Source organism: Corynebacterium lipophiloflavum DSM 44291 (genome assembly GCF_000159635.1).
Lineage (GTDB): Bacteria > Actinomycetota > Actinomycetes > Mycobacteriales > Mycobacteriaceae > Corynebacterium > Corynebacterium lipophiloflavum.
The window spans coordinates 622,891-674,728 of the sequence record NZ_GG667192.1 but is presented as its reverse complement, the minus strand read 5'-3'; the positions used below and the strand labels follow the sequence as shown (position 1 = coordinate 674,728).

Sequence of the window (51,838 nt, the reverse complement as noted above, 5' to 3'; positions counted from 1 at the left end):
CGCAGGCGCTCGGGCCAGCCGGCGCGCTCGTGATCAAGGGCGAAGATGGCCTCTCCCACGTGCTCGTGCCCCACTACGACGTTGAGAATGCCGGCGTTGCCTGGCGCTGGTTCGAGGAGACGGAGCGGCTCCCGGAGCCGTCGTGGCTCAGCCCCGGCGAGGCGGACGCGCTGCTGGCGCGGGCGACGGACGACGCGGCGGTGCTCATCGAGGCGGCCGGTGGTGCGCGCACCGACCTGCCGAACCCCCGGCTCACAGTGGGCTCGATCGCGGACTTCTACGACACCCCCGGATTGCCGAGGGGTGTGACGCCGCGGGCGGCGAAGATCTTTGCGCGGGCGGATCGCGTCGCTGCGATCGTCGAAACGGTGACTGAGCGCGCGAACGACCACAGCTTCGACCCGCAGCTTTTCGCCCTCTGGCGTCACATCCGCACCGCCCGGATGGCCGGCGTTGCCTACGCGGTGCGTGACTACCAGAGGGCGTGGGATCGGGCGTACCGCTAGACCACCGGGTTCTGCGGGTGACTCGGCGCCGGCATGCCCGGGCGCTGCATTATGCAGCAATCCGGCGCGCACGGCGAGCCGTTGACCGTGCAGCCCTGGACCGTGACCTCTGACAAGGTGGCGGGCTTTTCCTTCTGGGTGACGTTTTCGGCGATGTCCACCACCATTGAGGCGAACCCCGGCTCGAGTCCGACGGTGGGAACGCGATCCACCGTCATGCCCGCTTCGGCGCAATCGTCCTTGAGCTCGGTGTCGAGGTCCCACACCACTTCCATGTGGTCGGTGATGAACCCGATCGGGACGCACACGATGTGCTTGACACCCTCCTTGCCCAGCTCGAGGGAGCGGTCGACAACGTCGGGCTCAAGCCACGGGGTGGCGGGGTTGCCGGAGCGCGACTGCCAGACGACCTCGTAGTCGGAAATGCCCGCGGCCTCGGCGACGAGGCGGGAGGCCTCTGCGACCTGGCGGGAGTACAGGTTGGGGTCCTTCGGCCCGCCCGAGGAGTCGTCAGCGGCGTTGGGCACCGAGTGCGCGGTGAACAGCACGCGGGAAACCGACTGGTCAGCGGCCTCCCACGTGGCGCGCGTCGGCCGCGCCATCAGCTCGACGAAGGCGGGGTGGCCGTAGAACTGCCACAGCTTGGTGTACTCGATCTCCGGTGTGATCTCGCGCAGGCGCAGGATGTCCTCGTCGTACTGGCGGCAGGCGGAGTAGCCGCCCCACGCGGAGGTGGCGAACACCAGCACGCGCTTGTGCCCGGCGGCCTGGATCTCCTTGGCCGTATCCTCGGCCATCGGGTGCCAGTTGCGGTTGCCGAAGTAGACCGGCAGGTCGTGGCCGCGGGCGGCCAGTTCCTTCTCGATGTTGGCGATGATCTCGCGGTTCTGATGGTTGATTGGGCTGACCCCACCGAAGTGGAAGTAATGCTCGCCCACCTCAGCGAGGCGCTCGCGGGGGATGCCGCGCCCGCGGGTTACGTTCTCAAGAAAAGGAATAACCTCGTCCTCCCCTTCGGGTCCACCGAAGGAAAGAACGAGGAGTGCGTCGTAGTCGTTCAATGCCATGTACGTGATGTTAGAGCAGTCGCACGGCTTTCGGGGACATACCCGACCAGCGCACTGGGGAGACGCGCACGGTCTGGCCCGCCGACGGGGCCTCGATCATCGTGCCATCGCCGAGGTAGATGGCGACGTGGCTGTCACCGTTGTTGCCCCAGAACAGCAGATCGCCGCGTTGTGCCTGGCTGGGGTCGACCTGGGTGCCGCGTTGGTACTGGTAGCCGGTGTAGTGCGGCAGCGAGATACCCACGCCCGCGAAGGCGTAGAGGACGAGCCCAGAACAATCGAAGCCCTTGATGCTGCCCCCGTTGACACCGTTGGTGGGGCCGTTGGCGTCACCGCCTCCCCACACATAGGGGGTTCCGACCGTCGCCATCGCACGCGCGATTACGGTCTCCACCTTCGAGGAGTTCGGGGCGGCCGGGAGATTATCGGCGATGTTGCTGGACACTTCCTCCGCCGTCGGCACGTCCGGCAGCACGGAGGACACATCCGGGCTGGGAGCCGACGACGCATCCGGGGACAGCACGGAGGACAGGCCGCTGGAAAACGCGGCGATGAGCTCGCTGCTGCTGCTTCCGTACGGGTTCTCAAACCCGCCGTGCGCCGCCTGCGAGGAGCCGACAAGAGCGGCCGCCGCGGCGATCGACGCCGCCTGGGAGGACAGGTCCTCGCTTGCCGACGCGTCACCGCCGTAGAGGGTCAGCGCGGTTTCCACCGCCTGGATTACCTGCTCCACGCTCGGGGCCGGCGCGTCGGGGGCAATCTCCGCCACGGTGGTTTCTACGGTGTCTTCGACCGCGGTTTCCAGCTCGCTGAGAGTCTGGGCGTCGACACGCTCGGTGGCGGGCGCGGTGGCTGGTTCAGTGGCGGGTTCGGTGGCGGGCTCTGGCGCGGCCTCGGGCCTAACCTGCGCCAACTGCTCCTGGGAGGCCTTGTGCTGCTCGACGGCGCTGTCGCGCTCGGCGAGGCGAACGTCGAGCTCGGCCTGGTTTGTCTCCAGAGTGGAGCGCGCCTGGCTCTCGGCGTCGGCCGCGGCCTGGGCGGTGCGCTCGGCGTGCTCGGAGGCGAGGCGCAGGCGGGACTCCTCGTTGGCAGCTTCTGTGCGGGCCCGCTCGACGCTGTCGAGCTTCGCCTGCTTCTCCTCAATCTGTTGGCGCAGGAACATGGAGCGGTCGAGCAGATCGCGCTGCGCATCGCTGCTTCCCAAGCCGGCGAGCGGAGACGGGCTGCCGCCGTTGCGGTACTGGGTGCGGGTCAGTGATTCGAGCTCCGCGCGTGCCGCGTCGACGTCGGCCTGCGACTGCGTCAGGCGACGCTGCGCCTCCTCGGCACCGCGTCGGGCCTGCTCTGCGGCCGCCTGGGCGTCGTAAAGATCGACGAGCGCTTGGTTGACGCTCTCGGTGAGGTCTCCAATGGTGACATCGAGAGAATCGATGCGGGCTTGGGCAGACGAGATGGCGGCGACGAGCGACGAGGCGCTCTGCTCTTGCGCCTGTGCCGCGGGTTGCACAACGGCACCCGCCGCACAAAACAAGGACATGGTGGTCGAGCATGCAACGATGCGGGGCGTGAGATGCGACCAGCGTCGTCGGATGCCAGTGGCATGGGTATCCACAAGGGCTCCTCACGGCGCGCGTCGCGACGAGGCACGGTTGCGAGGCGCTGAGAAACCGAACAGGGCCCACACCGGCCTCACCCCATCGGCCTTGTTGACTAGACAAGGCTAGGGGCTGGACACGCGTTGACTATTGACTGACTACTTAAGCCGATCCGCAAGACTGATCGCCCTTCTACTCCCGGCCATCGCTAGTGCTTGGCGTGCTTCCCCACATGCCCGGACTAAAAACACCGCGTGTAGCTGATGTGGTCGATGGTGAGATTGAAGTTGAATTCGACTCGCGAGCCGACAATGAAACCATACGCCACTTAATCAATCTGTTTCACAATCTTTACCAACTTTCACAGGCGTCAAGGTTTATAACGTGACCCAAGGGCGCACTACCCAGCGTGAACGCGACACGCCTAAGAGCGGGGTGACATTAGTCACACCCACCCTGTAATAGTTTGGTGAAGCCTTAAGCCTTGACCCGCGCCTGAAGGGCGGAAATGCCGGCCACAACAGCGAGGCCGATGATCACCGCGAGCGCGATGAGGGCCCAGTTCCAGGAGGTCGACTGCGCGGTGTCGATGAAGAGGCGCAGGCCCGCCGGGTAGTCCGGCTCCGCGACCATGGCGCGCTGCGCCGTCTCAATCTGGTGGCGCGTGAGGTGCTCACTGACCGCGGACGCAGCATGCGGGGTGCGGATGATCACCGTCTCGAAAGGGGTGTTCAGCACGAGGTCCTGCGCGACGTCGCGCAGGTCCGCCGGCTGCAGCGGAGTCGTTTCCAGCACGACCACCCCGACGGGGTCGATGGCTGTGGTGTCGGCGTTGCTGAGGGCGTCGTGAAGCGCTGCCTCGAGCCCGGGGTTGACGGGATTGTCGGTGCCGAAGGCGATGCCGTCGTCGAGGAGCTGCGAGCGCAACGACTCCATATCCGTGTCCGCGGGAATCATTCGGCGGCCTCCTAACGGCAGTAACGACGCGCCGCCACGGGCGCAGGTGCGCTCGCCATTATCCCAGCGCTGTGTCCTGCGCCGAGGATAAGGGCGCCCCGGCGTGTCGACGCCTACTCCCCTACCCCCGGTTGTGTGTCGCTGCCAGTGCCGAAGCACGCGCTCAGTGCGTAAACCTTGCAGCCGTTGGGTTAATATAAGCGCCGAGAGGTGGACTGTGCCCCTAAGATAGGCATTGACCACCCCAATGGGTCGTATTTGACTCACATTGGTTTAACGACGAGAAATGGAGCTCACTGTGGCTGAAAGCAAGAACTCCTTCAACGCCAAGCGCACGCTCGAGGTAGGCGGGAAGTCTTACGACTACTACGCACTCGACGCCGTCGACGGCATGGAGAAGCTTCCCTACTCCCTGAAGGTTCTCGGCGAGAACCTCCTGCGTACCGAGGATGGCAAGAACGTCACCGCGGACCACATCAACGCGATCGCGAACTGGGAGCCGGCCGCAGAGCCCTCCATCGAAATCCAGTTCACCCCGGCCCGCGTCCTTATGCAGGACTTCACCGGTGTGCCCTGTGTTGTCGACCTCGCCACCATGCGCGAGGCCGTTTCCACCCTCGGTGGCAACCCGGACCAGGTCAACCCGCTGAACCCGGCCGAGATGGTGATCGACCACTCCGTGATCATCGAGGCCTTCGGTACCTCCGAAGCTCTGGATAAGAACGTCGAGATCGAGTACCAGCGCAACGAGGAGCGCTACCAGTTCCTCCGCTGGGGTGCGGAGAACTTCTCCAACTTCCGCGTCGTCCCGCCGGGAACCGGTATTGTCCACCAGGTCAACATCGAGTACCTATCCCGCGTCGTCTTCGACAACGACGGCGTTGCGTACCCGGACACCTGCATCGGCACTGACTCCCACACCACCATGGAAAACGGCCTCGGCATCCTCGGCTGGGGCGTCGGTGGCATCGAGGCAGAGGCGGCCATGCTCGGCCAGCCCGTCTCCATGCTCATCCCGCGCGTCGTCGGCTTCAAGCTCACCGGTGAGATCCCGGTCGGCGTGACCGCAACCGACGTGGTGCTCACCATCACCGAGATGCTGCGCGAGCACGGTGTGGTTCAGAAGTTCGTCGAGTTCTACGGCAACGGCGTTCGCCAGATCCCGCTGGCCAACCGCGCCACCATCGGCAACATGTCGCCCGAGTTCGGTTCGACCTGTGCGATCTTCCCGATCGACGAGGAGACCATCAGTTACCTCGAGCTGACCGGCCGCGACAAGGAGACCATCGAGCGCGTCGAGGCGTACGCCAAGGCGCAGGGCATGTGGCTCGAGCAGGACGCTCCGGAGGCTGAGTACTCCGAGTACCTCGAGCTCGACCTCTCCACCGTCGTGCCGTCCATCGCCGGCCCGAAGCGCCCCCAGGACCGCATCCTGCTGTCCGAGTCGAAGCAGACCTTCCGCAACCAGCTTCCGGACTACAACGACGCCGGCAACGAGACGTTCGAGCCGGTCCGCGCCGAGAAGGTTGAGACCGTCTCCTACAACGAGTCTTGGCCGGGCAACGGCGAGTCCGCTGCCGAGGGTGCTGAGGGCCGCGCTTCCAAGCCGGTCATCGTCGAGTCCCCGCAGGGCGGCGAGTACACCGTCGACCACGGCATGGTCGCCATCGCGGCAATTACCTCCTGCACCAACACCTCCAACCCGTCCGTCATGGTCGGCGCGGCGCTGCTGGCCCGCAAGGCTGCTGAGAAGGGCCTGAAGGCTAAGCCGTGGGTGAAGACCATCATGGCTCCGGGCTCCCAGGTCGTCGACGGTTACTACAACCGCGCGGACCTGTGGAAGGACCTCGAGGCCGTTGGCTTCTACCTCACCGGCTTCGGCTGCGCATCCTGCATCGGCAACTCCGGCCCGCTGCCGAACGAGGTCTCTGACGCCATCAACGAGTACGACCTCACCGCGACGGCTGTTCTCTCCGGCAACCGTAACTTCGAGGGCCGCATCTCCCCGGACGTGAAGATGAACTACCTCGCGTCCCCGCTGCTTGTTATCGCCTACTCGATTGCCGGCACCATGGACTTCGACTTCGAATCCCAGCCGCTCGGCCAGGACTCCGAGGGCAACGAGGTGTTCCTCAAGGACGTGTGGCCGTCGCCGGAGGAGATCGAGGGCGTCATCGCCGAGACCATCTCCCGCGAGATGTACGAGGCCGACTACGCCGACGTGTTCAAGGGTGACGCTCAGTGGCAGGGCCTGGACATCCCCCAGGGCAAGACCTTCGCGTGGAACGAGGACTCCACCTACATCCGCAAGGCACCTTACTTCGACGGCATGCCGACGGAGCCGGAGTCCGTGACCGACATCTCCGGTGCACGCGTTCTAGCGAAGCTGGGCGATTCGGTCACCACCGACCACATCTCCCCCGCTTCGTCGATCAAGCCGGGCACCCCTGCGGCCAACTACCTTGACGAGCACGGCGTGCAGCGCCAGGACTACAACTCCTTCGGCTCCCGCCGCGGCAACCACGAGGTCATGGTCCGCGGTACCTTCGCCAACATCCGCCTGCGCAACCAGCTGGTGGAAGAGGCCGGCGGATACACCCGCGACTTCACCCAGGAGGGTGGACCGCAGGCGTTCATCTACGACGCCGCCCAGAACTACGCTCAGGCCGGTGTGCCGCTCGTCGTGCTGGCAGGCAAGGAGTACGGCACCGGTTCGTCCCGCGACTGGGCGGCGAAGGGCACCAACCTCCTCGGTGTGAAGGCTGTCATCACCGAGTCCTTCGAGCGCATCCACCGCTCCAACCTGATCGGCATGGGCGTTCTCCCGCTCCAGTTCCCGGAGGGCGAGTCCCACGAGTCCCTCGGCCTGGACGGCACGGAAACCTTCGACATCACCGGCATCACCGCCTTCAACGAGGGCGACTCGATCCCGGAGACCGTGAAGGTCACCGCGACCAAGGACGGCGGTGAGACCGTCGAGTTCGACGCTAAGGTCCGCGTCGACACGCCTGGTGAGGCCGAGTACTACCGCCACGGCGGCATCCTGCAGTACGTCCTGCGCCAGATGGTGAAGAGCTAACCATCGCTAGCTTTAGGGGGCTGGGCTGATAGTCCGGCCCCCTTCCGCATGCCCGCGGAACTTTATTCCGCTTTCAGGGAACCGGCGGGTGTGTTCGAGGGGTGCAAGCCGGCTTTGGCGTGGTGGCACGCGTGATCGCTGTGCGAAGCGGCGTTCGGAAACCGCTTTCACCCTGAAAGAGCAGGTTGTGGACTACTTTGCTTTATCCACAGGCTGAAAGTCCCCGCGCTTTACGGGATGCGCGCGGTTGTTTAGCGTCTGAAGCCATGAGCACGTTCACCGAGTTCCTCGGCTTCGTCCGGGGGCATGTCGACCACCTCGCGGACTTCGACCGCCAGGCGGCTCTCGACGCTGGCCTCGACTCGGCCACGGTGAACAGCTGGGCGCTTATCCACAGCACCTACTTCGGCCTCACCAAGCACACCCGGATGCAGCGCCAAGGCCTCGAGCTTGCCCGCGCGCCGCTCGTGTCCCTGCCGAAGCTCGCTCTCATCGAACGCCTCATCCGCCACATCGACAACGCGACCGAGCGTTGGCGCCTGCGCCACCAACTGCTGGTGATCCGCGGCCGTGTCGAGACACTGCGCGAGAAAGCGCGCGACATCATTCCGCCGAAGGAGCCGGCGCCGCCCAACCCGGGTGTGCGGGTGTCGCGCACGTCGCGCGGCGGCTACCGCCGCATGCTTATCGACGCCCCCGAGCGCTTCGTCTCCGACACCGAGCACACCCTGCGCGAGAACCTCGACCCGGACAAACCCGCGCAGGAGCAGATGCTCGCCAAGTTCATGGAAATCGTCCGCGGCGACGGCGCTGTTCCTGAAGGGGTCTACCGCCCGATCGTCTCGGTGCCCGTCGACGACTACCTCGCGGTCAAGCGCGGCGAGAACGCGGGCGAGACCCTCTTGACAGCGACCGACGGCACCACCGTCACGCTCGCCGAGCTGCTCCAGCAGAACTACGGTGAACCCCTCGAAGTGGCTGCCTTCCACCCCGTCGAGGGCGCGCTGGGGTTGTTCCGCACGAGCAGGCACGCCAACGATCACCAGCGCGATCTGCTCAAGATGGAGCAGCCCGAATGCGCCTGGGTCGGCTGGCACACGCCGGCGGACCTGTGCCAGATGCACCACGCCGACCCGTGGAAAACGGGCGGATACACCAACATCGAGAACCTCGTGCCGCTGTGTCCGTACCATAACGGCGTCAACGACGACGATCCGCTGAAACCCCGCCACGGCCGGGTGGTCAAGGAGCGCGGCCAGCCGGTGTGGATCTCCCCGCGAGGGTTCGCGGTGCCCAAGAAGACCGCGCACTCCGCAATGCGCCAGCTCTTCGGCGACCCGCCGGGCTAACCGCCGCGGCAGCCTGCCCGCTGGCCCGCCTGTTCCCGTGTCCTCCTATCTCCTGCGCGACCCGGCATCCCCCCGGATGCCCGGGCGCGTTCGCACGCCGTTTAGACTTACCCGCTATGCTGCTCTTCCTGTCACTGCGCAACGGCCCCGTCGGCCCGGCCGTCTCCCACGCCGAGTACCACGACACTCTCCGCGCCACGGGACTGTCCGCCGACGAGGTGGAGCTGCGCACGATCGGCGACGAGCACGCCGCGCTCGGCAGCCTCGACGGCGTCGACGGCATCTTCGTCGGCGGCAGCTCGCTCAACATCACCAACGAGACCTACAACGCCTGGCAGGAGCACGTCCACGCCGTGCTTGCCGAGATCGTCGAAGGCGACATTCCCGTCTTCTTCGTCTGCTACGGCCTGAGCTGGCTCACGCACTATTTGGGCGGCAGCGTCACGCATTCGCACCCGGAGGCGTCGGGCCCGACCATCGTCAACCTGCTGCCCGCCGCGGAGGAGGACCCGCTGCTGCGGGGACTGCCCAAGCTGTTCACTGCGCTGACCGGCCACACGGAGAATGCGGAGCCGCACAGCGCGCACCCTGCGCTCACACTGCTTGCCGACGGCCCCTCCTGCCCCGTCCAGATCGTCCGCTACCGCGACCGGGTGTGGGCCACCTAGTTCCACGCCGAGATGGACGCCGCGGCGATGAAGACCCGCATGGACTTCTACTACGACTACGGCTACTTCCCGCAGGAGGATTACGACGACATCATCGCCGGCCTGCCCAGTGTGGACACGCAGACAGCGAACGCGATTGTGAAGCGCTTCGCCGACTACTGCCTTAAGTAGCGTCCTCGAAGTCGTACGGGTTCGGCTCCAGGTCCTCGCCGACGGCCTTCACGATGACCTGCGCCACCAGCTCGCGGGAGGTCGTCTACTCCGCGCTGCGCTGCGCGAGCTGCTGCAGACCCCGCGCAGGCTCATCTGTCAGCCGCGTCGGGCCCAGGATCACGTAGTCGAGCTCCGACGCAAGCAAACGCTTATCGACGGCCTTCTTCGCCTCCACGTAAGCAAACCAGCTCCCCCCGTCATCCTCTGCTTCGGCGGTGGCCGCCCCGGCGTAGGAGACCATGATCAACCGCGGCGCGAATTCCCCAAGAGCCTCTAAAGCGTCGATGCATTTCATGGCTGCGTCCCGGTCGACGGCGTAGGTGCGCTCCGGGTCTCCCCCGCCGGCGCCGGCGGACCAGACGACCGCGTCGAAAGGCGTGAGCAGGCGCGCCCAGCCCTCTTCGTCGAGCTGGGTGAGGTCGTGGATGAGGACGGTGGCGCCGGCGTCGATAAGCGAGCGGGCGTGGTCCGGATTGCGCACGAGGGCGGTGACCTTGTGGCCCTCCTCGACGAGCAGCGGAACCGTGTGGCGCGAGACCTTGCCGCCGGCGCCGAGCACGAGCACGAACTGAGTGAATTCTTCTGGTGCAGTCATGGCCCCACCGTAACGCGGGACTACCATGTTGCGCATGCACGCCATCATCACAACGACCGGGCCCGACCGTACCGGCATCATCGCCGGCGTCGCCCAGGCCGCCGCCGACCACGGCTTGAACATTGTCGACGTCTCGCAGACGCTCATGGACCGATTCTTCACCATGATCATGCGCGTCGAGCTGCCAGCGGACAGCTTTGACATCGCGGCCCTGCAAGCGGCGCTCACGGAGGTGGGCGCGCGGCTCGGCGTGGACATCCGGGTCCAAACCGAAGCACTGTTCACTGCGATGAACGAGATCTAGCATGGCCAGCGAACTGAACTTCCGCGCCTCCAACATCATCGACGTGATCACGATGATCGAGGACTACCGCCTAGACATCCGCACGGTCACCATGGGCATCTCGCTCATCGGCTGCACCCGCGCCACCATGGCTGCGACCGCCGACGCCGTCTACGACCGCGTCACCTCCCGCGCCGAACGCCTCGTCGAGGTGTGCGAGGGCATCGAGCGCGAGCTGGGCATCCCCATCGTGAACAAGCGCGTCTCGGTCTCCCCTATCGCGCTTGTCGCCCCAGGTGTCGACGGCGACCCCGCCGACATCGCCCGCGCCCTCGACCGCGCAGCAACCGAACTGGGGGTCAACTTTATAGGGGGGTATTCAGCACTGGTGGAAATGGGGGCCACGGCGGCTGACGAGCGGTTGATCGCCTCGATTCCGGAAGCCTTGGCACAGACACGCTTTGTGTGCGGGTCGGTCAACATCGCCTCGTCGCGGGCGGGCATCAACATGGACGCCGAGCGCCGGATGGGCGAGGTGGTGAAGGAAGCGGCGGAGCTGACGGCGGACCGGTCGTCGATAGCCTGCGCCAAACTCGTCGTCTTCGCCAACGCCGTGGGCGACAACCCGTTCATAGCCGGAGCTTTCCACGGCATCGAGGAACCGGACACCGTCGTGTCGGTCGGCGTGTCCGGCCCGGGCGTGGTGGACCGCGCGATCACGCCTCTTGCGGGCAAAAGTCTCAACGACGTCGCTGAAGAGATCAAGAAAGCCGCTTTCAAGATCACGCGGGCGGGCCAGTTGGTGGGGACGTTGGCGTCGGAACGCTTGGGGGTGCCCTTCGGCATCGTCGACCTCTCGCTCGCACCGACTGCGGAAGTCGGCGATTCCGTCGCCCGCATCCTCGAGCACATGGGGCTGGATCAGGTGGGCACGCACGGCACGACCGCCGCGCTCGCGCTGCTTAACGACGACGTCAAGAAAGGCGGCATGATGGCCTGCTCCCGCATCGGCGGTTTGTCCGGCTCCTTCATCCCGGTATCCGAGGATCAGGGAATGATTGACGCGGTCCGCTCCGGTTCCATTTCCCTGGACAAGTTGGAAGCGATGACGTCGATCTGCTCGGTCGGTTTCGACATGGTCGCGATTCCGGGCGACACCTCAGCCGCCAGCATTGCCGGCATGATCGCCGACGAAGCGGCCATTGGCGTGATGAACCACAAGACGACCGCAGCACGCCTCATCCCCGTCCCCGGCACTCAGCCTGGCGATGAAGTCAACTTCGGCGGACTGTTGGGCTACGCTCCTGTCATCCCCGTCAACCAGGTGAGTTGCGCGCCGTTTGTGGAACGGGGCGGTTTCATTCCTGCGCCGGTCCACGGTTTCCGCAACTAGCGCTTGACCCTCACGCGGCGTCATAGTTCAGACTGGTGCCATGAGGATCTCTGATGTCGCGCGCGCCGCCGGCTGCTCTGTGCGGGCCGTGCGCCACCTGCACGAAACTGGCGCGGTGCCCGAGCCACCGCGCACCACGGGCAACTACCGCGACTACTCACTGCGCGATCTCGCGGCGGTTATCCGTGCCCGCGCGCTTATCGACGCCGGCGTCCCCACCTCCCACGTCAACCACCCCGACGCCGTCGACCGGTCAATTGAGCTCATCGACGCACGTATAGAACGGCTGACCGTGCAGCGGCAGCGCCTGGCCGCGCTGCAGGAGGCCCCGCTCGGGCTGCCGGACGACCTGCGACGCGGGATCGCCTCCTTGCTCGGTGACACCGACTATGCCCGGGGAGAGATCGAGACTTTCGACCTCATGGCGATGACAGGTGTGGCGACCCCTGAGACGTGGGAGCAGCTGCGCGCGAATCTCGCCGACGAACAGTGCAGAAGCGCGACGCTGGAGTTTGCGGCGGCGTGGGGCGACGGCGACGTCGATAAGCTCAAAGCTCTTCTGCCGCGCACCGTCATGCGCGGGATCGCCGAAACCCTCATCCCCGGGGACTTGCCTATCGATCTGCGCGACACCGGCCTCGACGCACGGCAACGCGCTACCTTGAAGGAGCTGGCCGATGACTACGGCGCATAAGCTCCGGACACTCGCCGCAAAACACCCCGCGGTGCGGGCGGGCCGCTACGAGCTAGGGCTTTACTGCGACCTGATCCGGTGGGCGCGCGGTCGCACTGACGTGTCCGAGGGGGCGAGGGCCCTGCCGCATCCGCCCGGCCGACTGCAGATGCTGGGTTTCCTCACTGCCGTACTACTTATCGAGCTCGTTGCCGTGCACCTACTTCTTCCCAGCGGCACTGTGCGGCTTATAGCTTTGCTGCTGTCGTTGTGGGGCATTGTGTTCGTGTGGGGTCTCGTCGCAAGCGAACGCGTGCGCCCCTCTTACATCGACGACCAACAGCTTGTACTGCGGCGAGGCCGGAAGGTGTTCGCTACGGTCCCCCTAGCGCTTGTAAGCAAGTGGAACGCGAGCCGAAGCTACGAAACAGACGTCACCGTCCACGATGGGCAGCTCACCATCGGCGGGTCAGCCGGCACGGACAAGCAGATCATTTTGCTTGAACCGGTGTACGCCGCCGAAGACACCTACCCATGGCAAAAGAAGCGGACCGCGCCAGTAACGCGCGTCCGTTTCTATGCAGGTGGTGTGCTCTAGTACTTCTTGCCCACGATGAAGTAGCTCAGCCAACCAATGGTGTTGACGGCGCCAATGACAGACGTCCACAGCCACTTCGGGCCGCGGAGCTTCTTCGAGTCAGTGCGGGCGAGGTCCCACAGAGCGATGCCCTTCGCGGCGGTGTCGATCGCGCCGAAGATGCCGGCGGCGGTCTTCTCCTTCTTGCTGAGCGCGTTCCACGCTTCCATGACTGAATCAATCGGGTTCATGCCAGCGATCGTACACGTGCCAGACGGGGTCGTTTGCCAGCGAAACGATCACCCGGGCGGAGCGATTGTCGTGCCGGGTGCGAGGCAGGCTAGATTGTCACGGGTGACCACGCACCGCCCCTTCCTCCTGTTGAGCACGCGCCCTGAGAACGAGGCCGCAGCTGAAGAGCTCGAAAGCTTCGCTAACGCGATGCTGATCGATGCCTCCTCCATCGAGCAGCGCCGTCTCGAACAGGACGCGCTCGGTCGCGTGGACCTAGAAGAGTACTCGGGCGTCTTACTAGGCGGCAGTCCGTTCAACAACCTCGAGCTCATGAAGTCGCCGCTGCAGCTGCGCGTCGAGCGAGAGATCGGCACGCTCGTCGCCGAGTGCATCGACCGCGATTTCCCCGTCATGGGCGCCTGCTACGACATCGGCGCCGTGGGCACGGCCGTCGGCGCGCGCCTTTCCGACCGCTACGCGGAGGAAGCCGGCCCCGTCACCGTTTCTAGGACCGACGCGGAGGAGCGCGACGAAGTTCTCGGGGACACGCCGGAGAGCTTCGACACTCTCGTCGGGCACAAGGAAGCGCTCGAAGAGCTTCCCGACGATCCCCGCATCGCCATCCTCGTTCGCGGGGACCAGTGCCCCGTGCAGATGTTCCGCGTCGGTAGCAATGTGTACGCCACGCAATTCCACCCGGAACTGACTGCGGAGGCGCTCGAGTTCCGCCTCCGCCTCTACGCCCACTTGGGTTACACATCGACCGAGACATTCGAGTCCCAAATCGCCAAAGCCTACGAGTACGACTACTCCGCCAACAACCAGATCCTGGCCAATTTCGCTCGGCGTTACCTTCGTTAGCGAGTTAGGCTTCTGGGTTTCGCTTCACGGAATCGAAAAGGTCGTTCCGTTTCGGCGCGGCGGCGCCCTCCGCGGCTCCGATCACGGAGATCGTGCCGTCGGTCTCCAAGATGACCGCCGCCACATCGTCCATGCTCGACGAACCGCTGCCGCGCACTGCTTGCAGCACTTCGCGCCTGGTCACCCGCTCGTTCTTCATCGTCTCCTCGTTGAATTCACCGGAGTAAAAGAGCAACGCTGGATCGGACTTCACCAACTTCTCGAAGGACTCAGAGCGCAAGGCCAGTTTAGAAATCAAGTATTGCCCGCCCAGAAGCACGACAATCGCGGTGACGGCCTGAGCCAACTTCACGTCGTTACTGGTCAGGGTCGACGCGAAAATAGATCCGATGGCGATGGTGATCACGAAATCGAAGATGTTGAACTTCGACAGCGAGCGCTTCCCGCTGATGCGCAGCATCGCGATCAATGCGATGTAGATCAGCACACCCTTGGCTGCGGTGACACCGATGGTGGACCAGTCGTTGTAAAAAATATTCTCCATTAGGCCAGCTCCACAATCTCCATGTAATCGTCGCTCCAGATGTCCTCATCGCCCTCGGGCATGATGATGACGCGCTCCGGCTCGAGGGCGCGCACCGCACCCGGGTCGTGGGTGACCAGGACGACCGCGCCGGTGTAGGTCTTCAGCGCGTCGAGAACCTGTTCGCGGGATTGGGGGTCGAGGTTGTTGGTGGGTTCGTCGAGAAGCAGCACGTTGGCCCGCGAGGAGACGAGGGTGGCCAACGACAAGCGTGTCTTCTCGCCGCCGGAAAGCGTTCCCGCGGGTTGTTCGAGCTTGTCGCCGGAGAACATGAACGCGCCGAGCAGTCCGCGCAGGTCCTGTTGGCCGGCGTCGGGGCAGGCGGCGATGGTGTTTTCCCAGACGGACTTGGTCCCGTCGATGGTGTCGTGCTCTTGGGCGAAGTAACCGATTTTCAGCCCGTGCCCGGTGACGAGACCGCCCTCGCCATCGGTGCGTTCGACCCCGGCGAGCAGCTTGAGGAGGGTCGTCTTGCCTGCGCCGTTCGTGCCCAGCACGACGACGCGCGACCCTTTGTCGATGGCCAGGTCCACCCCGGCGAAAACCTCGAGCGAGCCGTACATTTTGGTCAGGCCCTTGCCGTGCAGCGGCGTCTTGCCGCAGGGGGCAGGCTCGGGGAAGGAAATGGCGGCGACCTTGTCGGCCACGCGGACGTCGTCAAGCGAGCCCATCATGCGCTCCGCGCGGGCGAGCATCTGCTTGGCGGCCGAAGCCTTGGTGGCCTTCGCCCCGAGCTTGGCGGCCTGTTTCTGCAGGGCGGAGGCCTTCTTCTCCGCGTTGGCGCGCTCGCGGCGCCGCCGCGCCTCGTCGAGCGCGCGGGCGTCCTTGTACTTGGAAAAACCCATGTTGTACACGTCGGCCTCTGCGCGCACCGCGTCGAGGAACCACACCTTGTTGCAGACGTCGTCAAGCAAATCGACGTCGTGCGAGATCATGATCAGCCCGCCCTCGTGCTTGGACAAAAAGCCACGCAGCCAGGCGATGGAGTCGGCGTCGAGGTGGTTGGTGGGCTCGTCGAGAAGCAGCGTCGTGGTCGACTTGCCGGAGCCGTTGTTGGCGGCGAAGAGGATCTGGGCGAGCTCGACGCGGCGCCGCTGCCCGCCGGAAAGGGTCTTCAGCGGCTGGTCGAGGATGCGCGCGGGCAGCCCCAGGTTATCGCAGATCTGCGCCGCCTCGGCGTCCGCCTCGTAGCCCCCGAGCGCCTGGTAGCGCTCCTCGAGGCGCGAGTACTTCGCAATCGCCTTGTCGCGCTGCACCCCCTCGGTGCTCTCCATGAGCTCCTGCTGCTTTTCCATCCCGCGGCGGATCTCGTCGAGCCCACGCGCCGAGAGCACCCGGTCGCGCGCGGTCTGCTCAATATCGCCCTCTTTTGAATCCTGCGGGAGGTAGCCGATGTCGCCGGAGCTGACCACCGACCCGCCGTAGGGCTCGGTCTCCCCCGCCAGGATGCGCATCGTCGTGGTTTTTCCCGCGCCGTTGCGCCCGACCAGCCCAATCCTGTCGCCGGGCTGCACCCGCAGGTGCTGGCCGGGGGCGGTGAGTAGAGTTCGGGCGCCGACGCGGACTTCAAGGTCGTGGGTGACAATCACAACGCGACACCTTACATGGCGGGTCGGCTAGACCGCGAAGCCGAGCGCGCGTAGCTGCTCGCGGCCCTCCTCGGTGATCATCTGCGGTCCCCACGGCGGCATCCACACCCAGTTGATCACGACCTCGTCGATCGGGGTGTTCTCGGTGATCGCGGTGGTGGTCTGGTCCTCGATCACGTCGGTGAGCGGGCACGCCGGCGACGTCAGCGTCATGTTGATGACCGCCTTCGTCGTCTCACCCTCTTCCTCGATCCACAGGTCGTACACCAGCCCGAGGTCGACGACGTTGATGCCGAGCTCCGGGTCGATGACGTCGTGCATGTACTCCGCGGCGTCGCCGGCGAGCTTGATCTGCTCCTCCGTCTGCGTCGGCCGCTCGGCCGCACCGTAATTGGATTCAGCCATCTACTTCTCCTTTTCTTCGAGCGCGTCCGAGGTGGCCGCCTGGAAGGCCTTCCACCCCAGAAGCGCGCACTTGACTCGGGCGGGGAACTTGGCCACTCCGCCGAACGCGACACCGTCGCCGATGACCTCGGGATCGCCTTCCAGGGTTCCGCGCGAGGTCACCATCTCCTCGAAAGCGGAAAGCTTGGCCATCGCCTCATCGACGCCCAGGCCGATGATTTCTTCCGCCATCACGCTTGTCGACGCCTGCGAGATCGAACATCCCGCGGCATCGTAGGACACGTCCGAAACGGTCGCGCCATCCTTGGACAGCGCGACTCGCAGGGTGATCTCGTCGCCGCAAGACGGGTTGACGTGGTGGACCTCGGCATCAAACGGGTCGCGCAAGCCGGCGTGCTGCGGGTTCTTGTAGTGGTCGAGGATGACCTCTTGGTACATCGCTTCTAGGTTCATGCGCCGAAGAACTCCTTCGCCTTGCCGATGGCCGCGACGAGCGCGTCGACCTCGTCGAGCGTGTTGTACAGGTAAAAACTGGCGCGCGACGTCGCCTGGACGGCCAGGCCACGGTGCGCGGGCCACGCGCAGTGGTGGCCGGTGCGGATCGCCACGCCCTCGGAGTCGAGCACCTGGCCGAGGTCGTGCGGGTGCACGCCGTCGACGGTGAAAGCGATCGCCCCACCGCGCTTCTCGGCGGTGAGCGGGCCGGCGATCGACAGGCCCTCGATGGCCTGCATCTTCTTAAGCGCGTAGGCGGTCAGCTCGTGCTCGTGGCGCGCCACGGCCTCCATGCCCACCTCGGTGAGGAAATCAACGGCGGCGCCGAGCCCGACGACCTGGCTGGTCATCTGGGTGCCTGCCTCGAAGCGCTGCGGCGCCGGCGCGTAGGTGGAGCCCTCCATCTTCACCACCTCGATCATCGAGCCACCGGTGAGAAACGGCGGGAGCTTGTCCAACAGGTCTCCCCTGCCGTAGAGCACGCCGACGCCCGAGGGGCCGCACATCTTGTGTCCGGAGAATCCGGCGAAGTCCACGCCCAGCTCGCGGAAATTCACCGGCATGTGCGGAACCGACTGGCACGCGTCCAGCACGGTCAGCGCGCCGACCGCCTTGGCGCGGCGCACCATCTCCGGCACATCGGCGTGCGCACCGGTCACGTTCGACTGGTGCGTAAACGCCACCACCTTCACGCTTTCATCAAGCTCGAGCGAGTCGAGGTCGATGCGGCCGTCCGGTGTCATGGAGTACCACTTCAGGGTTGCGCCCGTGCGCCGCGCCAGCTCCTGCCAGGGCACGAGGTTGGCGTGGTGCTCGAGCTCGGTGACCACGATGGTGTCGCCCTCGCCGACGCGGAGGCTGCCGGCGCGGTCGTCGCCAAGCACGAAGGCGACGGCGTTGAGCGCCTCGGTCGCGTTCTTGGTAAACGCGATCTCATGGCCCTGCGCGCCCACGAACGCGGCGATCTTCTCGCGCGCGGACTCATAGGCGTCGGTCGCCTCCTCTGCGAGCTGGTAAGAGCCGCGGTGGACCGGCGCGAAGGTGTTTAGAACGAAGTCCCGCTCAGCGTTCCACACGCGCTCCGGGCGCTGCGAAGTCGCGCCGGAGTCGAGGTAGACCAGCGGCTTGCCACCGCGAACCGTTCGGGACAGGATCGGAAACTCGGCGCGGATGGCGTCCACGTCGAGCGTTCCGTCTGGGTGTGTATAGACCATTAGATAAACTTCTCGTAGCCCTCGGACTCGAGGTCGTCGGCCAGCTCAGCGCCGCCGGTGGTGACGATCTTGCCGTCGGCGAAGATGTGGACGAAGTCCGGGGTGACATAGTTCAGGATGCGCTTGTAGTGGGTGATCATGAGCACGCCACCGTTGGTTTCCTCCTGGTAGCGGTTGATGCCATCGGAGACGATGCGCAGCGCGTCGACGTCGAGGCCGGAGTCGGTCTCGTCCATCACGGCAAACTTCGGCTTCATCAGCGCGAGCTGCATAACCTCGTGGCGCTTCTTCTCACCGCCCGAGAAGCCCTCATTGACCGAGCGCTCGGAAAAGGATGCGTCCATCTGCAGGGAGTCGCGCGCTGCGTTGAGCTCGCTGACCCACTCCCGCAGCTTCGGTGCCTCGCCGCGCACGGCGGTCACGGCGGAGCGCATGAAGTTCGACGAGGAGACGCCGGGGACCTCAACCGGGTACTGCATGGCCAGGAACAGGCCCGCGCGGGCACGCTCGTCGACCTCCATCTCCAGCAGGTTCTCGCCGTCGAGGAGCACCTCGCCGTCGGTGACCTCGTACTTCGGGTGGCCGGCGATGGTGTAGGCCAGGGTGGACTTGCCGGAGCCGTTCGGGCCCATGATGGCGTGGGTCTCGCCGGACTTGATGGTCAGGTTGACGCCCTTGAGAATCGGGGTCGGCTCCTGGCCCTCTTCGTTCGGCAGGACGTTAGCGTGCAGGTTCTTGATTTCGAGAGTAGACATACGTGTTCTTTCCGTTTCTGAGGTGGGCAGGGGTTAGAGGTTTGCGTGCTCGAGCTCGCCGGAAACCCGGGCGATGAGCTCGTCGCGGACGGACTCCACCGGGATCTTGTTGAGGACCTCATTGAAGAAGCCGCGGATGATCAGGCGCGTCGCCTCTTCCGTCGGGATACCGCGGGCACGCAGGTAGAACACCTGCTCCTCGTCGAAGCGGCCGACCGTCGCGGCGTGGCCGGCGCCGGCAATCTCGCCGGTCTCGATCTCGAGGTTCGGGATTGCGTCGGCGCGGGCGCCGTCGGTAAGCACCATGTTGCGGTTGGTTTCGTAGGTGTCGGTGCCCAGCGCCTCGGCGCGGATCAGCACGTCGCCCACCCAGCAGGTGCGAGCGTCCGGCTTGTCCGAGTTCTTGTCTCCCTGCAGCGCGCCCTTGTAGAGCACGTTGGAGCGGCAGTTGGGCACGCTGTGGTCCACCAGCAGCCTGTTCTCGATGTACTGGCCGTCGTCGGCGAAGTACACGCCGGTGAGCTCGACGTCGCCGCCGGGGGCGGTGAACTTCACGCGCGGGGTGACGCGGGTGACCTCGCCGCCGAAGCTGGCAACGGTGTGGCGCAGGGTCGCGTCGCGGCCCACCACGATCGACTGCGCGCCGAGGTGAACGGCGTCGTCGGCCCACTCCGTGTCGACGACCGCGTAGACGCGCGAGTTGTCGCCGATCAACCAGTTGACGTTGTCGGCGTGGGTGCCGGAGCCGGTGTAGCGCACGATCACGGTCGCCGCGGAGTTGACACCGGACTCAACGAGAACGGTGGCGAACGTCGTGGCGTCCAGGCCCGCGCCGGTGATGGTCACCGTGACGGGCTCGGTGAGCTCGGCGTTGTCCGGGATCTTCACAATCGTGCCGGAGGTCGCCCCCGACCACGCCTGCGCGGCAACGCGGTCGACGGGGCCGCCGGCGACCTTGAGGCGGTCGTCATCAGGAGAGACCGTCTCCACGATGACCTCGGACGGGCCCTCGACGCTGACGCGGGCGTCGCTCAACGGCGCGAACGTGCCGTTGTGGAGGCCGCGCAGGCGGCGCAGCGAGATGAAGCGCCAATCCTCGTCGCGACCGCCCGGAACGGCGAAGTCGTCGACGTTGTAGGAGACGGGCATGTCGCCCTTGTTGTTGACGCCGGAGGCGTTCTTAACAGCGGTATCCGCCATGGGTTAACCCACCGATCCTTCCATTTGCAGTTCGATAAGACGGTTGAGCTCGAGGGCGTACTCCATCGGCAGCTCCTTGGCGATCGGCTCGACGAAGCCGCGGACGATCATCGCCATCGCCTCTTCCTCCGCGATGCCGCGCGACATCAGGTAGAACAGCTGCTCCTCGCTCACCTTCGACACCTTCGCCTCGTGGCCGAGGGTCACGTGGTCGTTTCGGATGTCGTTGTAGGGGTAGGTGTCCGAGCGCGAGATGTTGTCCACCAGCAGCGCGTCGCACTCGACGTTAGACGTGGAGTGGTGGGCGTTCTGGTTGATCTGCACCAAGCCGCGGTAGGCCGCGCGACCGCCGCCGCGGGCAACCGACTTGGACACGATCGACGACGACGTGTGCGGCGCCATGTGCGTCATCTTCGCGCCGGTGTCCTGGAACTGGCCCTCGCCGGCGAACGCGACGGAGAGCACCTCGCCCTTGGCGTAGGGGCCGGTCATCCACACGGCCGGGTACTTCATGGTCACCTTCGAGCCGATGTTGCCGTCGACCCACTCCATGGTCGCACCCTCTTCAGCCTTGGCGCGCTTGGTCACCAGGTTGTAGACGTTGTTCGACCAGTTCTGGATGGTGGTGTAGCGGCAGCGCCCGCCCTTCTTCACAATGATCTCGACCACCGCGGAGTGCAGGGAATCGGACTTGTAAATCGGCGCGGTGCAGCCCTCGACGTAGTGCACGTACGCATCCTCGTCGACGATGATCAGGGTGCGCTCGAACTGACCCATGTTCTCCGTGTTAATGCGGAAGTACGCCTGCAGCGGGATGTCCACGTGGACCCCCGGCGGCACGTAGATGAATGAGCCGCCGGACCACACCGCGGAGTTCAGCGCGGAGAACTTGTTGTCGCCGGCCGGAATCACCGAGCCGAAGTACTCCTTGAAAATGTCCTCGTGCTCGCGCAGGGCGGTGTCGGTGTCGACGAAGATGACGCCCTTTTCCTCCAGGTCCTCGCGGATCTGGTGGTAGACCACCTCGGACTCGTACTGCGCGGCGACACCCGCGACGAGGCGCTGCTTCTCCGCCTCCGGGATGCCGAGCTTGTCGTAGGTGTTCTTGATGTCCTCGGGCAGGTCCTCCCAGGAGGTTGCCTGCTTCTCGGTCGAGCGGACGTAGTACTTGATGTTGTCGAAGTCGATGCCGCTCAGGTCCGCGCCCCACGTCGGCATGGGCTTCTTCTCAAAGACCTCGAGCGCCTTGAGACGCTGGTTGAGCATCCACTCTGGCTCTTCCTTAATGCGGGAGATGTCTTTGACCACATCTGGGCTCAGGCCACGGCGCGCTGCGGCACCGGCGGCGTCGGAGTCGTGCCAGCCGTAGTTGTATGCGCCAATGGACTCAATAATTTCGTCGTCGTTCATCGGCCGTTCCAGGCCGGGTGCGGGAGTTGTCTCAGTCAAGATCTCCGCTCCTTTCGGTGTGTGTCTCGCGCGCTGCGGCGGTTTTGCCCACAGCGACGAGGGGAATGTTGGTCGTGCAAATTCCGTTGCCGTCCGCGATCATGGCGAGCGGTTGAACGTGCTTTCCGACAAGCTCCGAGATGGCCTCGTGCTCCGCCTCGCAGATTTCCGGGTGCCGGGCGGCGACGGCCGATACCGGGCAGTGGTGCTGGCAGATCTGGATACCCATCCCCGCCCGCGTCACTGTCGCGGCGTAGCCATTGTCGTCGAGCGCGTCCGCGAGGTCGCGGGCGACCGCCTCGATGTCCTCGCCGGACTCGGCTGCAGGTTCGACGCCCTCGAGGATCTTGTCGATCCTCGCGCGCGCCAGCTCCTTGACAGCCTCATCGCCGCCGATTTGTCGCACGATGTCGATCGCGTCGGCGGCGAGACTATCGTACTGGCTGCCGAAGTGCTCGCGGCCGTCGTCGGTCAGGCGGTAGTGTTTCGCCGGCCGGCCGCGGCTGGCCTCCTCCCCCGCTACCGGGTTCGGTTCGCACGTCTCTGCGATCTGCTCGTCTACCAGTTTGTCCAGGTGGCGTCGTACACCTGCGGCGGAGAGGCCGAGGTGGACTCCGAGGTCGGCGGCGCTGACGGGGCCGTGCTTTAGCAGCAGCGACATCACCTCGCGGCGCGTTTGCCCGCCGATGGAGCGCGTCTGTTCCGCATTGCGAGCCATGTCCACACCTCCGATCCTTGGGTCCACTTCGAGTTTTCTCAATCGCCTTTATCCAACACTAGTGTGTTCAAATTAATTCCGCATGTGAGCCCCCGTCGCGGGTGCCTCGTTTTGTAGACTCCTCGGTTGTGAACGTTCTTCCGCGGGTTTTGCCCAGGCTGGGCCGGCCCGGGTCGCGCTCGGCAGAGCTACACGAAAGCTCGCTTGGCGACGCCCACCCCGCCCAAGCGTCCCGAGCGTCGGTAGCCGAGCTCAACCGCTTCGCTGTGCTGCGCTTCATCGGGCTCGTGGGCACGATCCTCATGGGCCTCGGCGGCCTCGGCGGCGGGGCGCTGCCCGTGGTGGACAACCCGTACGCACTCTTCCCCGGCGGCGCCGTGATGGGACGCATGCTGCAGACCTCCTCCGCGCTGATCCTCATCGGCGTGGGCCTGCTCGTAGTCGCGTGGGTGCTCATGGCGCCGTTCGTCGGCGCGGGCAGCACCCCCGCTCGGGTGGGCAAGGGCGTGATCGTGCGCACCTTTGTCGCCTGGGTCATCCCGTTGATCCTGACCGCCCCGCTTTTTACCCAGGACATCTACTCCTACCTGGCGCAGGGCTCGATTGTGCGCCAGGGCCTCGACCCGTACGCGGCAGGCCCGGTCGAGATCCTCGGTACCGAAAACCACCTCGCGCGTTCCGTGCCGTTTATCTGGGCGCAGTCGCCGAGCCCCTACGGGCCCGTCGCATTGGGCATCTCGGCCGCGATCTCGTGGCTGACGCACGATTCGATCGTGCTCGGTGTTATCGCCCACCGCCTGGTGTCGCTGGTGGGGATCGGCGCCGCCGCGTGGGGCGTGGTGGCGCTTGCGCGCCGCTGCCGCGTCTCCCCCGCCGCGGCGCTGTGGCTGGGTGTGCTCAACCCGCTGACCATCCTGCACCTAGTCGGCGGCATCCATAACGAGGCCATCCTGCTTGGCTTCCTGCTTGTCGGGATAGAGTTGGGCCTGCGCGGGATCGACGCCCTCGGCCCGCGCAACGCCGCCGCCGCGGGCCTGCTTGTGGCAAGCGGGGCCCTCATCACCTGCGCGGGGCTGGTCAAGGTCACGGGCTTTATCGCCCTCGGATTCATCGGCATGGCGCTGGCGCGGGCGTGGTCGTCGCGGCTGCCCGGGGTGGCGGCGATCGCCCTCGCCGCCGCCACGCAGGCCGCGCTCATGGTCGCCACCACGGTGGTTTTCTCGCTGCTGACCGGCATCGGTTTCGGCTGGGTGACGGGCCAGGGAGGGGCGGCGTCGATACGCAGCTGGCTCTCGGTTACCACCGATGTCGGGGTCATCGCGGGCAACATCGGGATGCTGCTGGGCCTCGGCGACCACATCGAGGCCATGCTGGCAATCACGCGCGGGGCGGGCCTAATAGTCGCCGCCGCGTTCATGATCCGTATGCTGTGGGCGACCTACCGCGGCACGATCCACCCGGTCGGGGGCCTGGGCGTGGCCACGCTCGTGCTGGTGATCCTCTTCCCCGTCGTCCACCCCTGGTACCCGCTGTGGGCCATCCTGCCGCTGGCGGCGTGGGCCAACCGTCTGTTCTTCCGCGCCGCGGTGGTCATCTACAGCGCGGTGTTCAGCTTCCTCGTGCTGCCGCGCGGCCTGGCGCTGAACCCGGGAGCGGTGATCACCATCTACACAATCGCCGCCACCGGTTTCGCTGTGATCTGCGCTGCCGGCTGGTGGTGGTACCGGCGATTCGGTCGCAGGAGTCTAAACTAGCCAGCCATGAGTGATGCAATTGTCCTGGACAACGTTTCCAAGACATACCGCGACATCGTGGCCGTAGACGGCCTCTCTTTCACCGCCGCCCGCGGTGAGATCCTTGCACTCCTCGGCCCCAACGGTGCGGGCAAAACCACCACCGTCGAGATGTGCGAGGGCTTTACCAAACCCACCGGCGGCAGAATCTCTGTACTGGGTCTCGACCCGTCCGCCGAGCCCGAGAAGGTGCGCTCGCGCATCGGCATCATGCTGCAAGGTGGCGGCTCCTACTCCGGCATCCGCGTCCGCGAAATGCTCGAGCTCACCGCCCGCTACAACGAAGACCCCCTCGATCCGGACTGGCTAATCGACCTGCTTGGCCTGCGCGGGGTAGAAAAGACCACCTACCGGCGCCTCTCGGGCGGCCAGCAGCAGCGACTGTCTCTGGCGCTGGCGATGATCGGCCGGCCGGAGCTGATCTTCCTCGACGAGCCGACCGCCGGGATGGACGCCCAATCGCGCCTCGCGGTGTGGGACATCATCTCCGCGATGAAGCGCGACGGGGTCACCGTGATCCTAACCACCCACCTCATGGACGAGGCCGAAGCGCTCGCCGACAAGGTCGTCATCATCGACCGCGGCGCCGTCGTCGCCCAAGGCACCACCGCCGAGCTGACCAGCCACGACTCCTTCCCGCTGATCACGCTCAGCACCGACCGCGAGCTCGCCATCGCGCCGCTTAACGACGCCCTGTCCGCGCACTCCCTGACCGCCCAAGCCACCCGGCCGCTGCGCTACCAGATCTCCGGCGGAGCGACTCCGGAGGTCGTTGCCACGCTCGCGCGCGAAGCCGACGCCCAGGGCGTTTTGCTGCGCGAATTCAGCGTCGCGCACCGCACGCTCGAGGACGTTTTCCTCGACATCACCGGTCGCGAGCTGCGCAGCTAGGAAAGGATCAGCATGGCTCTAGAACTTGCCGAAGGCACGTTTACCCCGCGCCCCCGCCGCGCCTCCGTGACCCGGATGGCGCTGGCGCAGGGGCGCATCGAGGCACTGCTCATGCTGCGCCACGGTGAGCAGCTGCTGCTCAACCTGATCATCCCCGCTGTGATCCTCGTCGCCGCCGCGAAGCTGCCGATCCCCGGGGCTGACTCGCCCGCGCGCCTCGACCACCTCGTGCCGGTGGTGTTTGCCGTGGCGGCGAGCAGCGCGGGCTTTACCGGCCAGGCGATCGCGCTGGCGTTCGACCGCCGCTACGGCGCGCTCAAGCGCACCGGCGCCTCCGGGGTGCCGGCATGGACGATCATCGCGGGCAAGATTCTCGGCGTGCTGGCGATGGTGGCAGTCCAGATCGTCGTCCTCGGCGCGATCGCCGTCGCGTTGGGTTGGCGCGTCCCCGTCGGCGGCGCCCTGTTCGGCGGGGTGACGCTGCTGCTCGGCGTGGCGTGTTTCACCGCCCTGGGGTTGCTGCTCGGTGGCACCATGAGTTCCGAGCTCGTCCTCGCCTTGGCCAACCTGCTGTGGCTGATTTTGGTCGGCATCTTGGGGTGGGTCACTTACTCGGGCAACCTGGTCGAGGCCGGCTGGTACAACCTGGTGCCCACCGTCGCCCTGGCGGGTGCGCTGACGCAGGCGCTGCACCTGAGCGTGGACTCCGGGGCGTGGATCGCGCTAACGGTGTGGGTGGCTGTCGCCGTCACCGCCGCCGCCCGCTGGTTCCGCTTCGATGGCTAGAACGGCCGAGGCGTGGGTTAAGCTAAGAATCAATCTTAAGTTTGATACGTGGAAGGTACCGGTGTTGACGTGAACACCCCTGTTAAAACGACCGTGGGCCCATCCCTGAAGCTGCAGCGCGTCCTCGCGATGATCCTGCTCCTGTGCCAGGGCGGCATCACGGTGACCGGCTCGCTCGTGCGCGTCACGGGCTCGGGCCTCGGCTGCAACACCTGGCCGCTGTGCCACGAAGGCTCGCTCGTGCCCGTGCCGGGCGCCGCGCCCGCGATCCACCAGGCCATCGAGTTCGGCAACCGCATGCTGACCTTCGTCGTCGCGGCGGCTGCGGTCGCCGTGACGGTGGCGGTGTACAGGGCGCAGCGCCGCTGGCACGTCAAGCTACTGGGCTTGCTCTCCATCGCCGGCGTGGCGCTGCAGGCGCTACTCGGCGGGATCTCCGTGCTGGTCAACCTGCACTGGTGGGCGGTGGCCGTGCACTTCCTGCCCTCGATGGTGCTGGTGTGGATCGCAGCCGTGCTCTACATGCGCATCAGTGAGCCGGACGACGCGCCCGTCGTCACGCGCTACGACGGTAGCGCCCGCACGGCCGTGGTCGTCGCGGCTGTCGCGCTGAGCTTCGTGCTGGTGACCGGCACGATGGTCACCGGCTCGGGCCCGCACTCGGGCGACAGCGGGGTCGGCATGGAGGGCCGTTTGGCACTCGACACCGAGATCCTCGCCTACGTCCACGCCGCGTGCATGTACATCTACCTCATTTCCACGCTCGTCGCCGTTTACCAGCTGCGCCGTTCGCAGGCGCCGATGGACGCGTTCAACACCGCCTTGGTGCTCGTCGCCATGATCGTCGTCCAGTGGGCCGTAGGCGTAACCCAGTTCTACCTCGGCGTTCCGCGCTGGACAGTGCCGCTGCACATCGCCATGTCCTCGGTGGTCGTCGCCTTTAGCGCCTTCCTCTGGGCGCACGGCAAACGCCGGATGGCCTAAACGGGGCTCCGGTAACGTGGGGGCCATGAAGGCGATCTACGTTACCCAGCACGGCGGGCCCGAGGTTCTCACCTACACGGACCGCCCCGACCCGGAGCCGACCGAGGCGCACGTTCTCGTCGAGGTGCTCTACGCGGGTGTCAACTACATCGACACCTACTTCCGCTCTGGCACCTACGACCAGGAACTGCCCTACATCCCCGGCACCGAGGGGTGCGGCCGCGTCATTGCCGACCCCGCCGGTGAAATCGCCGAGGGCACGCTGGTCGCCTGGCACAGCGCCCCCGGCTCGTACGCCGAGAAGGTGTGCGTTCCCCGCAACCGTCTCGTCGCCGTGCCGCAAAGCATCGATCCCGCGGTCGCGGCGTCGATGCTGCTCCAAGGCATGACGGCGCACTACCTTCTGCACGGCACCCGCGAGACGAAGCCGGGCGACACGATGGTGATTACCGCTGGCTCCGGCGGGGTCGGGCTCGTGCTCACCCAAATGGCCGCTGCTGCCGGCGCCGTGGTTTATTCCGTGACCTCGAACGAGGAGAAGGAGAAGCTCGCCTACGAGGCCGGCGCGACGCAGGTGTTTCGCTACGACAACTTCGCCCAGGAGGTGCGGCAAGCAAACGGCGGCAAAGGGGTGGACGTGATCTACGACGGAGTGGGCAAGGACACCTTCGCCCAAGCCCTCGATGTCTGTCGGCCGCGCGGGCTCGTCTGCTCCTTCGGTTCCGCCTCCGGCGACGTCGAGCCGTTCGTTATCCAGGAGCTCAACAAGCACGGCTCGCTGTTTCTTACCCGACCTTCGATAGCCGCCTACGTCGCCACCGACGACGAGTACCGCATGCGCGCCCAGGCCGTCGTGCGTGCGGTGGAGGAAGGCGCGCTGACCTTCCGCATCCATGAGCCATACCCGCTTAGCGACGCCCGCCTAGCGCACGAGGAGCTTCAGGCCCGCCGCACCTCAGGCTCGGTCGTGCTCAGGGTCGCGGCGGATTCCTAGAAGAGGTACTGACCGATCGTGTTCCACCCCAGCACCGCGTCGACCGACAGGGCGAGGAAGAGTACGGCGAGGTAGTTGTTCGACAAAATGAACAGCGCGAGCGGCTTGACGTCGTCGCCGCGCACGACTCCGTTGTGCAGCCGGGTGGCCATCACGAGAAACGCGACACCCGAGGCCACCGCGACGACAAGATATATCCAGGAGGCGGCGGGCACGAGCAGCAGCGACGTAGCCACGGTCAGCCACGAGTAGAAAACGATCTGGCGGGTCGTCTCCTGCGCGGAGGCGACCACCGGCAGCATCGGAACCTTCGCCCTGGCGTAGTCGTCCTTGTATTTCATGGCCAGCGCCCAGGTGTGCGGCGGTGTCCAGAAGAAGATGATCATGAACAGCACTACGGCCTGCCACCAGCGATCCGGGGAACCGTCGTCGACGTTGTCTCGCACCGCGGCCCAGCCGACGAGGACCGGCATGCAGCCAGCGGCCCCACCCCAAATGACGTTCTGCCACGTGCGGCGCTTCAGCCACTTTGTGTAGACGAAGATGTAGAACCAGTTGGTGAGCACAATGAAGAAGGCGGCGAGCCAGGAGTCGCACACGAAGCCGAGCCATAAAACGGAAAGTGCGAGAAGCGCCCACGCGTAGATCGTGGCCCTGCGTTTGGTCACCGTGTGGCGCACCAACGGGCGCGCGCGGGTGCGGCCCATCTTCTGGTCGATGTCGTAGTCGGCGACCATGTTGAACGTGTTCGCGGCAGCCGCACCCATCCACCCGCCGAGGAGCGTTCCAAGGATGAGCCACAAATCCACGCTGCCACGGTTGGCTTGCAGCATCGCGGGAATCGCGGCGACGAGGAGGAGCTCGATGACCCTCGGCTTCGTGAGCGCAAAGTAAGCCTTGATGGTCTCCAAGTAAACAACTCCTCCAGCAGAAACGGCCGCCCGGTACGGGCATGCCAACATATCAGTAGTCGCTCCGCGACAGCGAAAAGTTCCACCGCCGCCCAATCCGCGCGGGCCTCATACCTTTGGATGATGGTACCGCCACGGCGCACTAACGGGTAATCCGGACACGCCTCACTGCCAACCGATAGGCTAGGCGGTGAAGATATCTAGAACATCCAATCACGCACGACACAAGCGAGGAACAACGTGACCCAGTCGAACCTGCCCCCCGAATTGCAATCGATGACCGTTCGGAACTATCCGGACGATTGGACGCAAACGGACACGCGGGCCGTGGACACTGTGCGCGTGCTTGCGGCGGACGCTGTGGAGAATTGCGGCTCGGGGCACCCGGGCACCGCAATGTCGCTCGCACCCCTGGCGTACACGCTCTACCAGCGCGTCATGAACATCGACCCGCAAGACCCGCACTGGGTGGGCCGCGACCGCTTCGTGCTGTCCAACGGCCACTCGTCCCTGACCCAGTACATTCAGCTCTACCTCGGCGGGCTCGGGCTGGAACTCGAAGATCTAAAGCAGTTGCGGACGTGGGGCTCGAAGACACCGGGCCACCCGGAGTACAACCACACCAAGCACGTCGAGATCACCACCGGCCCGCTCGGCCAGGGCCTCGCCTCCGCGGTCGGTATGGCGATGGCGGCGCGCCGCGAGCGCGGCCTGTACGATCCGGCCGCCCCCGCCGGAGAGTCGCCGTTCGATCACTTCATCTACGCCATCGCCGGCGACGGTTGCCTGCAGGAGGGTGTGACCTCAGAGGCGTCCTCCCTCGCGGGCACCCAGCAGCTGGGCAACCTGATCGTGTTCTGGGACGACAACCGCATCTCCATCGAGGACGACACGCAGATCGCGTTCACCGAGGACGTGATGAAGCGCTACGAGGCGTACGGCTGGCAGACGCTGACCGTGGATTCCGGCGAGGACGTCGTCGCGATCGAGTCCGCCGTGGCGCAAGCGCAGGCCGAGACCGCGCGCCCGACGCTGATCCGCGTCAAGACCGTCATCGGCTACCCAGCCCCGAACCTCCAAAACACCGGAGCGGTTCACGGCGCGGCCCTCGGTGCCGACGAGGTCAAGCTGGTCAAACAGGCCCTGGGCTTCGACCCCGAGGTGAGCTTCCCCGAGGAAGCGGACGTGATCGCGCACACCCGCAAACTTTCTGCACGCGCCAGCGAGAAGCGCGCGAAGTGGGAGGAGAAGTTCAACGCCTGGGCCGAGAACAATCCGGACAATGCGGCACTGCTCGAGCGCCTCACGGCGCGCCGCCTGCCTGAGGGCTGGGACGCGCAGCTGCCGACCTGGGACGCCGACGAAAAGGGCCTGGCCACGCGCAAAGCCTCTGAGGCCGTGATCCAAGCGGTCGCCGCCACCCTGCCGGAGCTGTGGGGTGGCTCCGCCGATCTGGCTGGATCCAACAACACGTTGATCAAGGGTGCGACCTCGTTCGGCCCTGAAGAGATCACCACCGCAAAGTTCACCGCCGAGCCCTACGGCCGCAACCTGCACTTCGGCATCCGCGAGCACGCGATGGGCGCGATCATGAACGGCATCGCGCTGCACGGCGGAACCCGTGTTTATGGTGGAACCTTCCTCATCTTCTCGGAGTACCTCTACCCCGCGATCCGCGTCGCGGCGCTGTCCGGCATCGACGGCTACTACGTGTTGACCCACGATTCGATCGGCCTCGGCGAGGACGGCCCCACCCACCAGCCGGTGGAGACACTCGCCGCTTTGCGCGCCATCCCGGACCTCGCCGTGATCCGGCCGGCGGACGCGAACGAGACCTCCGCGGCATGGAAGGCTGCCCTCGAGGGCAAGGAGCAGCCCAAGGCTCTCGCCCTGTCGCGCCAGAACCTTCCCGTGCTCGACGGCACGAAGGAAAAGGCGTTCGAGGGCGTTGCCCGCGGCGCCTACGTGTTGGTCGAGGGCTCCAAGCAGACCCCTGACGTGATCCTCATCGCGACCGGCTCCGAGGTCCAGCTCGCGGTCGCGGCCGCCCGCGAGCTCGAAGGCGAGGGCGTCGCCGCGCGCGTCGTCTCCATGCCGTCCATGGAGTGGTTCCTCGAACAGGACGATGACTACATCGCGTCGGTGCTGCCCGCCGACGTCAAGGCACGTGTCTCCGTCGAGGCCGGTGTCTCTATGCCGTGGCACCGCTTCACCGGCGACCACGGCCGCAACGTCTCGCTCGAGCACTTCGGCGCCTCCGCCCCTGGCGCTGAGCTGTTTAAGCGCTTCGGGTTCACCGCCGGCGCCGTCGCCCAAGCCGCGCGCGAATCCATCACCAGCGCTACCGCCTAACCCCCTCCCGACCACGCAAAGGACTGCACCCACATGACTTCGATTGACACGCTCTACGAAATCGGAACCTCCACCTGGCTCGACGACCTCTCGCGGGACCGCATCACCACTGGAAACCTCAGCGAGATCAAGGCGTCGAAAAGCATCAAGGGTGTTACCACCAACCCCGCGATCTTCGCCAAGGCCATGAGCGGCGGCAACGCCTACGACATCCAGCTCGCGGACCTCAAGGCGGCCGGCAGCGAGGTTGATGCGGCCGTGTACGCGATGAGCGTGAAAGACGTCCAGGACGCGTGCGACCTTTTCTCCGATGTCTTCGAGGCAACCGGCGGCAAGGACGGGCGCGTCTCCATCGAGGTGGATCCCCGCTACGCCGCCGACGAGGAGCGCACCGTGGCGCAGGCGGCCGAGCTGGCGAAGCTGGTGGACCGCCCCAACGTGATGATCAAGATCCCGGCAACCGATGAGTCCCTGCCTGCCGTCACCGCGACGCTCGCCGCCGGTATCTCGGTCAACGTCACCCTGATCTTCTCCGTCGAGCGCTACCGCCAGGTCATTGCTGCGTTCCGTGAGGGCGTGCGACAGGCGGAGGCCAACGGGCACGATGTGTCCGCGATCCACTCCGTGGCGTCGTTCTTCGTCTCCCGCATGGACACCGAGGTGGACAACAGGCTCGAGACCATCGGCACCCCCGAGGCGCTTGAGCTGCGCGGACTGGCCGGCATCGCCAACGCGCGCCTGGCCTACCAGCTCTTTATCGACGAGTTTTCCGACATGAACCAGTTCCCCGCGGGAACGAACAAGCAGCGCCCGCTGTGGGCATCGACCGGTGTGAAGAACCCGGACTACCCCGCAACCATGTACGTCACCGAGCTCGCGGGCCCCGACACCGTCAACACCATGCCGGAGGCGACACTCGACGCGATGCTCGAGCAGGGCGAGCTGCGCGGCGACACGCTGACCGGAACTGCAGCCGAGGCCCAGGCGACCTTCGACAAGCTCGAGGCAGTGGGCATCGATCTCGGCGACGTCGTTGCGGTGCTCGAGCGCGAGGGCGTGGAGAAGTTCGTCGACGCGTGGCAGGAACTGCTCGATTCGATGGCGCAGAATTTGAAGTAGTTTCGCGTTTTGTGCCCGCGCACCCGCGCGGGCACTGTACATTTGAACGAATATCCAAAAATCTTTCCCATCTACCTATTACTCGAGGTGAACAACCGTGACGGACGAGGCCGCGTGGGTCAACCCGCTCCGACAGCCAGAGGACAAGCGTCTGCCGCGCATCGCGGGGCCGTCGGGAATGGTAATTTTCGGCGTAACCGGCGATCTCGCGCGCAGGAAGCTCCTGCCGGCAATCTACGACCTTGCCAACCGCGGCCTGCTGCCCGCCGGTTTCAGCCTCGTTGGTTTCGGTCGACGCGAGTGGACCAAAACCGACTTTGAAGACTACGTGCGCTCCGCCGTCGAAAAGGGCTCGCGCACGCGCTTCAACGAAAACGTGTGGAACCGCCTCGCCGAGGGCATGCACTTCGTCACCGGCGCCTTCGACGACGACGAGGCGTTTGAGAAGCTCGCGGCACTGCTCGCGGAGATGGACGCCAACCGCGGCACCGGCGGCAACTGGGCGTTCTATCTCTCCGTTCCCCCGGAATACTTCTCCGACGTGGTCCACCAGCTCGACCGCTGCGGCATGGCCACCCCGACGGGCAACCAGTGGCGCCGCGTGGTCATCGAGAAGCCGTTCGGCCACGACCTCGCCTCCGCGAAGAAGCTCAACGAGGTGGTCAACCATGTCTTCCCGGAGCGCTCCGTGTTCCGCATCGACCACTACCTGGGCAAGGAAACGGTGCAGAACATCCTCGCGCTGCGCTTCGCTAACCAGATGTTTGAGCCGGTGTGGAACGCCAACTACATCGACCACGTGCAAATCACCATGGCCGAGGACATCGGCCTGGGCGGGCGCGCCGGGTACTACGACGGCATCGGCGCGGCCCGGGACGTGATCCAAAACCACCTGATCCAGTTGTTGGCGCTCGTCGCCATGGAGGAGCCCACCTCGTTCTCCCCGAGGCGCCTGCGCGCCGAGAAGCTTAAAGTGCTGCGCGCCACCACTCCTCTCGAGCCCTTCGACGAGACCACGGCGCGCGGCCAGTACACGTCCGGGTGGCAAGGCTCGGAGAAGGTCATCGGCTTGCGTGAAGAGGAGGGATTCGACCCGGACTCCACCACTGAGACCTACGCGGCCTGCACCTTGACGATTAACTCTCGGCGCTGGGCGGGCGTGCCGTTCTACCTGCGCACAGGAAAGCGCCTGGGCCGCCGCGTCACCGAGATCGCGCTGGTGTTCAAGCGGCCGCCTTTCCAGCCCTTCGCCAAGGGCCAGACTGATCTGCTCACCGCTAACGCTGTCGTGCTGCGCATCCAGCCGGACGAGGGCGTGCTCATGCGCTTCGGCTCCAAAGTCCCGGGCTCCACCATGGAGGTGCGCGACGTGAACATGGACTTTTCCTACTCGGAGGCGTTCACCGAGGAGTCCCCCGAAGCGTACGAGCGATTGATCCTCGACGCGCTGCTCGACGAGTCGAGCCTCTTCCCCACGAACGAGGAGGTCGAGCGCAGCTGGGAGATCCTCGATCCCATCCTCGAGCACTGGGCCGAAAACGGCCGCCCCGACGCCTACGCCGCCGGTACGTGGGGCCCCGAATCCGCTGATGCCATGCTCGCGCGCACCGGCCGCCACTGGCGCAGGCCTTAAGCGCGGCTGACCCGAGAAGAACCGATTGGAAGAGACCCGGAGATGATTATCAAACTCCCCGACACCACGACGCGCCAGATCACCGCGACGCTTCTGCAAGCGCAGGACTACTACTCCATGGCCACCGGCCGCGTACTGACGCTGCTCGTGGTCGCTGCCGCGAGCGACGACGTGGACTCCATCCTGCTGTCCGTGCGCGACGCGACCCAGGAGCACCCGGCCCGCGTGCTCGTCATGCTGCTGGGCGACGCCGAGGATCCGACGAAGCTCGACGCGGAATGCATCCTCACCGCTGATGCGGGCGCCTCCGAGATGGTGGTCATGCACCTCCACGGTGAGCTCACCGCGAACCTCGACTCGGTGGTCACCCCGCTTATTCTGCCGGACACGCCGATCGTCGCGTGGTGGCCGACGACTGCCCCCGCGAACCCGGCCGAGGCACCCCTGGGCAATATCGCGCAGCGCCGCATCACCAACGCCCGGCGCAACGTCTCCGGTAATGCGCTTCTGCGTCTGTCCAACGGTTACTCCGAGGGCGACTCCGACATGATGTGGTCGCGCATCACCCCTTGGCGCGGGATCGTGGCGTCCGCGGTCGACCGCCACCTGGGCGAGGACATCACTGCGGTGAAGATCTCTGGGCCCGTGGACAACCCCAGCGTCGACATCGCCGCTGGCTGGCTGGCCAGCTGCCTCGGTGTCGACGTAACCCGCAGCCCGGGCCCGAACGCCTCCGAGATCATCGAGAACGTTCCCATTACCGAATTGCGCTTGAGCTACGACCGCGGCGACATTGTCGTGTCCGTCATGGACGAACACAGCGTGCGTGTCTCCGTTCCGGGCAGCCCCGATTCCTACGTCGCCATGACCGCGCGCACCGACGCGGAGTGCCTCGCCGAGGAGCTGCGCCACCTCGACCCCGACATCGCCTACGCCCACGCGCTCGACGGCATCTCCCACGTGCACGTCGTTTAACCCTCGAAAGGCCCCACCCACGCTCATGGTTACGGTTTCAAAGTTCCCTGACCTCGCTTCGCTTATCGACGCCGCCACCGAACGTTTCGCCCGCACCATCAGCGCCATCCACGCCGACCCGGTCGGTGGGGTCAACGGCGACGGCACCGCCCGCGTCGTCCTCACCGGCGGCACCTCCGGCATCCGATTTTTGGAAAACCTCCGCGACCTGACCATCGACTGGTCGCGCGTCTACGTCTTCTTCGGCGACGAACGCAACGTCGAGGTCGCTCACCCCGACTCCAACGAGGGCCAGGCCCGCACCGCGCTGCTCGAACACATTCCACTCCCCGAGGCCAACGTGTACGGCTACGGGCTCACCGGCGGTGACATGGCAGACGCCGTGCGCCGTTACGAGCGCGACCTGGGCATCGCCGCACCGGAGGGCTTCGACATCCACCTGCTCGGGATGGGCGGCGAGGGCCACATCAACTCCCTGTTCCCCCACACCCCGGCCGTGCGCGAGACGGAGCGCCTCGTGGTCGCGGTGACGGATTCGCCGAAACCCCCCGCCGAGCGCGCGACGCTGACCCTTGCCGCCGTCGGGCGCGCCGAGCGGGTCTGGCTTCTGGTTTCGGGCGCGGAAAAGGCGGAGGCCGCCGCGCACGTGGCGCGCGGCGCCTCCGCCGATGAGTGGCCAGCCGCTGGGGCCGCCGGGCGAGAAGAGACCGTGCTCTTCGTCACCGAGGACGCTGCCCCCTAGCTAGACCGCGAAGGATTGCGCGAGGTTGAGCCCGATAATGCACGTGATCCAGATGACTGCGATCACGATGGTGTAGCGGGTCAGGTTGCGCTCGACGATCGTCGACCCGGACAGGTTGGCCTGGACCCCGCCGCCGAACAGGCTGGACAGGCCGCCACCTTTGCCCCGGTGCAGCAGGACGAACACCGTCATCAGGATTGCGGTGATGACCAAGACGATCTCGAGTGCCAGAATCATGGAGTACACCTTACACGACTAGCGCACTGCGTTGGCCGCCGCGGCGGCGAGTTTGGCAAATTCCTGGCCGTCCAGCGACGCTCCCCCGACCAGGCCACCGTCGACGTCGGGCTGGCCCACAATCTCGCCGATGGTGTCGACCTTGACGGACCCGCCGTAGAGGATGCGGATCGCGTCGGCGGTGGGGTCGTCGGCAAGCTCGCGGATCGTCTCGCGGATTGCCTTGCACACCTCCTGGGCGTCGGCCGCCGACGCCGTCTTGTCCGTCCCGATCGCCCAGACCGGTTCGTAAGCGATGACGGTGCGGGCGAGCTCCGCCGTACCCAGGGTGGCCAGGGAGCGGCGGGTCTGCTCGACGACGTAAGCGACGTGCTCCGAGCGATCGCGGACCTCCTCCGGCTCGCCGACGCAGACGATCGGGCTGATGCCGTGCTCGAGGGCCTTCGCGGCCTTCGCCGCGACCTCATCATCGGTCTCCCCGTGCTGCTCGCGCCTTTCCGAGTGCCCCACGACCACCCAGGAGCACCCGAGCTTGGCCAGCATCGGGGCCGAGATATCGCCGGTGTGCGCGCCGTTGTCGTGCGGGGAGACGTCCTGGGCGCCGTAGGTGATCTGCAGCTTGTCGCCGTCGACCAGTGTCTGGATCGAGCGCAGGTCGGTGAACGGCACCGTGAGCGCGATATCGACGTACTCGTACCCGTCCTTCGGGAACGCGAACGCCAGTTTCTGGGCGCTTGAGATGGCCTCGAGGTGGTCGAGGTTCATCTTCCAGTTGCCGGCAATGAGCGGCTTCCGGGACATGTGCGTACTCCTTTCGAGTCTTAGTTGCTGACGACGCTCACGCCGGGCAGTTCCTTGCCCTCGATGAGCTCGAGGGAAGCGCCACCGCCGGTGGAGATGTGAGAGAAGCCCTCCTCGTCGAGGCCGAGCGCGCGTACCGACGCCGCCGAGTCGCCGCCGCCGACGACGGTGAAGCAGTCGTTGTTCTTCGTCGCCTCGATCATCGCTTCCGCGACGGCCTGTGTACCGTCAGCGAAGTTGGGGAACTCGAACACGCCCATCGGCCCGTTCCAGAACACCGTCTTCGCCTCCTTGATCGCCGCCGCGTAGTTCTGCGCCGTCTCGGGGCCGATGTCCAGCGACATCCAGCCCTCGTCGATGTCGTCGAGGCCCACGACCTTCTTCTCGGCGTTCTTGTCAAACTCCGGGGCGATGGCAAGATCCACGGGCAACACCAGCTTGTCGCCGTAGGTTTCGATCAGCTTGCCGCAGGTGTCGACCATGTCCTCCTGCAACAGCGACTTCTGCACGTTGTGGCCCTGTGCGGCGAGGAACGTGTAGCACATGCCGCCACCGATGACCAGCTTGTCGGCCTTTTGCGCCAACGCCTCGATCACACCGAGCTTGTCAGAGACCTTGGAGCCGCCGAGCACGACGACGTACGGGTGTGCCGGGTTATCCTTGACACTGCCGAGCGTCTCAACCTCCTTTTCCACGAGGTAGCCGGCGTATGCTGGGAGCTTTGCCGCCACGTCGTACACCGAGGCCTGCTTGCGGTGCACCACGCCGAAACCGTCGGACACAAACGCCCCATCATCGGCGGCGAGGTCCGCCAGCTCCGCGGCGAAGGCCTCGCGCTCGGCGTCGTCCTTCGAGGTCTCGCGGGCGTCGAAACGCACGTTCTCCACGAGCAGGATCTCACCCTCGGTGAGGCCGTTCGCGCGCTCGTGGGCGTCCTCGCCCGAGACGTCGGAGGCCAAGGCCACGAACTGGCCGAGGCGCTCGGACAGGGCCTCCGCCACAGGCTTGAGGGAAAACTCCGGCTTGAACTCGCCCTTCGGGCGGCCCAGGTGGGCGGTGACGATCACCTTCGCGCCGCCGTCGAGCAGCGCCTTGAGCGTCGGAATGGAGGCGTCGATACGCCCGGCGTCGGTGATGTTGCCCTCATCGTCCAGCGGGACGTTGAAGTCGGAGCGGACAAGCACGTGGCGCCCGTCGACACCCTCGTCGAGCAGCTGCTGGATGGTCTGAAGCGGCATGAAAGTCTCCTTCACAGGCTGGTGTAATGCGTCGTCGTCAAGTCTAGTGAGAAATACAAAAGCCCGGGGTGTGCCTGAAAGCGCACCACCCCGGGCCAGGCCGAACCTAGTTCAGCTTGTCCGCCACCGTCTTGGCCATGCGGATGAACTGCTCGGTGTAGCCGTACTCGTTGTCGTACCAGGAGATGATCTTGAGCAGGTTGCCGTTAATCACCCGGGTCATCCCGGCATCGAAGATACCGCCGTAGGGGCTCTTGATGATGTCGGAGGACACGATCGGGTCCCCGGTGTAGTGCAGCGCCTTGGCCATGTCGCCCTCCTGGGTTGCGGCCTTGACCGTGGCGTTGACCTCCTCGACCGTGGTGTCTTTCTCCAGCAGGACGGTCAGGTCGGTCGCGGAACCGGTGATGGTGGGCACGCGCATGGCGAAACCGTCGAGCTTGCCCTTGAGCGCCGGGATCACCTCGGCCACGGCCTTCGCCGCACCGGTGGTGGTGGGCACGATGTTCTGCGCGGCGGCGCGGGCGCGACGCAGGTCCTTGTGCGGGGCATCCTGCAGGCGCTGGTCGCCGGTGTAGGCGTGGATGGTGGTCATCAGGCCGGACACGATGCCGAAGTTGTCGTTGATGATCTTCGCCACGGGGGCGAGGGAGTTGGTGGTGCAGGACGCCGCGGAGATGACGGTCAGGTCGTTGGTGTAGTCCTCGTGATTGACGCCCCACACGAACGAGCCGTCGACGTTCTTGCCGGGTGCGGAGATGATGACCTTCTTGGCGCCCGCGTCGATGTGGGCCTGGGCGTCTTCCTTGGTGCGGAACTTGCCGGTGCACTCCAGCACGATGTCGACGTCGAGCGCGCCCCAGTTGATGTCGGCCGGGTCCTTCTCCTCGGATACCTCGATGCGGTGCCCACCGACGGTGATCGAGGTCTCGTCGTGCTCCACGGTGCGGCCGAGGTGGCCGTACGCGGTGTCGTACTTCAGAAGGTGTGCGAGGGTCTCGTTGTCGGTCAGGTCGTTGATCTTGACAACCTCGAGGTCGCCCTCGAAGTTGTCCAGGATGACGCGCAGGGAGCTGCGCCCGATTCGTCCGAATCCGTTGATGCCGATGCGGGTAGTCACTGTCAGTCACTCCTTAGAGAGTTTCGGTTCACTTACCGGAACTGGAAGTTTCCCGTTCGAGTTCCTCGCAGCCCCGTTGCCTCCCAGTGTAGCCCTGCTTGACCGTGCCCGCATGGTACCGATTTTGCCCGGTTTGCTCCCCGGGCGCGCCTGTAGTACTAGGTCGAGTTCGGCCCGTCGGCGTCGTCATCCTCCGCCACGAGCACCGACTGCGTATCGGCGATCCCGAGCTCTGCGGCACGCGTGTCCGCCAGCGACAGCAGCCGGCGGATCCGACCCGCGACGGCATCCTTGGTCATCTGCGGGTCCGCGAGGCGGCCAAGCTCCTCGAGCGAGGAGTGGCGGTATTCCACGCGCAACTGCCCCGCCTCGGCCAGGTGCTCCGGAACGTCGTCGCCGAGGATTTCCATGGCGCGTTCGACACGCGCCGCGGCCGCCGCTGCGGCCTGCGCGGAGCGCCGCGTGTTGGCGTCGTCGAACGTGGCGAGGCGCTGCCCGCTTTTCGCGGTCATCTGCTTCATTTTGCGCTTCTCGTCCCACATCACGCGGGTGCGCTGCGCACCCATGCGGCTGAGCAGCACCGCGATCGCGTCGCCGTCGCGCAGAAATACCCGCTCCACCCCGCGCGTCTCCTTCGTCTTCGCCGCGACGGAGAGCCGGCGCGCCAGGCCGACGAGCGCCAGAGCCGCCTCCTGGCACGGGCTGAGCACCTCGAGGCTGGAGCTGCGCCCCGGCTCCGTGAGCACGCCGCGCGCGAGGAACGCACCGCGCCACGCGGCCTCGACCTCCGCGATCGAGCCGGAGATGATGTGCCGCGGTAAGCCGACAACGCGGTGGCCCGAAACCGTCACCAGCTTCAACCTGCGGATCACGTCCTTCGTGCCCTCTGCCACGCTGACCGTGTACGAGGCGTCGCGCCGACTGGAATCCGGGGAGAGTGTTTGCACGCTCACGTCGACGTCGCACAACTCTCGTAACGACGCCGCGAGGCGCTGCGCGACCCGCAGCTCCGAGAACTCAGCGCTCAGGCACAGCCCGCGAGGCGAGTCGCCGACCTCACCGGCGAAGCGGATCATCGCCGCGGCCTCGGCGAAACGGCTGGCCTGGGAGGGGTTGTCGACCAGCAGCAACTCGTCTTTCACCTGGGCGGTTAGCGACACCGCGATACCTCCCTTTGCTTTGCACACCGTAGAGTCCACACAGTTTAACCCGCCCCGCCGAGCGCCAGAAGCGCGGCCGCCAACTTCTCGGGGTCGTGCACGCTGGTTGTCTGCCCGTCCGCTGTCACCGTGCGCACGTCAGTGTAGGTGATCTCGGCGCCGACGCGCTGCGCAGTGCGCTGCAGGTGTGTGCGCTCACCGGGGGTGGTGTTGATGTCGCTGTCCGCCACGAAGTTGTCCACCTTCAGCCCGGGCGCGTGCTGCGAGAGCAGGTGGATGTGGCGCTCGGTGGTGAAACCCTGGGTCTCCCCCGCCTCCGGGGACAGGTTCAACACGACGATCACCTTCGCCACGGTCTCGTTGAGCGCCGACACTACGTCCGGAACCAGCAGGTGGGGAATGACCGAGGAAAACCACGAACCTGGCCCGATGGTGACCACGTCGGCGTTCATGATCGCGGCGATCGCCGCTCTGTTGACGGGCGGATCCGCCGGCAGGATGCGCACGCGGCGCACCGATCCGGGGGTCGTCGCCACCGCCACCTGTCCGCGCACGGAGCGCAGGACCCGGGGGTCGTCGTCAAGCCCTGCGACATCCGCTTCGATCTCCAGCGGCTCGCCGCACACGGGGATGACCCGGCCCTTGGCACCCGCCCAGGTGGTGAGCACGTCGAGCGCGGCCTGCATGCCGCCTACTTCTTCGCTCAGGCCCGCGAGCAGGAGGTTGCCCACCGCGTGGCCGGCCATCGCGCCGTTGCCCCGGAAACGGTGCTGCAGCGTGTCGCGCCACAACCGGCCGGTCTCCGTGTCGGGCATGAGAGCGGACAGCGCCATACGCAGGTCTCCCGGGGGGATCATCCCCAGCTCGCGGCGCAGGCGACCGGAGGAACCGCCGTCATCGGCGACGGTGACGACGGCGTTGATGTGCTCGGCGTGGGCTCGTCGACACGCGAGAAGCGTCTGGTAGAGGCCGTGGCCGCCGCCGAGGCAGGTGAAAGTGGTCATGGGTTAATCGTTTCGCTCAAAGGTCTAGTGGCGCTCAAGATCGCGGTGCAGGACGTGGACGTCGACGTTATCAAGCTCGCGCAGCCGCTTCGCGATGGCTTCGGACACGGCGACGGACCTGTGGTGACCGCCAGTGCAGCCGATGCCGACGGTGACGAAGTTCTTGCCCTCGTGGCGGTAGCCGGCAAGCATCGAATCGAGCAGCGCGACGAAATTGTCCACGAACTCGGTCGCGCCCGGCTGGGAGAGCACGTAATCGGCCACGGGCGCATCAACGCCGCGGAACTGGCGCAGCCCCTCAATCCAGTACGGGTTGGGCAAAAACCTCACGTCCATCACGATGTCCGCATCGCGCGGCGAGCCGTGCTTGAAGCCGAAGGACTCGATGGTGACGTGCTGGCGGTCCACCGGCAGCTCGCCGACCGACGCCTCCACGGCGCGGCGAAGGTCGTGCACGGAAAGGTTGGAGGTGTCGATAATCACGTCCGCCTCCTCGCGCACCGCCGCGAGCTGCTCGCGCTCGCGCGCGATGCCGACGCTCAGCGGCTCGACGCCCTGGAGCGGGTGCGTCCGGCGCACGCTGTCGAAGCGCCGGATCAAAACGTCGTCGCGCGCCTCGAGGTAAAGCACGAACGGGGCGTTGCCCTTGGCTTTGATCGACGCAATGGTCTCCATGAGCGAGCCGGAAAAGTTGCGGGCGCGCACGTCGGTGACAAAGGCGAGGTGCTCCACCGGCGCGGTGCCGGCGAGCGCCATGTCAGTCAGCTCGAGTATCATTGACGGTGGCAGATTCTGCGACACGAAGTACCCCTTGTCCTCGAAGATCTTCGCGGCCGAGGACAGCCCTCCCCCCGACAGCCCCGTTATGATCACCGGCCGAATGCCCGTTGTCGTGTCCATGGCTGCCTATCCTAGCGCGCTACTGCCGGTGCAGGTGCTCGTAGATCGACTCCGCCAGCTTCGGTCCGACGCCCTTCACCTGCTGGATTTCTTCCTTGGTGGCCTCGGTAATTTTCTTCACGCTGCCGAAGTACTTGACCAGGTCGGTGCGCCGCGCCGGCCCCAGCCCCGGCACCCCGTCGAGCGCCGAGGCGCGCATCCGCTTGGAGCGCTGCTGGCGGTGGTAGGTGATGGCGAAGCGGTGGGCCTCGTCGCGGATCTGCTGGAGCAGGTACATACCCTCGGAGTTGCGGGGCAAGATGACGGGCTCGTCGTCATCGGGCACCCAGATCTCCTCGAGGCGCTTGGCCAACCCGATGAGCTGCACATCGACGATCCCGAGCTCGTCGAACACGGCCTGGGCCGCGTTGACCTGGGGCTTGCCGCCGTCGACGATGAACAGCTGCGGCGGGTAGGCGAATCGCCTCGCCCCGGTCGTCTCCACCTGCGCGGCCTCGTCGGCGAACATCAGCGCGGCCGCCTCCTCGTCCGGGTTGGCCAGCTTGTCCTCCGTGTAGCGCTTGAAGCGCCGCCGGGTCACCTCCGCGATGGAGCCGACGTCGTCGGAGCGCCCGTCGCCCGCGGCCTCCTTGATGCGGTAGCGGCGGTAGTCGTTCTTGCGGGGCAGACCGTCCTCGAAGACGACGAGCGAAGCCACAACGTCCGTGCCCTGGATGTGCGAAATATCCGTGCATTCCATCCGCAGCGGCGCCTGCTCCATACCGAGGGCGTCCTGAATGTCCTGCAGTGCCTGGGAGCGTGCGGTGAGGTCGCCGACGCGCTTGAGTTTGCGCTGGTTGAGCGCCTCTTGGGCGTTGCGCCCCACGGTCTGCATGAGCGCGGCCTTGTCCCCGCGCTGGGGCACGCGGATGTCGACCGGGCCGCCGCGTAGCTCGGCAATGAGGTCGGCGACCTCCCCGGCCTCCTCCGGTAGCGTGTCCACGAGCACCTCGCGCGGGATCGCCACCGGTGGTGTGACCGGCGCGTGCGACTCCTGGTCCACGCCGCGCCGGCGCACCTTCGACTCCCGCAGCCGGGCGTCCTCCGCCTGCTCCTCTTTCACCCTGTCGGCGGTATCCGAGTAGTACTGCACGAGGAAGTCCTGCATCAAGGCGGACACGGCGGGATCAGCCTCGTCTTCTTCCAGCCGGTCCTGGCTGCCCGGCTCGTCGCCCGTCTTCTCCACGACCCAGCCGCGCTGCGCCCGGATGCGCCCGTCGCGCACGGTGAAGATCTGCACCGCGGCCTCGAGCTCGTCGGTGGCGAACGCGATCACGTCGGCGTCGGTGCCGAGGCTGAGCACCACCGTTTGGCGCTCCATGACCTTTTTCACAGCTTCCAGGTCGTCGCGAAGCCGCGCTGCCTTCTCGAACTCGAGCTCGGCGGCCGCGGCATTCATGCGCCTCGTCAGCTGCTTGACGACGTCGTCCGTGCGCCCCGACAGAAACGACACGAACCCCCGCACGATCTCGTCGTACTCATCGTCCGCGACGCGGCCGACGCACGGAGCAGAGCACTTGTCGATGTAACCCAACAGGCACGGCCGACCCAGCGCCTCGTGGCGGTTGAACACCCCGTTGGAACAGGTCCGGATGGGAAACACGCGGGTGAGCAAGTCAAGCGTTTCGCGCACGGCCCAGGCGTGCGAGTACGGCCCGAAGTAGCGCACCCCCTTGCGGCGCGGCCCGCGGTAGAAAAACGCGCGGGGGAAGCGCTCGCTTACGCTGACGGCGAGCATGGGGTAAGTCTTGTCGTCGCGGTACATGACGTTGAACCACGGGTCGAATCGCTTGATCCAGGTGTACTCCAGCTGGAGTGCCTCAACCTCGCTGGCGACGACGGTCCACTCCACCGAGGCGGCGGTAAAGACCATCTGCCGAGTCCGCGGGTGCAGCTGCCGCGGCGGCTGGAAGTAGTTGTTCAGCCGGGCGCGCAGGTTTTTCGCCTTGCCGACGTACACGACGCGCCCGGCGGCGTCGCGGAACTTGTACACGCCGGGCTCGGTGGGAATGGTGCCCGGCGCAGGGCGGTAAGACTCGGGATTGGCCACGCGCGCCTAGCTTTCGGGCATGTACTTCGCCTCGAGGGCACGGAACTTCTCGACGGCCTCGATTGCGCGCTTCCCGTCGCCGGACTGAATTGCCCACAGGGGGACGTACTCGAATTCGGGCAGCTCGAGGCGCGCCATCCTGGATGAGCGCGGGAAGGTCAGCCCGTAGATCACCAGCCACGGGTAAAAGCGCGTGCCAATAATGTTGCGCACCTCAACTCCGTCCTTGTTCGCCCGGACTCGCGGCCGGTTCAGGCACATCCACGAAATGACCGAGATGATGAGACCGACGCCGGGGAAAGCGAACTTATCCACGGTCGTAATCGTCAGGCCCGTGAACTCCGCGTCGAGTACCAGCGCCATGAAAATGTGCACGGCCATAACGAGGATCACCCAGCCGATGGCGACCTTCTTCAAAAACGGCGAGGTGATCTCCAGCTCCCAGGGCGACGTGGAGGTCACGGCGTGGGGGTCGGCTGCGTAGAGGTGCAGCAGCTGCTCGTCGCTTAGCTTCTTGGTGTCTTTCGCCTCCACGGCTTAGCCGTCCTCTCCACGCACGTCGCGCGCACGGTCACACCCCGTGCATCCGCGAGCAATCTTTCCCTTGATCCTAGCCCGAGCCGCGCAATCTTTAGCGCTTGGGCGCGGTGGCGCGCGCTTTGCGCAGCTCCGCGACCGCTCCCAGCGCCGCGTACACGGCGTCGGCGCCTTTGTCTTCCTTGGCGTCTTCGCCGCCGGCGCGCTCGAGCGCCTGGTCCTCGTCATCGACCGTGAGCACGCCGTTGCCCACCGGGGTTTCCTCGTCCAGCGCGACGCGCGTCAGCCCGGCCGTGACGGAGTCGCACACGTAGTCGAAGTGCGCCGTCTCGCCGCGAATCACGCAGCCTAGCGCCACGACGGCGTCGTAACGCCTCGCGCACGCCTGTGCCACAACCGGAAGCTCGAAAGCTCCGGCGACCCAAAACTCGTCGACTTTCGCGCCGAGGCCACGGGCGGCGTCCACTGCGTGATCGTGCAACCGGGTCACGATCTTCTCGTTCCAGTGCGTGGACACAATCGCCACGGTCATGCCCTCGGCGTTGGGTCTCGGTATGTCGGGTGCTCCCTGGTGCGGCATCGCGTGCCTCGTCCTTTCTGTGACGGCGGCCCTACCGGCCGCCCGTGGTGTGGTCTGCCCTCCAGCGCTCCACGAGCGGCAGGTCGTGGCCGAGCCGGTCGCGCTTGGTGCGCAGGTAACGGATGTTGTCGTGCGATGGAACGATCTCAATTCTAGTGCGCCCGTCCACGCTGGGTCCATAACCTTCCAGGGCCGCGACCTTGTCGGGGTTGTTGGACAGGACCTCGAATGAGGCCACGCCGAGGTCGGCCAGGATGTGCCCGGCAACGGAGTACTCGCGGGCGTCGACAGGCAGGCCCTGCTCCAGATTCGCGTCGACGGTGTCGAGTCCCTCGTCCTGCAGCCGGTAGGCTTCGAGTTTGGCCAGCAGGCCGATGCCCCGACCCTCGTGCCCGCGGACGTAGACGATCACGCCACGGCCGGCCTCCTGGATCCGCCGCATGGATTCGTGCAGCTGGGGGCCGCAGTCGCAGCGCCGCGACGCGAAAACGTCGCCGGTGAGGCACTCCGAGTGGACGCGGACGAGCACCCCGGGTTGCGCCGCGACATCGCCGACGACCAGGGCGACGTGCTCGGTGCCGTCGATGGTGTTGCGGTAGCCGTAGGCCTGGAACTCGCCGAACTCGGTGGGCAGGCGGGTCTGCGTGCAGCGGGTGACAAAGTTGTCCCGGTGCCGGCGGTAGTCGATGAGCTGCTGGATGGAGATCATCACCAGGCCGTGCTCGTCGGCGAAGCGGCGGAGCTCGGGCCCGCGCGCCATGTCCGTCGGGTCCTCGGCCGAGACGATCTCGCACAACACGCCCGCGGGCCTCACACCGGCCAGCCGGGCGAGGTCAACAGACGCCTCGGTGTGGCCGTCGCGGACGAGGACCCCACCCGCACGCGCGCGCAGCGGCACGACGTGGCCGGGCCGGGTGAAGTCGGCCGCGGTGCGGGCGGGATCGGCCAAGCGGGTGATCGTCTCACAGCGCGAGCGCGCGGAGATGCCGGTGGTGCCCGTCGCCGCGTCAACCGTCACCGTGTACGCGGTGGCTCGGGCGTCCTCGTTGCGCGCCACCATTGGCGGCAGCTGCAGCCTGTCGGCGTCGGCGTTTTCGAGTGCGACACAGATGTAGCCGGAGGTGTGGCGCACCATGAACGCGACGAGCTCGGGCGTGGCCAGCTCCGCGGCGAAGATCAGATCGCCCTCGTTCTCCCTGTCCTCGTCATCGACAACGACCACGACCTCGCCGCGGGCGACTGCGGCGATAGCCTCTTCGACGCTATCCAGGGAAATGGGCTCGCTCATGGCGATTAATGGTAGCCCCGCACCATCTTTTCGACGTACTTGGCCACGATGTCGACCTCGAGGTTGACGTTCTCGCCGGTAGCCAGGCTTGACGCGGTGGTGTCGGTGAGCGTGGTGGGGATCAACGAGACCTCGAAGTAGTCCTCTCCGACCGCCGAGACGGTCAAAGACGTCCCGTTGACGGTGATCGATCCCTTCTCCACCACGTAGCGCGCAAGCCCGGCGGGCAACGAGAAGCGGATCACCTCCCAGTTCTCCGACGCGGTGCGGGAAAGTACCTGGGCGACCCCGTCGACGTGGCCCTGCACGATGTGCCCGCCCATGCGCGCACCGGCAGCGAGTGCGCGCTCGAGGTTGACGCGTGAGCCCTCGACGTAGCTTCCCAAACGGGACCGGTCGAGCGTTTCCTGCATCACGTCGGCGCTGAACACGCCGTCGGCGGTGTCCACCACTGTCAGGCACACCCCATCGACGGCGATCGAGTCGCCGTGGCGTGCGTCCGTAGCCACCCTCGGCGCGCGCACCGCGATGCGCACGGAGTCGTCCAGCTTGGTCAGCGCCACTACTTCGCCGACCTCTTCTACTAGCCCTGTAAACAATTATCTTTCCATTTCTATGAGCACATCGTCGCCCAGCACCGTGACGTGGGTGAGTCTATAGCGCGGCGCCTCAGCCAGGGTCGCGGCCAGGGCCGCGGGCACCACGTGTGTGCCGGCGCCGAGCAGCAGAGGGGCCGCATACGCCTGCACCCGGTCGACGAGGCCTTGTTCGAGAAAGCTCGCCGCCAGCCCCGCGCCACCTTCGACGAGCACGTCGCGCGCCCCTGACTCCCACAGCGCCTCCAGCGCGTCGTCGGGGGTGGCGTACTGCTCGAAACCGAGCCGCGTGAGGTTTCCCTCGGGCACCGCACGCGTGCCAACGACCACCCGACGCGGCTGGGTGGCCATCAGGGAGCCGTCGTCGTAGCGCGCGGTAAGCGAGGGGTTGTCGGCAATCGCGGTGCCCGTTCCGATGATGATGGCGTCGCGCACCGCCCGGTCGGCGTGGACGTGGCGGCGCGCGGCGGGGCCGGTGATCCACTTGCTCGTCCCGTCCGGCGCCGCCGTGAAACCATCGAGGCTGGCGGCGTACTTCAACGTCACCGACGGCCGGCCGCGCTCAATCGAGGTTAACCAGGGCACAAGGGCGTCGACGCGGCGTGGCTCGAAAACCACCTCGACGCCGTGGCGGGCGAGGTAGTCGGCGCCCCCGGCGGCCTGCGGGTTGGGGTCTGTGGTCAGGTACACCAGCCGCGCGATCTGGGCGTCGGCAAGCGCCTTGGCGCAAGGGCCGGTGCGGCCGGTGTGGTTGCAGGGCTCGAGGGTGACCACCGCGGTTGCCCCGCGGGCCCTGCTTCCCGCCGCGCGCAAGGCGTTGATCTCGGCGTGCGCGCCGCCCGCCGGGGAGGTTCCCCCGGTGGCGATGAGCTCGCCTTCGGGGCTGAACAGCGCGCAGCCCACGGGCGGGTTCGGCGAGGTTGCGCCCCGCACGGCGTCGCCCGCGCTCAGCGCGGCGTGGTAGTCGATCTCGCTCACCGCGCGGCCCGGGCCAGACGGCGCAGCTCATCGACGGCGGCCGCGGGATCATCCGCGCCGAATACCGCCGAGCCGGCCACGAAGGACTCCACGCCCGCGGCGGCGGCCTGGGCGATGGTGGCCGCGGCAATGCCGCCGTCGATCGCGATGATGGTGCTCAGACCGTCCTCGGCGATGCGGCTGCGCAGCAGGCGGACCTTGTCGAGGACTTCGGGCATGAACTTCTGCCCGCCGAAGCCGGGCTCGACGCTCATGATCATCACTTCCTCGACGTGCTCGAGGTCGTCCAGGTAGGGCTCGATGGGGGTGCCGGGTTTAATCGCGAAACCCGCCTCGGCGCCCAGCTCGTGGGCCGCCTTCGCCGCGGCGACGTGGTCACTGGTGGCCTCGACGTGAAACACCAGCCGATCCCCTCCCGCGTCGACGTAGCTGGCGAACCACTTCTCCGGCTGCTCGATCATCAGGTGCATGTCGAGAAACTTGTCGGTCACCCCGTTAACCGCCTTGGTCACGTCGGGACCGAACGACAGGTTGGGCACGAAGTGGCCGTCCATGATGTCGACGTGGATGAGGTCGGCGTTGGACACCTTGCGCACGTCCTCGCCGAGCGCGGCGTAATCGGCGGCCAGGATGGAGGGGGCGATGTAGATCATGGTGCCCACCCTACTTTTTGCGCAGGACAGCGAAGAACATCGCGTCGGTGCCGTGGCGGTGCGGCCACATCTGCACGCTCTTCGCCTCGCCTGTGTTCTCCATCGGGGGCAGCCAGGTGCTGGCATCGAGCTCCTCGGCGCCACCTTCCGCCAGCACTGCGTCGACCACCCCGCGCGTTTCGCGCACGTCCGGGGAGCACGTGGAGTACACCACGACGCCGCCGGGTTTGACTAGGGTAAGCGCCGACTCCAGCAGCTCGGATTGCAGCCGGGTAAGCGCGCCGATTTCGGACTCCTGTTTCTTCCACCGCGCCTCGGGTCGCCGCCGAAGGGCGCCGAGGCCGGAGCAGGGGGCGTCAACGAGCACGCGGTCGTAGCCGGGCTGAAGACCCGGGTCGCGGCCGTCGGCGACGGTGACGGAAACTGGCAGGCCGCCGACGATTTTGCGGATCAGCTCGGCGCGATGCTCGCTGATCTCGACGGCGTCGACGTGGGCACCCTCGATGCCGGCCAGCGAGCCGAGCAGCGCCGCCTTGCCCCCGGGGCCCGCGCACAGGTCCAGCCAGCGCCCGGCGTCGTCGGCGACGTCGACCTCGGCGAGCGCACGGGCGATGAGCTGGGAGCCTTCGTCCTGGACGCCGGCCAGGCCATCGCGCACCGGCTCAAGCGCGCCGGGGTCACCCTCGTGCAGGTACACGGCATACGGCGAGTACGCACCCTCGTCGCCGCCGGTGATCGCGGCGAGCTCGGCGGCGGAAATTTCGCCGGGGCGGGCCACGAGGTGGACAACCGGGCGCTGCGAATCCGCCGCGAGGGCTGCTTCAAGCTCACCTTCCGCCCCGCTTTCGCCAAGCGCTGTAGCGAAGGAGCGCGCGATCCACTCGGGGTGGGAAGTGCGAAACGCCACCGCCGCTAGCGGGTCGTTCGGGGTGAGCTCGTCGAGCCATTGCTGCGCCGGGGTGCGCGAAATCGTGCGCAGGATCGCGTTGGCGAAACCCTTTGCCTTGCCCGCGCCGGCAGCCTCCACAAGGCGCACGGACGTGTCGACGGCGGCGTGGTCGTCGACACGCATGTACAACAACTGGTAAGCGCCGAGGCGCAGCGCGGCAAGCACCTCAGGCGCGATGTCGCCCAGCTCGCGCGAGGAGCACCGCGCGATCACGGCGTCGAGCACACCCTGGGCGCGCAGCGTGCCGTACGCGAGCTCGGTGGCAAACGCGGCGTCGCGCCCGGTGATGGAGCGCTCGCGCAAAAGATTCGGCAAGACGAGATTGGCGTACGCGTCGTCGGTGGCCACCCGGTGCACAACCTCGAAGGCCGCCTCGCGCGCGCTGTCGCCGATGCGGGCCGGCGTCGCCTGGGCCTCCCGCCTCGGCTGAGGCTTGGAACGGTGGCCACTGTCCCGGTTGTTTTCCCGCCGGCCAGCCGCCCGCGACCTAAATCCACCACTCATACGAACTCAATCCCCTCTGTGCTCTTAAGTCCGCGCGCCCAGTCGGCGGCGGCCATCATCTTCTTGCCCGGCGGTTGGATCCGTGTCAACTCCACGTTCGCGCTGGATGTGCCCACTTCCACGACCTCCTTGCTCACGCGTACCTCACCTGGGCGCAGGTCACCTTCTGCTGCGGGTGTGATGCGCTCGAGCTTGACGCGCTCGCCGCCGAGGGTCGTCCAGGCACCCGGTGCCGGGGTGTGCGCGCGGATCGCGCGATCGACAACCTCGGCGGGCTCGGACCAGTCGATGCGCGCGTCGGCGCTGGTGATCTTGCGAGCGTACGTGCCCTCGGAAGGTTGCGCCACTGGGGTGATTGTGCCGTCGGCAAGGCCCGTCATGGTTTCCACCAGCAGGTCCGCTCCCGCAAAGGCGAGGCGGGTCAACAGATCGTCCGCGGTGTCGGTGGCGTGGATCGGCTCATGGATGTGGCCGAGGATGTCGCCGGTGTCCAACCCGGTATCGATGCGAAACGTCGTCGCCCCCGTATCGGCGTCGCCGTTTCTAATCGCCGCTTGCACGGGTGCGGCGCCGCGCCACGCGGGAAGAAGAGAGAAGTGCAGGTTTACCCAACCGTGGGTCGGGATCTCCAGCATGTCCGCCGGGATCAGGTTGCCATAGGCGACAACGGGCACGGCCTCCGGCGCAATCTCGCGCAGCACCTGGCGGATCTCCTCGTTGTCTTTCAGCGTCTGCGGGGTGAGCACCTCAATGCCGTGGTGTTGCGCGAGCTCTTTGACAGGCGAGGGGTGCAGGCTGCGCCCCCGGCCCTTGCGCGCGTCGGGGCGGGTGATTACCGAGCTGACCTCGTGCTCGGACGCGATAAGCTTGCTCAGCGCGACGACCGCGGGCTCGGGGGTGCCGGCGAAGACGAGTCGCATGGTGTCTCCTTTCTCCTCTTCAAGTCCTACGGCTGCTGGAACCAGTCTGCGCCGCGGATGATGGTCATGGCTTCCTTGCGGGCCGCAGAGTCCATTCTGCGCATGAACATGATTCCGTCCAGGTGATCGCTTTCGTGCTGAATGCAGCGCGCGAGTAGGCCCGTGCCGCTAATCGCCAGCGGCCTGCCGTCGGCGTCGACGCCCCGGGCCACAACGCGGTTGTAGCGTGAGACCGGGCCGCTTATCCCGGGCACCGACAGGCACCCCTCTCGGCCGATCTGCACCTCGTCGCCCGCCGACGCCCAACTCGGGTTGATGATGTGACCGCGCATTCCCTGACAATCAAACACGAAAACCCGCGCATCGACGCCCACCTGGTTCGCGGCGAGGCCGACACCTCCGGCATCGTCCATGGTGTTGAGCAGGTCGCAGACGAGCACGCGCAGCGCCTCGTCGAAGCGCGTCACGGGCGCGACGGCGGAGTTGAGCACGGGGTCGCCAAACAGGCGGATCGGACGGACTGCCATACCTGCGAGCTTAGCCAAGCCCGCCGATCACCTAACCAATGCGCACGGGGTCGACCTGGATCCGCAGCGGCGCGTCCTGCTTGCGCGCGGCGCGCAACCTCGCCGCCGAGCGCAGGGCG

Annotated in this window: 49 protein-coding genes and 2 pseudogenes; 19 read left to right on the top strand and 32 right to left on the bottom strand. The window is 66.4% G+C overall.

The features are described from left to right. Window positions 1-506 (top strand): annotated as a pseudogene (locus HMPREF0298_RS06340) (hypothetical protein); the annotation flags it as partial. On the opposite strand, the gene HMPREF0298_RS06335 reads toward HMPREF0298_RS06340, so the two are convergent. From HMPREF0298_RS06335 to HMPREF0298_RS06325, 3 genes are all read right to left on the bottom strand, one after another. After that, window positions 503-1,573 carry a ferrochelatase gene (locus HMPREF0298_RS06335; RefSeq protein ID WP_006840300.1) on the bottom strand — a complete coding sequence of 357 codons (1,071 nt, stop codon included), beginning with the start codon at window positions 1,571-1,573 and terminating at the stop codon, window positions 503-505. The pseudogene HMPREF0298_RS06340 and the gene HMPREF0298_RS06335 overlap by 4 nt on opposite strands. Window positions 1,574-1,583: 10 nt before the next feature. Continuing rightward, the gene (locus HMPREF0298_RS06330; RefSeq protein WP_006840299.1) at window positions 1,584-3,110 is read right to left on the bottom strand and encodes a DIP1281 family NlpC/P60 protein; all 1,527 of its coding nucleotides are present in this window, start codon (window positions 3,108-3,110) and stop codon (window positions 1,584-1,586) included. 535 nt (window positions 3,111-3,645) lie between these two features. Next, entirely contained in the window at window positions 3,646-4,125 is a 480-nt protein-coding gene (locus HMPREF0298_RS06325; RefSeq protein WP_006840297.1) for an Rv1476 family membrane protein, read from the bottom strand. Window positions 4,126-4,423: 298 nt separating this feature from the next. On the opposite strand from HMPREF0298_RS06325, the gene acnA reads away from it, so the two are divergent. The 3 genes and pseudogenes from acnA (at window position 4,424) to HMPREF0298_RS06310 (ending at window position 9,392) form a co-directional block, all read left to right on the top strand. Further along, window positions 4,424-7,204, top strand: coding sequence for an aconitate hydratase AcnA (gene acnA, locus HMPREF0298_RS06320; protein WP_211205424.1), 2,781 nt, complete (start codon window positions 4,424-4,426; stop codon window positions 7,202-7,204). A 266-nt stretch (window positions 7,205-7,470) separates the two neighbouring features. Further along, window positions 7,471-8,553, top strand: coding sequence for an HNH endonuclease signature motif containing protein (locus tag HMPREF0298_RS06315; protein ID WP_006840295.1), 1,083 nt, complete (start codon window positions 7,471-7,473; stop codon window positions 8,551-8,553). A 116-nt stretch (window positions 8,554-8,669) separates the two neighbouring features. Continuing rightward, window positions 8,670-9,392: pseudogene (locus tag HMPREF0298_RS06310) on the top strand (glutamine amidotransferase-related protein). A gap of 85 nt (window positions 9,393-9,477) precedes the next feature. On the opposite strand, the gene HMPREF0298_RS06305 reads toward HMPREF0298_RS06310, so the two are convergent. Next, window positions 9,478-10,029, bottom strand: a complete 552-nt coding sequence (locus tag HMPREF0298_RS06305) for an NAD(P)H-binding protein (protein WP_245527449.1) — start codon at window positions 10,027-10,029, stop codon at window positions 9,478-9,480. A 34-nt stretch (window positions 10,030-10,063) separates the two neighbouring features. Between HMPREF0298_RS06305 and HMPREF0298_RS06300 the strand changes: the two genes are divergently transcribed. The 4 genes from HMPREF0298_RS06300 to HMPREF0298_RS06285 are packed head-to-tail and all read left to right on the top strand — an operon-like array spanning window position 10,064 to window position 12,976. Beyond that, a complete protein-coding gene (locus HMPREF0298_RS06300) occupies window positions 10,064-10,333 on the top strand; it encodes an ACT domain-containing protein (RefSeq protein ID WP_040422757.1) in 270 nt (89 codons plus the stop codon). Window position 10,334: 1 nt separating this feature from the next. Next, window positions 10,335-11,705: a PFL family protein gene (locus HMPREF0298_RS06295; RefSeq protein ID WP_006840290.1), complete on the top strand. Its 1,371-nt coding sequence runs from the start codon at window positions 10,335-10,337 to the stop codon at window positions 11,703-11,705. Between the two features lie 40 nt (window positions 11,706-11,745). Further along, on the top strand, window positions 11,746-12,399 hold the full coding sequence (locus tag HMPREF0298_RS06290; protein WP_006840289.1) for a MerR family transcriptional regulator: 654 nt from the start codon (window positions 11,746-11,748) through the stop codon (window positions 12,397-12,399). Beyond that, window positions 12,383-12,976, top strand: a complete 594-nt coding sequence (locus HMPREF0298_RS06285; RefSeq protein WP_006840288.1) for a hypothetical protein — start codon at window positions 12,383-12,385, stop codon at window positions 12,974-12,976. The genes HMPREF0298_RS06290 and HMPREF0298_RS06285 overlap by 17 nt, the downstream gene beginning before the upstream one ends. Here HMPREF0298_RS06285 and HMPREF0298_RS06280 read toward each other — a convergent pair. Further along, window positions 12,973-13,206 carry a PLDc N-terminal domain-containing protein gene (locus HMPREF0298_RS06280; RefSeq protein ID WP_040422589.1) on the bottom strand — a complete coding sequence of 78 codons (234 nt, stop codon included), beginning with the start codon at window positions 13,204-13,206 and terminating at the stop codon, window positions 12,973-12,975. The two genes, HMPREF0298_RS06285 and HMPREF0298_RS06280, sit on opposite strands and share 4 nt — an antisense overlap. A 103-nt stretch (window positions 13,207-13,309) precedes the next feature. Between HMPREF0298_RS06280 and HMPREF0298_RS06275 the strand changes: the two genes are divergently transcribed. Then, the gene (locus HMPREF0298_RS06275) at window positions 13,310-14,050 is read left to right on the top strand and encodes a glutamine amidotransferase-related protein (RefSeq protein WP_040422587.1); all 741 of its coding nucleotides are present in this window, start codon (window positions 13,310-13,312) and stop codon (window positions 14,048-14,050) included. A 4-nt stretch (window positions 14,051-14,054) separates the two neighbouring features. Here the strand turns inward: HMPREF0298_RS06275 and HMPREF0298_RS06270 are convergent, their stop codons facing one another. The 9 genes from HMPREF0298_RS06270 to HMPREF0298_RS06230 are packed head-to-tail and all read right to left on the bottom strand — an operon-like array spanning window position 14,055 to window position 22,458. Next, window positions 14,055-14,594 (bottom strand): DUF421 domain-containing protein, encoded by a 540-nt coding sequence (locus HMPREF0298_RS06270; protein WP_006840285.1) that lies wholly within the window; start codon window positions 14,592-14,594, stop codon window positions 14,055-14,057. Next, complete coding sequence (locus HMPREF0298_RS06265; protein ID WP_006840284.1) at window positions 14,594-16,222, bottom strand: ABC-F family ATP-binding cassette domain-containing protein; 1,629 nt, start codon at window positions 16,220-16,222, stop codon at window positions 14,594-14,596. The genes HMPREF0298_RS06270 and HMPREF0298_RS06265 overlap by 1 nt, the downstream gene beginning before the upstream one ends. A 27-nt stretch (window positions 16,223-16,249) precedes the next feature. Continuing rightward, window positions 16,250-16,627 carry a metal-sulfur cluster assembly factor gene (locus HMPREF0298_RS06260; RefSeq protein ID WP_006840283.1) on the bottom strand — a complete coding sequence of 126 codons (378 nt, stop codon included), beginning with the start codon at window positions 16,625-16,627 and terminating at the stop codon, window positions 16,250-16,252. Further along, a complete protein-coding gene (sufU, locus tag HMPREF0298_RS06255) occupies window positions 16,628-17,080 on the bottom strand; it encodes a Fe-S cluster assembly sulfur transfer protein SufU (RefSeq protein ID WP_006840282.1) in 453 nt (150 codons plus the stop codon). Continuing rightward, window positions 17,077-18,336, bottom strand: a complete 1,260-nt coding sequence (locus tag HMPREF0298_RS06250; RefSeq protein ID WP_006840281.1) for a cysteine desulfurase — start codon at window positions 18,334-18,336, stop codon at window positions 17,077-17,079. Before HMPREF0298_RS06250 ends, sufU begins: the two co-directional genes overlap by 4 nt. Further along, window positions 18,336-19,091, bottom strand: coding sequence for a Fe-S cluster assembly ATPase SufC (gene sufC, locus HMPREF0298_RS06245; RefSeq protein ID WP_006840280.1), 756 nt, complete (start codon window positions 19,089-19,091; stop codon window positions 18,336-18,338). The genes HMPREF0298_RS06250 and sufC overlap by 1 nt, the downstream gene beginning before the upstream one ends. A gap of 33 nt (window positions 19,092-19,124) precedes the next feature. After that, complete coding sequence (gene sufD, locus HMPREF0298_RS06240; protein ID WP_006840279.1) at window positions 19,125-20,291, bottom strand: Fe-S cluster assembly protein SufD; 1,167 nt, start codon at window positions 20,289-20,291, stop codon at window positions 19,125-19,127. 3 nt (window positions 20,292-20,294) lie between these two features. Beyond that, window positions 20,295-21,701 carry a Fe-S cluster assembly protein SufB gene (sufB, locus tag HMPREF0298_RS06235; RefSeq protein WP_006840278.1) on the bottom strand — a complete coding sequence of 469 codons (1,407 nt, stop codon included), beginning with the start codon at window positions 21,699-21,701 and terminating at the stop codon, window positions 20,295-20,297. A 31-nt stretch (window positions 21,702-21,732) separates the two neighbouring features. Then, window positions 21,733-22,458 carry a helix-turn-helix transcriptional regulator gene (locus HMPREF0298_RS06230; RefSeq protein ID WP_006840277.1) on the bottom strand — a complete coding sequence of 242 codons (726 nt, stop codon included), beginning with the start codon at window positions 22,456-22,458 and terminating at the stop codon, window positions 21,733-21,735. 128 nt (window positions 22,459-22,586) lie between these two features. Between HMPREF0298_RS06230 and mptB the strand changes: the two genes are divergently transcribed. The 5 genes from mptB (at window position 22,587) to HMPREF0298_RS06205 (ending at window position 27,906) form a co-directional block, all read left to right on the top strand. Then, a complete protein-coding gene (mptB, locus tag HMPREF0298_RS06225) occupies window positions 22,587-24,212 on the top strand; it encodes a polyprenol phosphomannose-dependent alpha 1,6 mannosyltransferase MptB (RefSeq protein WP_006840276.1) in 1,626 nt (541 codons plus the stop codon). A gap of 6 nt (window positions 24,213-24,218) precedes the next feature. Next, the gene (locus tag HMPREF0298_RS06220; RefSeq protein ID WP_006840275.1) at window positions 24,219-25,142 is read left to right on the top strand and encodes an ABC transporter ATP-binding protein; all 924 of its coding nucleotides are present in this window, start codon (window positions 24,219-24,221) and stop codon (window positions 25,140-25,142) included. A 12-nt stretch (window positions 25,143-25,154) separates the two neighbouring features. Beyond that, window positions 25,155-25,928: an ABC transporter permease gene (locus HMPREF0298_RS06215; RefSeq protein WP_006840274.1), complete on the top strand. Its 774-nt coding sequence runs from the start codon at window positions 25,155-25,157 to the stop codon at window positions 25,926-25,928. A 129-nt stretch (window positions 25,929-26,057) separates the two neighbouring features. Beyond that, window positions 26,058-26,912 (top strand): COX15/CtaA family protein, encoded by an 855-nt coding sequence (locus tag HMPREF0298_RS06210; RefSeq protein WP_083789526.1) that lies wholly within the window; start codon window positions 26,058-26,060, stop codon window positions 26,910-26,912. 25 nt (window positions 26,913-26,937) lie between these two features. Beyond that, on the top strand, window positions 26,938-27,906 hold the full coding sequence (locus tag HMPREF0298_RS06205; protein WP_006840272.1) for a quinone oxidoreductase family protein: 969 nt from the start codon (window positions 26,938-26,940) through the stop codon (window positions 27,904-27,906). On the opposite strand, the gene HMPREF0298_RS06200 is transcribed toward HMPREF0298_RS06205, so the two are convergent. Continuing rightward, window positions 27,903-28,817, bottom strand: a complete 915-nt coding sequence (locus HMPREF0298_RS06200) for a heme o synthase (protein ID WP_040422581.1) — start codon at window positions 28,815-28,817, stop codon at window positions 27,903-27,905. The two genes, HMPREF0298_RS06205 and HMPREF0298_RS06200, sit on opposite strands and share 4 nt — an antisense overlap. Before the next feature lie 276 nt (window positions 28,818-29,093). On the opposite strand from HMPREF0298_RS06200, the gene tkt reads away from it, so the two are divergent. From tkt to pgl, 5 genes are all read left to right on the top strand, one after another. Beyond that, complete coding sequence (gene tkt, locus HMPREF0298_RS06195) at window positions 29,094-31,169, top strand: transketolase (RefSeq protein ID WP_157464388.1); 2,076 nt, start codon at window positions 29,094-29,096, stop codon at window positions 31,167-31,169. Between the two features lie 33 nt (window positions 31,170-31,202). Then, a complete protein-coding gene (tal, locus tag HMPREF0298_RS06190) occupies window positions 31,203-32,288 on the top strand; it encodes a transaldolase (RefSeq protein ID WP_006840269.1) in 1,086 nt (361 codons plus the stop codon). A gap of 97 nt (window positions 32,289-32,385) precedes the next feature. Next, window positions 32,386-33,921, top strand: coding sequence for a glucose-6-phosphate dehydrogenase (gene zwf, locus HMPREF0298_RS06185; protein ID WP_006840268.1), 1,536 nt, complete (start codon window positions 32,386-32,388; stop codon window positions 33,919-33,921). Between the two features lie 42 nt (window positions 33,922-33,963). Further along, window positions 33,964-34,896 (top strand): glucose-6-phosphate dehydrogenase assembly protein OpcA, encoded by a 933-nt coding sequence (locus tag HMPREF0298_RS06180; RefSeq protein WP_006840267.1) that lies wholly within the window; start codon window positions 33,964-33,966, stop codon window positions 34,894-34,896. A gap of 25 nt (window positions 34,897-34,921) precedes the next feature. Then, entirely contained in the window at window positions 34,922-35,638 is a 717-nt protein-coding gene (gene pgl, locus HMPREF0298_RS06175; RefSeq protein ID WP_006840266.1) for a 6-phosphogluconolactonase, read from the top strand. Here pgl and secG read toward each other — a convergent pair whose 3' ends face one another. The 17 genes from secG to def form a co-directional block, all read right to left on the bottom strand. Further along, the gene (secG, locus tag HMPREF0298_RS06170) at window positions 35,639-35,875 is read right to left on the bottom strand and encodes a preprotein translocase subunit SecG (RefSeq protein ID WP_006840265.1); all 237 of its coding nucleotides are present in this window, start codon (window positions 35,873-35,875) and stop codon (window positions 35,639-35,641) included. It abuts the gene before it with no gap. Window positions 35,876-35,893: 18 nt separating this feature from the next. Continuing rightward, complete coding sequence (gene tpiA, locus HMPREF0298_RS06165) at window positions 35,894-36,676, bottom strand: triose-phosphate isomerase (protein WP_006840264.1); 783 nt, start codon at window positions 36,674-36,676, stop codon at window positions 35,894-35,896. 20 nt (window positions 36,677-36,696) lie between these two features. Continuing rightward, window positions 36,697-37,914 (bottom strand): phosphoglycerate kinase, encoded by a 1,218-nt coding sequence (locus HMPREF0298_RS06160; protein ID WP_040422579.1) that lies wholly within the window; start codon window positions 37,912-37,914, stop codon window positions 36,697-36,699. A 106-nt stretch (window positions 37,915-38,020) separates the two neighbouring features. After that, window positions 38,021-39,034, bottom strand: coding sequence for a type I glyceraldehyde-3-phosphate dehydrogenase (gene gap, locus HMPREF0298_RS06155; protein WP_006840262.1), 1,014 nt, complete (start codon window positions 39,032-39,034; stop codon window positions 38,021-38,023). Between the two features lie 158 nt (window positions 39,035-39,192). Then, a complete protein-coding gene (gene whiA / locus HMPREF0298_RS06150; RefSeq protein ID WP_006840261.1) occupies window positions 39,193-40,194 on the bottom strand; it encodes a DNA-binding protein WhiA in 1,002 nt (333 codons plus the stop codon). Between the two features lie 44 nt (window positions 40,195-40,238). Beyond that, window positions 40,239-41,198 carry a gluconeogenesis factor YvcK family protein gene (locus HMPREF0298_RS06145; protein ID WP_006840260.1) on the bottom strand — a complete coding sequence of 320 codons (960 nt, stop codon included), beginning with the start codon at window positions 41,196-41,198 and terminating at the stop codon, window positions 40,239-40,241. Between the two features lie 24 nt (window positions 41,199-41,222). Then, window positions 41,223-42,098: an RNase adapter RapZ gene (rapZ, locus tag HMPREF0298_RS06140; RefSeq protein ID WP_006840259.1), complete on the bottom strand. Its 876-nt coding sequence runs from the start codon at window positions 42,096-42,098 to the stop codon at window positions 41,223-41,225. Between the two features lie 19 nt (window positions 42,099-42,117). Continuing rightward, window positions 42,118-44,187, bottom strand: a complete 2,070-nt coding sequence (uvrC, locus tag HMPREF0298_RS06135) for an excinuclease ABC subunit UvrC (protein WP_006840258.1) — start codon at window positions 44,185-44,187, stop codon at window positions 42,118-42,120. Between the two features lie 6 nt (window positions 44,188-44,193). Continuing rightward, a complete protein-coding gene (locus HMPREF0298_RS06130; protein ID WP_006840257.1) occupies window positions 44,194-44,721 on the bottom strand; it encodes a PH domain-containing protein in 528 nt (175 codons plus the stop codon). A gap of 97 nt (window positions 44,722-44,818) precedes the next feature. After that, entirely contained in the window at window positions 44,819-45,304 is a 486-nt protein-coding gene (ribH, locus tag HMPREF0298_RS06125) for a 6,7-dimethyl-8-ribityllumazine synthase (protein ID WP_040422578.1), read from the bottom strand. Window positions 45,305-45,335: 31 nt separating this feature from the next. Beyond that, window positions 45,336-46,592 (bottom strand): bifunctional 3,4-dihydroxy-2-butanone-4-phosphate synthase/GTP cyclohydrolase II, encoded by a 1,257-nt coding sequence (locus HMPREF0298_RS06120; RefSeq protein WP_006840255.1) that lies wholly within the window; start codon window positions 46,590-46,592, stop codon window positions 45,336-45,338. A gap of 5 nt (window positions 46,593-46,597) precedes the next feature. Continuing rightward, complete coding sequence (locus tag HMPREF0298_RS06115) at window positions 46,598-47,191, bottom strand: riboflavin synthase (RefSeq protein WP_006840254.1); 594 nt, start codon at window positions 47,189-47,191, stop codon at window positions 46,598-46,600. Further along, on the bottom strand, window positions 47,192-48,166 hold the full coding sequence (ribD, locus tag HMPREF0298_RS06110) for a bifunctional diaminohydroxyphosphoribosylaminopyrimidine deaminase/5-amino-6-(5-phosphoribosylamino)uracil reductase RibD (RefSeq protein WP_006840253.1): 975 nt from the start codon (window positions 48,164-48,166) through the stop codon (window positions 47,192-47,194). It abuts the gene before it with no gap. After that, entirely contained in the window at window positions 48,163-48,819 is a 657-nt protein-coding gene (gene rpe / locus HMPREF0298_RS06105) for a ribulose-phosphate 3-epimerase (RefSeq protein WP_006840252.1), read from the bottom strand. Before rpe ends, ribD begins: the two co-directional genes overlap by 4 nt. Before the next feature lie 10 nt (window positions 48,820-48,829). Beyond that, window positions 48,830-50,272, bottom strand: a complete 1,443-nt coding sequence (locus HMPREF0298_RS06100) for an RsmB/NOP family class I SAM-dependent RNA methyltransferase (protein WP_006840251.1) — start codon at window positions 50,270-50,272, stop codon at window positions 48,830-48,832. Then, complete coding sequence (fmt, locus tag HMPREF0298_RS06095) at window positions 50,269-51,192, bottom strand: methionyl-tRNA formyltransferase (RefSeq protein WP_006840250.1); 924 nt, start codon at window positions 51,190-51,192, stop codon at window positions 50,269-50,271. Before fmt ends, HMPREF0298_RS06100 begins: the two co-directional genes overlap by 4 nt. 26 nt (window positions 51,193-51,218) lie before the next feature. Beyond that, a complete protein-coding gene (gene def / locus HMPREF0298_RS06090) occupies window positions 51,219-51,719 on the bottom strand; it encodes a peptide deformylase (protein WP_006840249.1) in 501 nt (166 codons plus the stop codon). Window positions 51,720-51,838 lie beyond the last annotated feature (119 nt).

Coding starts and splice junctions, on each gene's coding strand:
- HMPREF0298_RS06335 (WP_006840300.1), bottom strand. CDS start 1,573: ATGGCATTGAACGACTACGACGCACTCCTCGTTCTTTCCTTCGGTGGA.
- HMPREF0298_RS06330 (WP_006840299.1), bottom strand. CDS start 3,110: ATGTCCTTGTTTTGTGCGGCGGGTGCCGTTGTGCAACCCGCGGCACAG.
- HMPREF0298_RS06325 (WP_006840297.1), bottom strand. CDS start 4,125: ATGATTCCCGCGGACACGGATATGGAGTCGTTGCGCTCGCAGCTCCTC.
- HMPREF0298_RS06315 (WP_006840295.1), top strand. CDS start 7,471: ATGAGCACGTTCACCGAGTTCCTCGGCTTCGTCCGGGGGCATGTCGAC.
- HMPREF0298_RS06305 (WP_245527449.1), bottom strand. CDS start 10,029: ATGACTGCACCAGAAGAATTCACTCAGTTCGTGCTCGTGCTCGGCGCC.
- HMPREF0298_RS06300 (WP_040422757.1), top strand. CDS start 10,064: ATGCACGCCATCATCACAACGACCGGGCCCGACCGTACCGGCATCATC.
- HMPREF0298_RS06295 (WP_006840290.1), top strand. CDS start 10,335: ATGGCCAGCGAACTGAACTTCCGCGCCTCCAACATCATCGACGTGATC.
- HMPREF0298_RS06290 (WP_006840289.1), top strand. CDS start 11,746: ATGAGGATCTCTGATGTCGCGCGCGCCGCCGGCTGCTCTGTGCGGGCC.
- HMPREF0298_RS06285 (WP_006840288.1), top strand. CDS start 12,383: ATGACTACGGCGCATAAGCTCCGGACACTCGCCGCAAAACACCCCGCG.
- HMPREF0298_RS06280 (WP_040422589.1), bottom strand. CDS start 13,206: ATGAACCCGATTGATTCAGTCATGGAAGCGTGGAACGCGCTCAGCAAG.
- HMPREF0298_RS06270 (WP_006840285.1), bottom strand. CDS start 14,594: ATGGAGAATATTTTTTACAACGACTGGTCCACCATCGGTGTCACCGCA.
- HMPREF0298_RS06260 (WP_006840283.1), bottom strand. CDS start 16,627: ATGGCTGAATCCAATTACGGTGCGGCCGAGCGGCCGACGCAGACGGAG.
- sufU (WP_006840282.1), bottom strand. CDS start 17,080: ATGAACCTAGAAGCGATGTACCAAGAGGTCATCCTCGACCACTACAAG.
- HMPREF0298_RS06250 (WP_006840281.1), bottom strand. CDS start 18,336: ATGGTCTATACACACCCAGACGGAACGCTCGACGTGGACGCCATCCGC.
- sufC (WP_006840280.1), bottom strand. CDS start 19,091: ATGTCTACTCTCGAAATCAAGAACCTGCACGCTAACGTCCTGCCGAAC.
- sufD (WP_006840279.1), bottom strand. CDS start 20,291: ATGGCGGATACCGCTGTTAAGAACGCCTCCGGCGTCAACAACAAGGGC.
- sufB (WP_006840278.1), bottom strand. CDS start 21,701: ATGAACGACGACGAAATTATTGAGTCCATTGGCGCATACAACTACGGC.
- HMPREF0298_RS06230 (WP_006840277.1), bottom strand. CDS start 22,458: ATGGCTCGCAATGCGGAACAGACGCGCTCCATCGGCGGGCAAACGCGC.
- HMPREF0298_RS06220 (WP_006840275.1), top strand. CDS start 24,219: ATGAGTGATGCAATTGTCCTGGACAACGTTTCCAAGACATACCGCGAC.
- HMPREF0298_RS06215 (WP_006840274.1), top strand. CDS start 25,155: ATGGCTCTAGAACTTGCCGAAGGCACGTTTACCCCGCGCCCCCGCCGC.
- HMPREF0298_RS06210 (WP_083789526.1), top strand. CDS start 26,058: ATGATCCTGCTCCTGTGCCAGGGCGGCATCACGGTGACCGGCTCGCTC.
- HMPREF0298_RS06205 (WP_006840272.1), top strand. CDS start 26,938: ATGAAGGCGATCTACGTTACCCAGCACGGCGGGCCCGAGGTTCTCACC.
- tkt (WP_157464388.1), top strand. CDS start 29,094: ATGACCGTTCGGAACTATCCGGACGATTGGACGCAAACGGACACGCGG.
- tal (WP_006840269.1), top strand. CDS start 31,203: ATGACTTCGATTGACACGCTCTACGAAATCGGAACCTCCACCTGGCTC.
- HMPREF0298_RS06180 (WP_006840267.1), top strand. CDS start 33,964: ATGATTATCAAACTCCCCGACACCACGACGCGCCAGATCACCGCGACG.
- pgl (WP_006840266.1), top strand. CDS start 34,922: ATGGTTACGGTTTCAAAGTTCCCTGACCTCGCTTCGCTTATCGACGCC.
- secG (WP_006840265.1), bottom strand. CDS start 35,875: ATGATTCTGGCACTCGAGATCGTCTTGGTCATCACCGCAATCCTGATG.
- tpiA (WP_006840264.1), bottom strand. CDS start 36,676: ATGTCCCGGAAGCCGCTCATTGCCGGCAACTGGAAGATGAACCTCGAC.
- HMPREF0298_RS06160 (WP_040422579.1), bottom strand. CDS start 37,914: ATGCCGCTTCAGACCATCCAGCAGCTGCTCGACGAGGGTGTCGACGGG.
- HMPREF0298_RS06145 (WP_006840260.1), bottom strand. CDS start 41,198: ATGACCACTTTCACCTGCCTCGGCGGCGGCCACGGCCTCTACCAGACG.
- rapZ (WP_006840259.1), bottom strand. CDS start 42,098: ATGGACACGACAACGGGCATTCGGCCGGTGATCATAACGGGGCTGTCG.
- ribH (WP_040422578.1), bottom strand. CDS start 45,304: ATGCCGCACCAGGGAGCACCCGACATACCGAGACCCAACGCCGAGGGC.
- HMPREF0298_RS06120 (WP_006840255.1), bottom strand. CDS start 46,592: ATGAGCGAGCCCATTTCCCTGGATAGCGTCGAAGAGGCTATCGCCGCA.
- rpe (WP_006840252.1), bottom strand. CDS start 48,819: ATGATCTACATCGCCCCCTCCATCCTGGCCGCCGATTACGCCGCGCTC.
- HMPREF0298_RS06100 (WP_006840251.1), bottom strand. CDS start 50,272: ATGAGTGGTGGATTTAGGTCGCGGGCGGCTGGCCGGCGGGAAAACAAC.
- fmt (WP_006840250.1), bottom strand. CDS start 51,192: ATGCGACTCGTCTTCGCCGGCACCCCCGAGCCCGCGGTCGTCGCGCTG.
- def (WP_006840249.1), bottom strand. CDS start 51,719: ATGGCAGTCCGTCCGATCCGCCTGTTTGGCGACCCCGTGCTCAACTCC.